This window comes from Chromatocurvus halotolerans, from assembly GCF_004340525.1.
Taxonomy (GTDB): Bacteria; Pseudomonadota; Gammaproteobacteria; order Pseudomonadales; family Halieaceae; genus Chromatocurvus; species Chromatocurvus halotolerans.
The window spans coordinates 1-56456 of the sequence record NZ_SLWX01000013.1 but is presented as its reverse complement, the minus strand read 5'-3'; the positions used below and the strand labels follow the sequence as shown (position 1 = coordinate 56456).

Here is a 56456-nt window from a genome sequence, read left to right as displayed (position 1 = left end):
GTGTCATGCTGGTGAACGCCTTTGGTTCCTCGCCTTCCGGGAGATACTCGGCGGCGGGCATGAACCACCAGGCAGCGCCGACCGTGCACAGCAGCCCGGCGAGCAGTGTGACTGCGCGCCGTGTCGGTGTCGTGATCAGCCAGACAACCGATGCCAGTATGCGCGCCTGCGCCCGGTCGTTGGCGGTTTGCCTGGCAGCGCCACCGATGCCGATATGGGCGCAGGCCGCCGGCACCACGCCAAGCGCGAACAGCATCGAGGCAAAGATGGCTACCGAAATGGCGATGGCGATGTCGGAGTAGATCTGTCCCGCTTCCTCCTGCACCAGCAGAACAGGCGCAAAGACGAGAATCGTTGTCGCGCTGGAGGCCACCACCGCTGTCCATACGTCGCGCACTCCCGCGACAGCCGCCTCGGCCGCCCGCAGGCCACGCTGGCGCGCCTGCTCGATGCTCTCCAGCACCACAATGGTGTTGTCCACCGTCATGCCTATGGCGAAGGCGATACCGGCAAGGGAAATCACGTTGATGGTGCGCTCGAACAGCAGCAGCCCGAGGAACGCCGCGATAATACAGACTGGCATGCCCATAAGCCCGATCAGCGTGCCGCGGTAGGTGCGCAGGAACAGGAAAAGAATCAGTGCGGCGAGCACGGAACCGAGAATCAGGTTCTTGATCACGTTGCCGATGGAGGCTTCCACGTAGCGCGCATCGTCGCCAACCAGCACCATGGTCAATCCGTTTGGCTCAAGCACGTCACGACGCAACTCCTCGACGACCTCGAGAATGCCGTACTTGATGTCTATCACGTTGGAGCCGGGTTCACGCTTTACCGCGAGTGTGATGCTGCGTTCATCGTTGGTCACCGAGACCTGACGCACCTCGAAGTGATCGAGCCTGACGGTGGCGACATCGGAAAGCCTGACGTCGGTGCCGTTGCGCCGCGCAAGAATCAGGTCCCGTATTTGCTGCTCGCTGTCGAAACGCCCTACCGTGCGCACCAGATAGCGCTGCTGCCCGTCGTCCAGATCGCCCGCCGACGTGTCCCTGTTGCGCTGGCGGACGGCATCGCGAACGTCGGTCAGTCCGATACCTCTCTGCGCCAGTTTCGCGGCGTCGACATGTATCTGCAGCTGACGCTCGGCGCCACCGTAGAGCTCGACCTGGGAAACGCCGCTGACGCGCTCCATCCGAACCCGCACGTTGTCATCCACGAAATCGTTGATCATGTCGATATCGAGGTCCAGGGGATTGCCCGGCAGCGGCGTCACGCCGAAATACATGAAGGCGTTCTGGGAGAAAGAGCTGCTCTGGATGCTGGGCTGATCGACGTTGATGGGGTAGGCGGGCACCTGGCTAAGGGCATTGGAGACTTCGATGAGTGTCTCGTTCACATTCACACCGAAGGGAAACTCCATTTCAATGCTGGCACGTCCCGTCTCCGCCGTGGATTCCATGCGCGCCAGATTGGGAATATTGCGCAGGTAGCGCTCCTGCTCGACGAGGATTTCCTTCTCGATGTCCTGCGGCGTAGCGCCGGCCCACTGCGTTACCACGCTGATGGTGCGAACATCCAGGTCGGGGATCATCTGCACCGGAATCAGTCTGGCTGCCGCGATGCCGAGCACGCAGACAATGAGCACGAGAACGGTGAGGAGTTTGCCGTTATTGATCGGTGCTTCAAGCATGACGGTTAACGGGACACTGGGTCGTTGACCACTTTCACCGGGTCGCCGCTGCGCAGCCGCTGGCTGCCGCGCACGACAACCCGGGCGTTTGACGGCAGCTTATCCTCCACAATCACCCGATCTGCTGATTCCTCGACGATCCTGATCGCCCTGCGACTGGCGCGGCCCTCGTCATCAATCACGAAGATGCTGCGTCCACCGTCGGGATGCGCGACCACGGCCTGCCGTGGCAGCGCCAGGCCGCGGCCTGCCGAGTCTGACTGTATTTCCGCGGTGGCGGATGTTCCCGGAAACAGGCTGACATCGGGGTCATCAGCGGCGATGCGCGCCAGGAAAGAACGCGCCTGTAGATCACTCACCGGCACCAGCGCAACGATGCGCCCCTCCAGAGCCTCGCCGGGTGTTGTGTCGGGAAGAATACGCACCGGTGTCCCGATAGACAGCCGGCCGAAGTGCTCCTGCGGGACATTGACGTCGATCCAGACGGGGTGGGTGGCAACCAGGCGAAACACCGGGTCACCGCGATTCACCCATTCCCCGTTCTCTGTCATGCGCTCCGCGATAACGCCGGCGAACGGCGCGGGTAGCGCATGGCGTTTCAGCTGTTCCCGAACAAGCTGTTCCCGGGCGATGGCAGCGCCGAGGGCTTCCGTCGCTGCCGCACGTGCAGCCTCGCGACTGGCGAGTTCGGTCGCGGGGATGAAGTTGTCTCCACGCAGCCGCGTCGCTTCCTCGACCAGCCGCTCTGCCTCCGCGGCGGCGGCGCGAGCCTCCGCGGTAGACGCCTTCGCCAGGTCAAGTTCCCGCTCGATCAATGCGGTATCGAGGCGCATCAGGATTGCCGCCTGTTCGACACGATCACCGGCATCGACCTGAAGCTCGCTGACCAGCCCGTCCATCCGCGGGGAGAGCATGGCCTGCCGCCGCGCGGTAACGGTACCGGAAAGTGCCAGAACATCCTTCAGAGCCACCGACTCGGGTGTGACCACGCTGACTTCACGCTCGGCAGCGGCGGAGAGGGTGCTGCACATACCTGCGGACAGGGCGAGTGCGCAAAATAACGGAAGAAAAACACGGCTCTTCATGTCGGAATCAACGCTTCCTGTAGGGAATGTCACAATAGGTAATCCCGCGTCGTGGACTTGCACCGCACTGTTCGAGGTAGAGCGCCAGTGAGTTCATCGACAGGTCGGTGTTGCTGGTGGGTCCCAGATAGACATGCTCGAGCATCAGCCTTCCCGCCTCGTCGCGCAGGTCGAAGTTGAAATAGGGTATCAGCATGGAGATGCCCTCGCGGAATTCCACCCGGTCTGTGAGTGTGTGCATGACCGGCGATATGATCCGCCACTCCTGCTCTTCTTCGAACGTTGGATGCTTGAGCACGGCGGCGATGCGCAGCAGATCGCCCTCGATGCTCTGAAACAGACCCTGCCAGGGTTCGCCGCTGGCGATCTCCTGCATGTCATGCTCGCCCGCCAGTGACTCCACGGCATCCACGATACTGTTAATCAGTCGCTCCTGCTCAGATCTGCTGTAGATGCAGCGCGTGACTTCAAACGACTGCGCCGCGGCGCGGGACAGAATCTGCTCTGGCGACATGCCCATGCTGACGCCCTTGCCATGCACGCTGTAGCCGCGCCACTGGCTGAGCAGATTGCCATTCGCCCTGAAAGACGCGCCGAACAGCATTGGACCGCTGACGATGCGGTGCGAGAGCCAGTCGAGCAGGGCATTCAGCAACTCCGGATTGTCGACGCCCGAAAGAATACGCCGGGTCACCTGCTGGTTGAGTAATTCCAGGGTATGGCGTAATTCCGTGGAGTCATTCATGTAGCGGATATCGCTGGCGCGAAGTTCCGCGCCACCCACGATTCCCTGCAGCCCGGTCAGCGTGGTGTAGTGGTACAGCGTTTCCTGCGGGCGGGCTGAGAACAGTTGGCGGGTGAGGGCGTTCAGCATGGCGTGTCCTCCAGAGACAACATGGTAATGGATTTGCCGGGACACGTCTCAGCCGGGCATGTACAGCGCTTCCCAAACGGCGGATGATCGAGTCTGTCGCCGGCGGAAAGGGTTTCGCGATGAACGCAACATTGCTCAAGCTCTGGGAGCGCCTGCAAAGCAGTTTCTGGTTCCTGCCCTCCCTCATGGCGCTGGGCTCAGGCCTGCTGGCCATTGCGCTGGTCATGCTGGATGAAGCCTGGGGCAACGCTTGGCTGGCGACTCAGCCGTGGGCTCGAGGCTGGATGTACGGCGGCGATGCCGACGGCGCCAGTGACGTACTGGGTATTATTGCCGGCTCCATGATCGCGATCGCGGGTGTCGTCTTCTCGATGACGCTTGTCGCGCTGTCTCTGGCATCGTCACAGTTCGGGCCTCGCCTGCTGCGTAATTTCATGCGCGACCGCGTGAATCAGGCGGTTCTGGGCACTTTTATAGCCACATTTCTGTATAGCCTGCTGGTGCTACGCTCTATCCGCCACGTTGGCGATGCCGCATTTGTTCCGCATATCGCGGTCAGCGTCAGCGTCATGTTTGCCTTGCTGAGTCTCGGTGTGTTCATTTATTTCATCCACCATGTGGCGGTGTCCATACAGGGTAACGAGATCGTTGCGCGCGTGGCATCCGAACTCATGGACTGTATCGACAGTCTGGCGGTGGATGAGCGATCGTCGTCCGACTCGCGTGGTCATGGCGGCAGGGAGGCCTGTGCGGCGGGACAGGCAGGCAGTGACGGAGAGCCGGGGCAGATCCTGTGTCACACAGATGGCTACCTTCAGATCATTGACAGCGATACCCTGCTGGCGCTGGCCGTACGAACCGACACTGTGCTGGAAGTGGTCTGTCGGGCCGGGCACTACGCCATACGCGACACCCCCATCGTGCGGGTCTGGCCTTCTGACGCCGTAGACAGCGCGCTGGAGCGGGAGGTTCGTGAGGCCTTCGCGTTCGGGAACCAGCGCACCTCGGCGCAGGATATGGAATTTCCGCTCGATCAGCTCGTCGAGGTCGCCGTGCGGGCACTGTCTCCGGGTATCAATGATCCCTTTACGGCGATCAATTGTGTGGATCGCCTGGGGTCGGCGCTGGCCCGGCTCGCCGCGATCGAACTCGCTTCACCGGATCGCTGCGATGAGTCGGGTGTGAGACGTGTGCTGATCCCGGCCTTTCGTTTTCCGGCAATGCTGGATGCGGCCTGCAACCCCATTCGACAGTGCGCCCAGTCGAGTGCGCCTGTTTCCATTCGTCTGCTCGAGGTCTTGCAGGTGATCGCTGCAGCGGCATCGACAGAAAAAAACCGGCGGGCTGTCGGGCGGCAGGCGAGGATGATAGCCCACGGCGTCTGTGACGGCCTGCTGGAAGAGAACGACCGCAGTGCCGTTGAGGAGCGCCTGCAGGCGGTTCTGGGCGCAGTTGCCTGAGGGTCCACCAGCTAGCCGCCGGCGTGATCCGGCTCAAACCGTTTGCGCAGCCACGCGTTGATGTCGGCCGACTCGTACAGCCACTCGTCAGTGCCGTCGTCATGGGCAATTCGCAGGCAGGGTACCTTGACGCGGCCGCCGCCGGCTGCCAGCGCCGCCCGGTGCTCAGAGTCATTCTGGGCGTCGCGCAGTTCCACGGTAACGCCGAGGCGTGCAAGCTCCTTGCGAACGCGAATACAGAACGGGCAGCTGCGGAACTGATACAGGGCCAGCCCTGAGGCGGCGTCGTCAACAGCGGACTGCGCGTCCTCGTCACGCGCCATGGGAGCCGGTGTGGTCAGCTTTTCCTGCAGCAGAACGAAGGGCGTGAGCAGCAGTCGCAGTGTGCGGAAAAAGTAGCGGATGATTACTCGGATGATGGTGTCTCCTGTTCCAGTACGGCCAGCAACAAGGCCCGGGAAACATGCTCCCCGAGATCGCGTGGCCTGCTAAGGTTCATACGCGCCAGACTGGCATCGGTTCTCTTGTCCGGCTTGCGGCGCCAGCCGCGCAACGCCAGTCGCGCCAGTCCGAGGCGGCTGCCAGCCTGCTCCGAGAGCCGGGACAGGCCCTGCGCCAGGTGCTCTTCTTCGGGTGTCAGGCCGCTGCCCAGCGGGAAAGCGGGCAGATAACCTGCCGCCGGAGCCAGCGCGGCGGTGATGCGCGCGGGGGTATTGTGCCGATAATACTCGGCAATTTCCTGATTACCGGGGACTTTGCCGGCGGCCTTGGCAGATGCCAGCAGGTCGGGCTGAAAGCGCGAATCGGCGATGTTCAGCATGGCGAGAATCACGTCGGCATCGGACTTGTCCCGGAGATCGGCAACGCCATACTCCGTTACCACGATGTCGCGCAAATGGCGCGGTATTGTGGTGTGTGCATACTGCCAGCAAATGTTCGACTGCAGCTTTCCCTTATGGGTGCGGGTTGCCGGCAGGGTGATGATCGAGCGCGCCTCCGGCAGCGCAAACGCCTGTGCAACAAAGTTGTACTGTCCGCCCACGCCGCTGACGACCTGGGCGTCTTCCAGACCATCGGAAACAATGGCCCCGGTCATTGTCACCATCATCGCACTGTTGATGAAGCGCGCGTTGCGTCGTGCCGCGCGTTTTCCCGATTCGGTCGCGCTGGCGTTCTGCGGTGGACCCAGCAGACAGGTATGGGGTCCTCTCTCATGCAGGTCATTGACAAATGAGACAGGCATCATGGCGATTCGAGCGCGCTGATCGGGGCCAAGCCGCTCAAGCATGTCATAGAACACCGGGCTGCCGAGGAAAAATCCCGCGTGGACACAGGCGCCGTCCACGTCTCTTCGAATGACGCCGGCGAGCATCAGTGCAAGAAAGCCTTCCACCAGCATTTCCGTCAGGCCATAAAGACCCACGTCGAATCGCCCCCGCACTTCGCCCGCGGGTGCCGCGCGCGGCCCGTGGAGCCGCTCCAGGCAGCGCTGGAATATGTCGTTGTCGCGCTGCCGCAGGATCAGCGCATGGGCGATGGCATCGCCGATGGAGCCAATGCCTATCTGCAGCGTGCCCGCGTCCGCCACCAGGGCGGCTGCGTGCAGCGCGATGGCATGGTCAGTGGCGGCGGCGGGCTTGTGCGGTGGCGTGTAGAGCGGGAATTCGCAGTCGGGGCTGTCCAGCACAAGGTCAAAATCGCTTCGGTCGCGCAGTGCCGCACCACCGAGAAACGGCAGCTGGCGGTTGATCTGTCCGACGCTCAGAAAATCGCATTTGCCCGCGCGTCGCAGATCCAGAAGGTCAGCACTGATGTCCGGGTTGCAGCTGAGGCTATAGGTGTCGGCAGAGGTTTCTGTGGGGACGGCGATCAGCTGCAGCAGCAGGTTCATGCCCTCTCTGAGCATGGCATCGAGTGCATGGGTGTAGTTGATGGAGGCATAGGACTGCTGTGCGCCAGGAACGCCAAGCCACGCTCCCGGCCGCAGGAAAAACTCGACCACGCGGATGTTATCGGGGAGTTCCTGCTTGCGCTGCGCACTCGCATAGGCCAAGGGTGGGTAGGCGTCGAACAGGCGCTCTGACAGCGGCGCCAGGAAGCGATGCTCAAGGTCGCTCCGGGCGACTGGCGCCTCCAGCGTCAGTGCGGTGAACAGGGTCAGGGAGAGGCCTGGGTCTGCCTGCGCCCGCCGGAACAGGGCATTGACCACGTGGTTGGCTTTGCCAAGTCCCAGTGGCAGTCCGGCGACGATGGGCGTGCCGATTTGCGCGATGATCTCGTCGACCAGCGTCTCGCAATTGCGGTGGACTGCGGGAATGGCGTTCATGTTGTCACCTGGCTCCCGGCGGTTGCTGCGTCAGGTCTATGGTACGCCTTTGTCGCTCCGCGGCTCCAGCCCGGCCCGGTGGCGCGCAAAATACACGCGCGCGGCACGGTTGACGTGGGGCGCGAGCAGGAGTGCCGACGTCATCGTCGGGATGGCCATGGTCGCATACATGCCATCCATCAGGCCGACAACGGTTTCCAGCGTGACGACGGAGCCAACGACCACCAGCACGCTGTATATCCAGACATAGTAGTGCTGGTGCTGTGCGCCGATCAGAAAGCCCAGGCACTTGCTGCCGTAGTACCAGAAACTGAGCACGGTACTCACCGACAGCATGATGACCACGAAGGTCAGCGCATAGGCACCGAATCCGGGGAAGGCGGATTCAAAGGCCCGCGCCGTCAGGGTAACACCGCCGATATCGCCATCGGCCTGCCACACGCCGGTGACGAGAATCGCCAGTGCCGTGCAGCTGCAGACAATGAGCGTATCAATGACAGGGCCCAGCATGGCGACCAGGCCCTCGCGAATGGGTTCGTCGGTTTTGGCGGCGCCGTGGGCCATCGACTCGGTGCCGATGCCGGCCTCGTTGGAGAATGCGCCGCGGCGAACGCCCATGAGAATGACCGCGCCGATGGCGCCGCCCGCTGCGGCCTCACCGCTGAAGGCATCGGAGAAGATGAGTGCGAATGCCGCCGGGATTTCACTCGCGTAACGGATGAGCAGCACGCCCGTCAGCAGCAGGTAGGAGATCACCATGGTCGGCACCAGTCTGGCGGTGACCTTGCCGACCCGGCGTATCTGCCCGAGAATGACTGCCAGAACCAGTCCGGCGACGATCAGACCGACGCTGAAATCAAACAGGAAGTGTGATTCCTGCGTGGCGAGTCCCGTGGGGTAGCCGATTACGTCACGCAGTATCTGCACCAGCTGGTTGACCTGGAAGACCGGCAGCGTACCGAACATGCCGGCAATGGCAAAGAGTACTGCCAGAGGCATCCAGCGACGCCCCAGTCCTTCCCGTACCACGTACATCGGCCCTCCCTGAAGCTGGCCGAGGCTGTCGTTACCGCGGAACATGACCGCGAGAGAGCAGGTGTAGAACTTGGTCGCGACACCGATGATAGCGGTCACCCACATCCAGAAGATGGCTCCCGGGCCGCCCATGGTGATGGCCAGCGCGACACCCGCAATGTTGCCCAGCCCGAGAGTGCCCGAGAGTGCCGTGCTCAGGGCTTGCGCGTGGGTGATATCGCCGGCGTCGCTTTCCCGGTCGAAGCGCCCGGTCAGTATTCTGAGTGCGTGATTGAAGTGCCGGTACGGCATACCGCGTGAATACACGGCAAAAAACAGTCCCCCGCCCACGAGCAGAATGACCAGCGGCGTGCCCCACATGATGTCGGCAAAGCGGGTGAACAGCGTTTCGAGGTCTTTCATGAGGGGCTCCCCGTTACCACATCAGGTCGTCGGGGATGTCGTAATCCTTGTACCAGTCCTGCTCTTCGGCGGAGAGTCCGCTGTCGCCGGATTCCTGGCAGAATATGACGCGGCTGTCGTCGCGCTCCGCGATCTTGTGGGCGACCGGCGCGGGCACCAGTTCGTGCCCGTCGCCAAGACGCGCAATGGCGAGGTTGCCGGCGGAGAGCTGCTTCTGCTGCATGCCCGTTACATACAGCTTCTTGACCTTTTTGCCGTCCGTGAAGTTAAAGCCGATGTCACCTCCGGCTCGCGGGAGCCGGTGATTCTCGATCAGCTGGCGAATCTGGGCGTTGATTGCCTTGCGTCGGGCATCGGCGTCGCGGGCCTCATTCAATTCCCGTGCACGGCGCGCCTTGTCCGCCAGCGCCTCCTGGGCCGCTACCTTGTTCTCATCGACCAGCGTCACGCCTGCCTTGCGTGCCACGCGGTTATCCTTGCGTTTCGCTTTTTCCAGCTGCTTTGCCTTTCTGGCATCCGCCAGTCCGGCGTTCAGCAACTGGTCCTGCAGAGAGCCTGCCATGACGTCAGCCTGTGGTTGATGGGAAAAGTTTGGCGCCGCGCTGCCGCACCGCATGATATCTGCTAGCCTTCGTAATCATTCGCATTCTATGCTGGAGTTCGCCGTGGAAGCAAAGCCGAAAACGTCCGAGCCCGGGCTGCAGGCACTTCGCCGCAGGGCACGGGCGGGCAGGTCATGATCGGCCTTGCGAACCCCGGCGACCTGCTCGGCGGCCATCTTGTGTTTGCCGCCCTGCTTTCGCTCACGTTTGCGCTGGTCACTATGGCCTATCTCTGGGTGGCAGACTGCGCCGCGGCGCGGCTGACCCGGATGCAGATGGTGGTGCTGAATACCCTGTACCTCGGCTGGCAGACCAATATCGCGTTCATGGCCGTGATAGCCCTGCATGCCGCGCACGGACTCCTGCAGCAACAGCCCCTGCTGCTGGAGGCCGGCTGGCGCATGGCACCGTGGATGCCGTTGTCGGCCGCAATTCTGTACGCCTTGATGCTGATTTTCAGTCTGGCATTCTGGTGGCAGTCGGAAAAGCGCTAGACTTTTCAGCAAAGCTGGCGCCCGGCCGGCAGCAGAGGATGGGAGTGTCCATGGACGATTTTACCAAACGCTATGCGCTGGTTCTGGCGGCGGTCGCTGTGCTGGGGCTTGCCTGGTGGGTCTTCAATCGCGATAACGTGGCCGCAGAGATCAACGCCACGCTTGAGCGCGATGCAGAGCTCGCTGATTATCCCTACACCTTTCGCGTTGTCCGTATCGATGAGGGCGTGGCAACGGTAACGAGTCCACGATCCGCGCGGGTTCCGGTCATGCAGTTTCTGCGCACGGCGTTTCCGGAACTTGCCGACGTGCCGGTCGATCACCCCGACATGACGGCAGCGCAGGAGCGGCTGGTCGCCATGCAGTCAAGAGCGGCGGATATTATCTCGGACCATGCGGAAGTTCGCGCCGTCGAGTGGCAGATTGACGAGGACTGGTACTCGAGCCGCGGTGTCTACATTGACACCGCCCGCTGACTGTCGCTCCCTGGTGTCGTCGGTGCCGCGTTACCCACCGACGAATCGGCGGCGGCCAGCGCCGAGGCCAGCCAGGGTGCCAAGCAGTGCGATCATGCAGAACATGACGGCGACGGCATTCCAGTTTCCATACCAGTCGTAGAACGTGCCAACCATCAGCGGGCCCATTGCCGCGAGCGTATAGCCCACACTCTGCGCCATGCCGGAAAGTCTTCCGGTCATGGTCGCATCCTGCGCGCGCAGAACGATGAGTGACAGGGCAACGCTGAAGGTACCACCCTGGCCGAGACCCAGCACAACGGCCCAGGCGGTGCTGGAAGACAGCGGGGCGTAGACGATACCCAGCAAGCCGGCCAGCGTCAGCCCCATGAACAGCAGCACCGCGGGGCGCTGGTCGCGGAACGCCGTGGCGATCAAAGGGCCGCCGAGAGCGGTCAACAGCTGCGCGCCGATGGAGATGGACATCGTGATACCGCTGTCACCCACGCTCACGCCGCGGGTCTGTAATATGAACGGGAGCCAGCCAAAGACGCAATAGGCGAGAGACGACTGCAGGCCCATGAAAAGCGTCACCTGCCAGGCGAGGCGGTCTTTCCAGATGGCGTTGGGAGCGGGGCCTGCCGCCCGCGGCTGGGCTGTTCGACGCAGCTGTGGTGACCAGACAAGAAGTGCCAGCAGCGCAGGCAGGCACCATACCGTCAGTCCCGCCCGCCAGCTGTTGTCGAAGTACGCCGCGACCGGAACGGTAAGACCTGCAGCGGCGGCGGCTCCAAGACACAGCAGCAGCGTATAAGAACCCGTCAGCCGGGCTGCCTGGTCAGGAAATTCGCGCTTCAATATCGCGGGCAGCAGAACACCGATCACACCAATGCCGGCTCCCGCCATCAGCGTGCCCGTGAACAGGCCCAGGGGAACCGTTGTTGCGCGCAGCATACAGCCCGTGCCCAGCACAGCGAGGAACAGGCCGATGGTGCGCTCGCTGCCGATTCGTCGCGCCAGCCACGGTGCCAGAGGTCCGAATATGCCGAGACACAGCACCGGCGCTGTGGTCAACAGACCGGCGATGCTGGGACGCAGTCCGGTCGAGGTCTGGATATCACCGAGTATCGGGGCCACGCTGGTCAGTGCCGGCCGCAGGTTGATGGCAACGGCGAGCACGCCCAGGAGAGTCAGCCATCCGGGAACCGCCGGGGGTGTTCGCGTCTCTGCTGTTCTGTCCGGTCTGTCGGGGCGCATCGGGTCTCCGGGCACGCGGGTGGGCCATTCGTGACTGGGCGGAGCACAGTCTACGACATGCCGGTATACTTTCCCCGCCGATGATCATCGCGAGCAGGAAAATGATAACAGTGAGAGCTGTCCAGCGCGGCAGATGTGCCCTGGCCGGCGAGCAGCAGGCCAGCACAGGGACACTGACATGCCGTTGAATTCCATACAGGCCCTGCAGTTGACGCTGGTTGTCATCAGCCTTCTGTTTGCGGGCGCCTGTTTTCTTGGCTGGCGACTGTTTGGCAGGCCGAAGCACGCCCTCATCTGGTCTGTGGCCTTCCTTCTCGCCGCACTCCAGTATGGGCTGAATCTGCTGCGGGATGAGGTGCCCGTGTACGAGGCCTGGTGGATTGCCGTGAACAGCCTGTCCTGCCTGCTGGTCATGACGGCCGCGGCAGGCCATCGCGTGCGCCTCAAGCTGCCGACACCGCTCTCGATGGGTGTTCTCGTCTTTGCGGGTCTGTCGGCAGCGCAGGTCGTGTTCACGGTCCTGGTTCCGCGCATTGATATCCGGGTTGCCCTGGCGCCGGGCTTTGCCTGTATCGCATTTATGCATGTTGCCTGGGTTCTCTACCGCTACGGTCCTGAACCGAGACTGGCGCAGCAGGTGGCGGCGGGCGTCCATCTGCTGTTTGGCCTGGCCCAGGGACTTGCCGCGGGTATCGCGCTGCAGTTTGGTCTCGAGCCTTCCCAGGGTCAGCGCGATGCCTACAATCTGGTTAACTTTGCGCTGATGCCAACGTTTTTTGTGGCGATGGGGATTACCGCCATTTTCCTTCTCGGTACGGATCTGGCGACCCGCCTGAGACAGTTGGCCGTGACTGACAGCCTCACCGACCTCAGCAACCGGCGAGGCTTCATGCAGGCATCGGCGCGCCTGCTGGCGCAGGCGCAGCGCCGGCATCAGGCGCTGACGCTGGTCATCGCTGACCTGGATTTCTTCAAACGTATCAACGACAGGTTTGGTCACGCCGTCGGCGATCATGCCCTGGTGCATTTCAGCACTACCCTGGCCAGTGGACTGCGGGGAGAAGATGTTGCGGGTCGCATCGGCGGTGAAGAGTTTGCGGTTCTTCTGCGGGGTGATGTCAGTGACGCACGCCGGGTGGTAGCCCGCTTACGCGAAATCCTGGTGCAGCAGCCGATGTCTGTCGCCGAGGAGGTGGTGCCTCTCAGCGCCAGTTTCGGCATCGCCGAATGGCAGGGCGAGGCGCAGATCGAGGCGCTGCTGATCCGCGCTGACAGGGCGCTTTACGAAGCCAAGGCCGCGGGTCGTGACACGGTGGTGCTGGCTTCACCGGGCGAGGCTGCCGGCGCCATGGCCGCTGCCTCCTGATCGGTTCGTAGTGTGGCGCGCTTGCCGGAGCGTCCTCGGGTCTGGTTGCTGTCGGCCTATCGTGCAGACAGTCACGCGGCCTGGGCGGACTGGCTGGTGACAACCCAGACGCACTGTCGCTGGCGACGCCTGGAGCTGCCGGGCCGCAACTTTGCCTGGCGCATTCGCGGCAACCCCCTGTCCTGGCTCGACAGCCTGCCGGATGAGACCCCCGATCTGATCGTCGCCACGTCAATGGTGGATCTCGCCACGCTCAAGGGGCTCAATCCACGCCTCGCTCGTGTGCCGACGCTGTATTATTTCCACGAGAACCAGTTCGCGTACCCGGTGGGGGAGAACCAGTTCCGCTCGCTTGAACCGAGGATGGTGCAGCTTTACGGGGCGCTGGCGGCCGATCGCCCGGTGTTCAATTCTGCGTTCAACAGGGATACCTTCCTGAGCGGTGTGTCTGAATTGCTGAAAGCCATGCCCGACGCCGTTCCGGAGGGCGTGTCAGAGCGCCTGGCACAGGCAAGCGCCGTCTGTCCGGTGGCAATAGACCCTTTGGTCGGCATGGCGCCAGGCGCTCGCGACCCCCGACTGGTGGTGTGGAACCACCGCTGGGAGCACGACAGGCAGCCGTCAATGTTTGCGGATGTCATGCTCAGGCTTGCGAACGAGGGTGTGACGTTTCGTCTTGCCTTGCTGGGCAAGCGTCCGAGGCGTGTACCGGAGCCCCTGACCCGACTGCGCGAAGCGCTGCCGTCGCAGATTGTCGCCGACGGGATGCTGCCGGGAGCGGCCTATCGCGATCTGCTCGCCGGTGCCGGTATTGTCGTGAGTACTTCGCGTCATGAGTTCCAGGGCCTTTCCGTGCTGGAGGCGGTGAGCGCCGGCGCATGTCCACTGGTCCCCGATGCACTGTGTTATCCGGAGATGTATCCTGCAGCCTGTCGCTATCCCGCCGGCGATGCCGAGGCACTCGTGTCACGCCTGCGTGCCTGGCTGACGGGGGGATTGCCGCCGTCGGTGGATGTATCACCCTGGTATTCGGATCGCTTGCAGCCGCGATGGAAGGCGCTGCTACAGGAGCTAGCATGACCCCGTCATTTTTCACCTCGTCCCGCGGGCAGCGCCTCGCCTACCGTTACCGGACGCCGGACACGGGTTCACGGACCTTTGTCTGGCTGTCCGGCTTCAAGTCGGACATGAACGGCACAAAGGTCGTTGCGCTCGAGCGCTGGGCGGCCACTGCCGGGCTTGGTTTCCTGGCCTTCGATTACAGTGGGCACGGCGCCTCAGAGGGCGCTTTCGAGGAGGGCACCATATCCCGCTGGCGCCAGGACACGCTGGACGCTGTCGACGCGCTGTCTAGCGGGCCGTTGGTTCTGGTTGGATCGAGCATGGGCGGCTGGATGGCCCTGCTTGCCGCGCTTGCCCGGCCCGGGCGCGTGTCGGGCATGGCGTTGGTGGCGCCGGCGCCGGACTTTACCGAGAAGCTCATGTGGGCCGGTATGCCCGAGGACGCCCGCTCAGAAATTCTCGAACAAGGCTACACGTTAAGGCCGTCCGATTACGACGAGCCGTACCGGATCACCCGCACGCTGATAGAGGATGGGCGTGACTGGCAGCTGCTGGATGCGCCGCTGGACATCACGTGTCCGGTACGCATTCTCCAGGGCATGTGCGATGACGACGTGCCCTGGCGGCATGCGGAGCGTCTCGTGGCAGCGCTGACGACGCCTGATGTCACGCTGACGCTGGTCAAGGACGGCGATCACCGCCTGTCTCGGGATGCAGACATTCTCAGGCTGCAACGCTGCTGTGAAGAGCTGTCTGCCTGAGACGCGCTTGCCCCCGAGGGCCGTGTTCGACACAATCGCCCGTCACGCAAATCCGGCGACCGACAGACCATGAGCGATTCCACCGACGACATCCGTATTCTGCGCGCGCAACCGCTGATCACGCCCTGGGTCCTTGCTGGTGAGTTGCCCTGCTCGGAGAGTGTGAGCGCGTCGGTGGCCGCGGGACGGCGTCAGATCGAAGAGGTCATGACCCGGCGCGATTCCCGATTGCTGGTGATTGTCGGTCCCTGTTCCGTGCACGATCCGGCGGCGCTGCTGGAATTCGCACAACGCCTGCGGGACCACTGTGACACGCTGTCCGATGCATTGCTGCCCGTGCTCCGGGTGTACTTCGAGAAGCCGCGATCGGTGGTGGGCTGGAAAGGTCTGATCAACGATCCCGATCTGGATGGCAGTTATCGCATCAACCAGGGTCTGCGGCAGGCACGCAAACTGCTGCTCGATGTTGCGGCAATGGGACTGCCGGCGGCAAGCGAGTTTCTGGACACCACCTTTGGCCAGTATTATGCGGATCTGGTCAGCTTCGGCGCCATCGGTGCGCGCACGGTGGAGAGTCAGGTGCACCGCGAGCTCGCCTCGGGCCTGTCAATGCCCGTCGGCTTCAAGAACGGCACCACGGGCGATATCGACGTCGCCGTCGACGCCATTCGCAGCGCGGCGCACAGCCACTGGTTTCCCTCACTGACCAAGGAAGGTACCCCGGCCATTCTGCAATCCACGGGCAATCCCCATGGCTACCTGATCCTGCGCGGCGGACGCGATGGTCCGAACTATCACGCCGAGGCGGTGCGCAATGCGGCGGCACGACTGGCGAAGGCTGACCTGCCCCCCTCGCTGATTGTCGACTGCAGCCACGGCAACAGTAGCAAGGATCCCCAGCGGCAGGCGCAGGTTGTCGCCGATCTCTGCGACCAGATCGAGCAAGGCCAGCCGGCCCTGCGTGGCCTGATGCTCGAAAGCCATCTGGTGGGCGGGAACCAGCCTGCGGGGACGCTCGGGGAGCTGCGCTACGGGCAAAGCATCACGGATGCCTGCCTGTCACTGGACGATACGCTGCCGTTGCTGGATCAGCTGGCGGCGGCGGTGCGACGGGCTCGCGCTGACTGACGGGACCCTGCCCGCAGGAACCTTCCGTGCCTGGTCTCACTCGCAACAGACAGGTTGACAAATAGCAGGGTGGCAATTGCCCCGTGTCAGAGCCGGCACCTATACTGGCGGAATCACCCAGCCCGGAGAGGTAACCCATGATCCCTGCCCTGAATGGCGTTCGCCGCTTTCTCCGCTGTTTCTGTAGTGGCTTTGCCTGCCTGTCGATGGTATTCCTGACGGCGGTATCCCGCGCCGATGACGCGGCGCAGGTGACCGCAGCATCCGGCGCGGTGTTTCAGGTATCGCTGCCCTCGGGCCGGGACGACGCGCCGCTGGACGGACGACTGCTGCTGTTCCTCTCGAACAATGACAGGGATGAGCCGCGCTTTCAGGTATCGAATGGTCCACAGAGCCAGCTGGTATTCGGCAGAGACGTCAACGGCTGGCGGGCTTCTCAGTCTATGACGGTCGATGCCGCCGCCGCGGGCTATCCCCTGGGATCACTCGAAGAGCTGCCCGCAGGCCGCTACCGGGTGCAGGCGCTGCTCAACCGCTATGAGCTGTTCACCCTGGCCGATGGCCGGGAGCTGCTTCTTCCGCCGGACAAGGGCGAGGGCCAGCAGCTCACGCGCAAGCCGGGCAATCTGTACTCGGAACCGATGTGGGTGGATCTGGGGCCGGGGGGTAAAGACCCCGTGCGACTGACGCTCAGCGAGGAAATTCCGGCGATTCAAGCGCCTACAGACACACGCTACGTCAAACATATCCGCCTGAAAAGCGAACTGCTGTCGACGTTCTGGGGCCGACCCACCTACCTGGGGGCGCAGGTGCTCCTCCCCGAGGGCTTTGACGCGCATCCGGAGGCCCGTTATCCACTGGCGGTTTTTCATGGGCATTTTCCGAGCGATTTCAGCGGCTTCCGCGAGACGCCGCCAGACCCCGACCTCGAGTGTGAATACAGCGAACGCTTCGACATGCCCTGCTACAACCGCGTGGTCCAGGAGCACGCCTGGGAGTTCTATCAGGCGTGGACCGGCACCGATTTCCCGCGCATGCTGATCATCCAGATTCAGCACCCGACGCCGTATTTCGATGATTCCTACGCCGTTAACTCGGCCAACATGGGCCCTTACGGCGACGCTATCACCCACGAGTTGATTCCGCATATCGAAGAACGCTTTCGCGGCATCGGCGAGGGCTGGGCGCGATTCCTGTATGGCGGATCAACCGGTGGCTGGATCGCATTGGCCGCCCAGGTGTTCTATCCCGACGACTACAATGGCGCCTTCGCGGCCTGTCCGGACCCCATCGATTTTCGCGCTTACGCGCTGGTTGACATCTACCAGGACGAAAACGCCTATTTCCTCGAGGGCGACTGGAAGCGCATCGAGCGTCCGCGCAGCCGCACGACGCTGGGCCAGGTCACGGCCACCTTGAAGCAGGTGCAGCAGAAAGAGCATGTCCTGGGGACGAAGGGACGCTCAGGCGGTCAGCGTGACATCTGGCCGACGCTGTTCGGGCCCGTGGGCAAGGATGGCTACCCGCAACACCTGTGGGACCGGGAGACGGGCGTGATTGACCCCGAGGTGGCCGAGTACTGGCGGGAGAACTATGACCTGCGGCACATCCTGGAGCGTGACTGGGCAACCCTCGGGCCAAAACTGAAAGGCAAGATTCACATCTACGTCGGGGAAATGGACAACTCCTACCTCAACAACGCGGTGTATCTCATGGAGGATTTTCTCGAGAGCACGACCGATCCCTACTACGCGGGTCTGGTCGACTACGAGCCGCGGTCGGGGCATTGCTGGAACGGTGACCACGAGCGCCCGAATGCGCTGTCGCGGCTGCGCTACAACCAGATGTATGTGCCGCTGATCCTGAAACGGATCGAGGAATCGGCACCGCCAGGGGCAGATACGGAAAGCTGGCGCTACTGACAGTGGCGCGGGGGCGTCGCTGCGGTACATCGCAAGGGAGAGATGACGATCAATACGCCGAATCTTGATGAGCGGCAGGTGGAATCCATTGATGGTGCACACCTTGCCGTTAAAGCCCCCTCGACGCATCCGCCGCGAATCCTGCTGCTGTATGGCTCGCTGCGTGAGCGCTCCTTCAGTCGGCTCGCGGTCGAGGAGGCGGCGCGACTGCTGCAGCGCTTTGGCGCTGAAACCCGTGTCTATGATCCCAGGGACATGCCGCTCCCGGATGGCGCCGACCCCAGCCACCCGAAAGTGCAGGAGCTGCGCGATCTTGCCGCCTGGAGCGAAGGCATGGTGTGGTGCAGTCCGGAACGTCACGGCGCCATGACAGGCATTCTCAAGGCGCAGATCGACTGGATTCCGCTGTCGATCGGCGCGGTGCGGCCGACCCAGGGCAAGACGTTGGCCGTGATGCAGGTCTGCGGTGGCTCGCAGTCGTTCAACGCCGTCAACCAGATGCGGATTCTCGGCCGCTGGATGCGCATGCTGACCATTCCGAACCAGTCCTCGGTGCCCAAGGCCTTCCTCGAATTCGACGACAACGATCGTATGAAGCCCTCGCCCTTTTACAATCGCATTGTCGACGTGATGGAGGAGCTGGTGAAGTTCACGTTGCTTACCCGCGACCGGGTGGACTACCTGACTGACCGCTATTCCGAGCGGGTGGAGAGCGCCGAGGCGCTGTCGGCAAGGGTCAACCAGCGCAGTCTCTGACGTTTCCTCCTTCCGGGGTCAGAAGGGTACACTGCGCACATGGAAGAGATTGAAACTAGGGTCACCGAGGTGCTGGGGCATTATCAGAACCTGCGCCTTGCCATTCTCTTTGGCTCGCAGATCACGGGGGAGGCAAGCCCCGCGAGTGATATTGACCTCGGCCTCCTGGCCGAGTCGCCGCTCAGCGCGGCGTTCAAACTCGAACTGATGCAGAAAATTGGTGCGGCCTGCGGACGCCCTGTTGATATCGTCGACCTGAGCATCGCCGGCGAACCCATTCTCGGCGAGGTATTCAAAGGCAGGCGATTGCTCGGTGACGCGTCGACCTACGCGCAGCTGCTTTCCCGCCATCTCATTGACTCGTCGGACTTCCTGCCGCTGCATCGCCGCATTCTGGCGGAGAGGAGGGAGGCGTGGATGCGATCCTAGAGCAGAAGGTGGAGTCGCTGCGCCGCTGTATCCAGCGGGTGTCGGAGAAAACCCCGGACGATGTCAGCCGGTTGATAGACGACGCGGACCTTCAGGACATCCTGGTTCTGAATCTTGCGCGTGCTGTTCAGCTCTGTGTGGACATCGGCAGCCATTTCATCAGTCAGACTGAGGAGCCCGCCCCGACAACCATGGGGTCCGTTTTCACGACATTGGCGAAGTTGAACATCATTTCTGCGGCCACGAGTGAATCTATGCGCAAGGCCGTGGGATTCAGGAACGTTGCTGTGCACAACTACGAGGCGATTAACTGGGAGATTGTGTTTGCGATCTGCACTCGCTCTCTTGATGATTTCCGCCAGTTTGCGCAGGAGATAGCCGCCCTTGATTCTTGAACCTCATCCGCTGCCACGCAAATCGGGGTGATCTCACAGCGTCATCTGTTCCACATCCAGCGGCAGTTCCGTGGTGATCTTCACCCGCGACAGGGCCGCGTTGGAGTGGATCTCCTGTACCGTGGGCATCTGTGACAGCTTCTGCCGGAACAGGGTCTCGTAGGTGTCGATATCCCGGGTGACGATCTTCAGCAGGAAATCGTAGTCGCCCATGACGGTGTGGCACTCCAGCACCTCGGGCAGATCGCGGATCTGCTCCTCAAACTCGGGCAAGGAGCGCTTGCCGTGGGCGGACAGCTTGACGCGGGCAAATACGGTGACATTCAGACCGAGCTTGCGCTGGTCCAGCAGCGCCACGCGGCGCTGTATGACGCCGATGTCCTCGAGGCGACGGATGCGTCGCCAGCAGGGTGGCTGGGTGAGACCAACCTTTTCGGCAATCTCCGCGGCGCTGAGTCCGGCGTCCCGCTGCAGTAGCTGAAGTATACGGCGATCGAGCTTGTCCAGTTTCTCCGGCATGATTGCATCGCCTTTAACTTGAAATGAGTATATATAATACGCAATCGACGCCTGGCGCAGACTATTTTAGATGATAATTGCGGCGCATAACGCTTACATTAACGCACGTGAAATTCCGCTTCGGACCCAGTCGTTATGAGCACGGACAATGTTACCTACGCCGACACCACCACCATCACCGGCGGTGCCCTTGCTGACATACAGCCCGACCAGCGCGAGGGTGCCCTGCGTGGCGCCCAGCTGCTGGCCAAGGCCCTGCAGGCGGAGGGTGTCGACGTTCTGTTCGGCTACCCTGGCGGCGCCAACCTGGAGATTTTCGATGTCCTGCGCGAGTACGACATCCAGTGCATTCGTACGGAGCACGAGCAGGGTGCGGTACATGCTGCCCAGGGCTACGCCCGGGCCAGTGGCCGGGTCGGCGTATGCCTGGCAACCTCGGGGCCCGGTGCGACCAACCTGGTGACCGGCATCGCCGATGCCAACAGCGACTCCACGCCGGTTGTCGCCATCACGGGCAATGTACCATCACATCTCCTGGGCAAGAACGCGTTTCAGGAAGTGGATATCGTCAGCATTACCCGTCCGGTCACGAAACGCAGCACGCTGGTGAAGCAGGTGGCCGAGATTCCGGCCGTGGTCCGGGAAGCCTTTGCGCTGGCGGGAGGCAACCGGCCCGGTCCGGTGCTTATCGATATCCCCAAGGACATCCAGCAGCACTATCCGCGGGATGCGCAGGGCAATCATCTGCCGCCCCCGATCCCCGCGGCGATCGAACTGCCCGAGCAGGCGGTGGGCGGCCTGTCCGACAACCAGCTTGAGGAAGCCTGCCGGCTTATCGGTGAGGCGCAGCGCCCCGTGATCTACGCCGGCGGCGGGATTGTTGCCGCCAACTGCGCGGACGCCCTGCTGGCGCTGGCGGAGAAGCTGCAGTGCCCGGTGACTACTACGATCATGGGGCACGGGGCTTTCCCTCCCGGCCATGAACTGGCGCTGCAGATCCTGGGCATGCACGGGTCGAAAGCCGCCAACGTCGCGGTGAATGAAGCAGACCTGGTGATTGCCGCCGGCGTTCGCTTTGACGATCGCGTGACCGGCAAGGTCGATGCCTTTATCGCCGACGGCAAGATCATCCACATTGATATCGACCGCGACGAGCTGAACAAGAACAAGAGCGTGACCCTGCCCATCTGGGCGGACATCGGTCCGGCGCTGGCGCAATTGGCCGAGCACGCGAGTTGCGGTGAACACCGGGAATGGCTGGGTTATCTGTCGGGACTGCTGCGGGACTTCCCCTTTGATGTGCCCCGGGGAGAGGCGATCAGTCCGCAGTTTGCCATACAGCTGCTGAGCGAAATGACTGGCGGCGAAGCGATCGTGAGCGTGGGTGTGGGGCAGCACCAGATGTGGGCGATGCAGCACTATCAGCCGCGGCAGTCGCGCTCCTTTCTCAGCAGCTCCGGTTTCGGCACCATGGGCTACGGTCTGCCGGCGGCCATTGGCGCCAAGATCGCCTGCCCCGACCGGCAGGTAATCGACATCGACGGCGATGGTTCGCTGAACATGACCATTCATGAGCTGGCGACCTGTCATCGTTACAGCATCGGGGTGAAGGTCGTGGTGATCAACAACCAGTGGCTCGGTATGGTGCGGCAGTGGCAGGACATGATCTATGAGGGGCATCGCTCCGGTTCGGATCAGTCAGATCCCATGGCGGTTAAGGCACCGGGGGAGACTGACATTTATCCGGATTTTCCGATGATCGCCGCCGGTTACCGGTTGCGCGCCGAGCGTGTTGCCAATCCTGCCGATCTGCCGGCCGCCTTCGCGCGCCTGCTCGAGAATCCGGACGAACCCTATCTGCTGGATGTGATTGTTGATGCGGCGGAGAACGTCTACCCCATGATTCCGGCGGGCGGGACGTATCGCGATATCATTATGGGGTCAGGTCCCGCTGAGACCTGACCCCATACTGGGTTGACGTCGCTAAAGGCGTCTTTGCACCACCGGCGCCGGCGGATTCTCGATAATTATCTCAACGCGCCGATTCTGCTGGCGGCCGCTTGCGGTGTCGTTACCCGTCACCGGGCGATCCATGCCGATACCGGTGGCAGACAGTGATCGCGCTGAGATTCCCCGCTGCGTCAGGTGGATCCTGACTGCTTCCGCCCGCCGCTGCGAGAGTGCCCTGTTGTAATCGGCATTGCCCACGTTGTCGGTATGCCCCTCTATCAGGACGCGCCGGTCCGGATAGGCGTTCAGAAAATCCACCAGTCGGTCGAGGTTGCGGTTCGCGCCGCTCTGCAGTTCGGCGCTGTCGGTTGCGAATAGCACGTCACCCAGGGTGAGGACAAGCCCGCGCTCGGTGGTTTCCGCCTGCAGGGCATTGATCTGGCGCTGGTATTCTTCTGCATCGCGCGCCGCCGCACCCATCATGGCCCTTTCGGACGCCTGTGCTGCGTCCGCTGCGCTGCGTGCCGTTTCCGAATCCACGCGGGCTCTGGCAGCGGCGCTGCGTGCGATCTCGGTTTCTTCCCGTGCTCTTGTGGCCTCGATGCGTGCCAGGCTTGCATCGCTACGCGCCCTGTCAGCCTCACGGGTGCGAGCCTGCAGACGGGCATCCTCACGCGCTTCGCTGAGTCGGGCTCGCTGCTCCTCGGCAAACTGCGTGTTGGCCCTCGCTTCCGCTATCGAGACTTTTCTGTCCGCCATGTATACCCGGTGTGCTCCCAGCGCGGTATCTTCATCCGGTAACGGCTGCTCGGCGATGCGCACAGCTGTCTCTGCTTCGCGAAGCTCGATGCGCGCCCGACCCGAGAGATCCGGATCATTCTGCAGCGCGGTCAGTCTGTTCCGTACGTCGCCAGAACCCTGTGGGCTTGTCGGCGACATGGCGCAGGCCACCACCACCAGAGATGCCACTACCAGTGCAGTTGCTCTCGTTCCGTAATGTGCGAGCGTGTTATTCAGATTCTTCATTGACGATCTCCTCTACGCCGCATTTCTTCCATCATGGCGTCTACGCTGCGCTGCATTTCCCGATTGATCTCCGCCGCCTTGGCTGCTTCCGTGCGCGCGACCGCGAGTTGTCCAGTGATCATGGATTCCTGTGCGAGACGTTCCGCGTCCACCATTTGCTCGGATCGCACCGAGCGGTCGGCCAGCATCAGTTTTTCCCTGGCCTCGTCCAGCTCTGCGGCTGCGTGCTGTCGCGCACCCGACTCCTCGGCGGAGGCGATGGCTTGCCGCGCCGCTTCCATGACTGCGGTGGGCGCCACCGGAGCGGTGCCGCACGCGCTGGCGAGCGCCAGTACGAACGTGACTCCGAGGGCATTGCGCAGATGCGCACTCTTTGTGGCGCGGGTTGACGGATGCATTTTTAAGTTCCTTCCTGGGCGTGCGACCTGTAGAGACAACCGTGCTCGTTGCTCATCTGTAGGGTCTGGTGTCGGAAAAGAGCCCGTATGCACTGGCATTCGGGCCGGCCCGCGTCGGCGAGCTCTGCGGGAAAGCGCTGAGCTCGCTCATCAATCACGGGTTTGTTTCTTCTCAAACTCCCGGATCTGCTTGTCAGCTTCCTCTCTTGTCACACCGTAGGCATGTTGAATCTCACCCGCGAGTTGCTCGCGCTTGCCGTCAATCACATCAAGACGATCATCGGTCAGCTTGCCCCAGTGCACCTTCGCCTTGCCTTTGAATTCCTTCCAGTTACCTTCGATCGTGTCCTTGTTCATGGTCTTCTCCTTGGCAGTCATCCTGCAACACTCAAGCTGTCGAGACAGATTCCGTCTCAGTACACAGCATGCTGCTCTTCCGCGCTGGCGTCTGTGCGTTATCACACGCCTCCACAGGAGTATGCGTGTGACAGCGCACAGAAAATCGGCGGCGTCACCTTCTACCATTATGCAGTGCGAGGTTCGTTGGCTGACCGCCTGCTGGCTACTGTTTTCCTGTCCTGAGAGAAGTTTATGTCACCTATCGCAAACGGTGTTGGGCATCCGCCTGCTGCGGGAAACCAGCTGCTAGACTATTTGCCGAGGCAGCAGCGCGAAGCGGTGCTTGCAAATTGTGACCCGATCAATCTGGTTTTCGGCACGGTGCTCTGCGACGTGGGACAGCCCTTCAGTCACGTTTATTTCCCGGTAAGTGGCAGTATCTCCCTGCTGCGGACCGTGCATGGCCATGAACCTTTTGCAACCGAGAACATTGGATGCGAGGGTATGCTTGGAGCGACGCTGGTGCTGGGCATAAATCAGGCGCCCCAGCGGGCTGTCGTGCATGCTGCGGGACTCGCCTTGCGAATAGAGAGTGAACGGATCCGCGAGGCCATGGTCCGGTTTCCGGCGCTGCAGACGGTTTTACAGCGCTATCTCTACCTGGTGCTGAACGAGCTTTCACAGTCGGCGGGTTGCGTGCGCTTTCATGATGTCGGGAGCCGTCTGGCGCGCGCACTGCTGCTGGCGCATGATCGCGTCAGCGCCGATGACCTGCCGGTACTCACGCACAGGCTCCTTGCGGACATGCTTGGCGTGCAGAGAGGCTCCGTCACGATTGCCGCAGCAAAGCTGCAGCGCCGCGGCATTATCCGCTACAGTCGGGGACGGATAGCGATACTGGATCGCGCCGGACTGGAGGCTGTCGCCTGCGGCTGCTACCGCGCGGGTATTGAGAATTACCAGGCCATGTTCCCGCGATACGCGTCTGAATGTGTGCCCGACAAAGCCTGACGTGATGGCGCGCTGGTATGTGTGCCAGCGCACAGAGTTAGCAGCGGTGCGAGGTAGTCTTGTCTGTGGTGGAAGTACGCCGCATGAACCGAGCGTGTCTACGGTATTCCGGCGCCCATGGCCGCCATGCAGTCTATGGTCACGCGTGTGCCAGGAAAACACCATCACAACATAAACCAAAGCCTGTATTTCAGGAGCATAGCCATGGAGCCGGCCGCACATCCGGAACAGAATCACCTTCTCGCTGCCCTCTCAGTCGATATCCAGGAACGGCTGTTCCCCTACCTTGAACACGTGCCGATACCGCTTGGCAAGGTCATGTATGAGGCCGGTGACAGAATGCGCCACGTTTACTTTCCCACGGACAGCATTGTGTCGTTGCTGTATGTCATGGAGAGCGGGTCGTCAGCGGAAATTTCCGTGGTGGGCAATGAGGGCATTGTCGGCATTTCGCTGTTCATGGGCGGAGAGAGTACCTCCAGCCGGGCCGTGGTGCAGAGCGGTGGCAGTGCCTACCGGCTGCTCGGCCAGAGGCTCGTCGACGAGTTTCACCGCCACGGCGAGTTGATGACGCTGTTATTGCGCTACACGCAGGCGTTGATCACCCAGATGGCGCAGACCGCGGTGTGCAACCGGCATCACAGTATCGACCAGCAGTTGTGCCGCTGGCTGCTGCTTTCGCTTGACCGGCTGTCCTCGGACGAACTGACCATGACCCAGGAGCTGATCGCCAACATGCTGGGTGTACGGCGAGAGGGCGTCACCGACGCAGCGGGAAAACTGCAGAAAAAGGGGGTCATTGAATACCGTCGTGGCAAAATAAAGGTACTCGACAGACCTGAACTGGAGCGACTCAGCTGTGAGTGTTACTCAGTGGTGAAAAGAGAGTCAGATCGATTGCTGAGTACGCCGCCGCGGTCCCGCAGCGCCAGGTCGGCATGAGTGGGCCAAGGTCTATGTGATCCGCCGCACAGACGATCCACTTTCTGGGACCGATACTCCAGGGTCTGCTGCGGGCAGCAATGGTAATTGCGCCATGTTGCACTACAGTCAGGACCAAGGGTGAACCATCATGAAAACCTTTAAGGTGATTACCTCGTCAGTGTGTGTGGCGATGCTTGCAGTCGCACCATCGACGCTCCATGCCGGAATGGTGGGTACCTCCACACTGCTTGCGGTTGAGCGCGCGCAGGTGGGACACGTTCTGCCGCCCGCGGCGACGGTTTCCACGATTGAGCGGGCGCAACTGCGTAACCAGCTGGAAGGGCTGGGGGTCAACCCCGTGCTTGCCGCGGAGCGAGTTGCGTCTATGACGGACTCTCAGCTTCGACAGCTGTCCGTGGGTCTTCAGGAGATGCCGGCGGGCGGTGGCGCGCTGGGCGTCGTTGCCACGGTGCTGGTCATTATCCTGCTGCTCGAAATACTCGGAATCACGAATATTTCGAACAAGGTTTGAGATCGGCTGTCCTGCTGGTGTGTCTGGCATTGGCGAGCTGCGCCAGCGGGCCGCCTATTAAGGACTACGCACTGGCCGACACGCAGGTGGAGCTCGCCGATACGCCTTTTTTCCCCAGACCCGCTATCAGTGCGGGCCTGCTGCCCTGGCGACGGTGCTGGTGGCCAGTGGTGTCGAGGTCGACCCGCAGGTCCTTGCGCCCAGAGTCTACCTTCCGGCGCGGCAGGGCAGTCTTCAGTCAGAGCTGATAGCCGCCACCCGGCATCATGAGCGGGTGCCTTATGTGCTTGCTCCTGATCTGCATGCGCTGTTGCTGGAGATTGCGAGCGGTACGCCGGTACTGGTGATGCAGAATCTCGGACTGAGCCTGCTCCCTCAGTGGCACTACGCCGTGGTGGTGGGCTATGACAGCAGCGCGGATAGCCTTCTGCTGCGATCCGGGGTGGATGAGCGCCTGAGCATGTCGCGGTTGCGTTTCGAGGCAACCTGGGCCAGGGCCGGGCGCTGGGCGATGGTGGCGGCCTCTCCCTCGCTGCCGCCGGTCACAGCGGGGCATGCTGACTGGATTCTGGCGGGCAGTGCGTTCGAGGAACTGGGTCAGCCACTGCTGGCCGAGAGGGCGTATCAGGCGGCAACGCTTCGATGGCCCTTTGACGTGATCGCCTGGAAGGCTTTGGCAAACGCCCGGTTTGCCCAGGATGATCTCAGGGGGGCGGAGTCTGCACTGCGATTTGCGATCCGGCTGGCACCGTCAGCGGCCGCGCACAACAACCTTGCCAATGTGCTGCTGCTGCAAGGGTGTCTCGCTGCCGCCAACGTGGAGCTGGATCATGCCAGGGCCATGGACGACGCAGAGCAGTTTTCCCGCGTGCTTGCAAGCACCGAGTCAACCCTCAGGGCGAGGTCGGAGGACGCCGCGGCCGGTTGCACGTCTTTGCATCCATCACTGGCTGAGAGCATTCCTGATTAGAACCAAGGTCGACAGCCTGAAGTCAAGAGGGAGTCTGTCATTATTTTCACCTTTTGTGTGTTTTCGCACAGAACAGACAAAAACGGCTACCTACTCTCTGTGCTATGGATACGTTACTCAATGCCCTGAACTCGGCCGATGCCCGGAGTATGACCGGCTCCGATCCGGTGCCGGTCGCGGCGGTTTGCCCGCGCTGCAGCGGCTCTCTGGTGCGCATCCGGCGACGCGTGGTCGATCACATTATCTGCCTTTTTACCCCTGTCTGGCGTTATCGCTGCAGTGGGGACAATGGCAATGTGGACTGCAGGTGGCAGGGCAATTTCCATGACCGCGCACCCGGCAGCGGCGTGACATACCAGACCGCATTTGGTGACATGTCCTTTGGCGATATGGCGCAGATCACCCTGAACGCAATCGGTGACGCCGTTCTGGTTGCCGACCCTGGCGGGAAAGTGATCTACATGAACCGGGTGGCCGAAACCCTTACCGGCTGGAAAAGTGCGGAAGCGTTGGGAAAGTGCGTTGAGGATGTGTTTTATATCGTCGACGGTAACACCCGTGAGCGAATGATCAGTCCGTCAAAACGCGCCATGCACCAGGACCGGATTGTCGAGCTGGAACTCGGCAGCATACTGATCCGTCATGATGGGACCGATCTTGCGATCGAGGATTCTGCGGCACCGATTCTCAATCGCCTGGGACAAATCGTCGGTGCCGTTATCGTCTTTCATGACGCACGGGAATCCCGGACTGTGACCGAGATGATGAGCCATCATGCCCAGCATGACATCCTGACAGACTTGCCGAACCGCCTGCTTCTGATGGAGCGTCTTACCCAGGCGATCGGGATGGCAAGCCGCAGCCACAAGCCGATAGCGCTGCTGTTTCTGGACCTGGATCATTTCAAGGACATCAACGATACGTTTGGCCACGCCATTGGCGATCACCTGTTGCGGGATGTCGCTGCGGATATCGTGTCCTGCGTGCGTGCCACGGATACGGTAAGCCGTCTCGGGGGGGATGAGTTCGTCATTCTGCTCACCCAGATCGAGGAGTCGCGCGATGCGGACCACGTGGCCAAAAAGCTGCTGGAGAGAGTGGCCCGCTCCCGCGTTGTCGATGGCCACCGCTTGCGCGTAACGCTGAGTATCGGCATCAGCCACTATCCCGAAAACGGTCTGGACGCGGGAGCATTGATGGAAAATGCAGATGCCGCGATGTACTGCTCTAAGTCCGAAGGGCGAAACAAGTTCCAGGTGTCACCGGGACACCTCGCGATGCCGTTCCCTGCCCGGGCGACTGCCGATTCGTGCCGAAGGACGGCACCCACCGTCAAAACGTAAACAGCTCGCGAAACTTCACCAGGTCCTCAACCATCGTGGTATCACCGGGAAGCAGCCCCTGCAGGCGTTCGTCGCACTCGATGGTGAGGTCCTGCAGCGGCGTGTGTTGCTCGACGTAGATTGTCTCCAGCGAAGGATAGACTTCCTTCAGCGCGGCTACCAGTTCTGCCGTCGACATGCTGCGGTGGGACAGATTGTACACATCCGACTCCATGTCCCGCTGTATCATGCGGGCCAGGGTCTCGACAACGCGGTAGACACTGATGTGCGTCATGGTGTGCTCGGGGTTGCCGTGGACCGCCACCCGGTTACTGAAATGTGCATCAAAGATAGACTGGTTCACCATGGTTTCCACGCGCAGATTCTTGGAATAGCCATACACATTGGCGCAGCGAACAAGCTGCACGGGGATTTTTTCCATCAGGCGCAGCACATGCTCTTCCCCACGCATCTTTGACAGGCTGTAGAAACTGGTGGGAGCACGGGGGTGATTTGTGTCCGTGATGCTTCCCTGACCATACACGGACTGACTGCTCAGGTAGATAAAGCGCTTGATGCCGGCATCTTCAGCGCTATACACGACCTCTGCGGTGCCCCAGTGGTTGGTCTGTTCGAAATCGTGGGCGTTCTGGTCGGCGTACGGTGTCTCAACCCGCGCCGCCAGGTGGATGACGATATCGATACCCTGCATGGCGCGTTGCAGGCTGCGCGAATCGAGAATGTCCGCGTGCATGAAGCGCACGTTGTTTCCGGGTACCTTGCGCAGACCGGTGAACAGATTGTAGTTGCCCTTGCAGAGGTTGTCGTAAACCAGGACTTCCTCTACGCCGGGTTCGGCGGAAAGCCGATAGACCAGTTCATTGCCAATGTAGCCGGCACCGCCCGTGACCAGAATCCGCATTCAGTGGCTCTCCGAAACCAGTGTTGTATTGAGTCCACACTCTGTCTTGTTCATGCCGAACCAGCGTGCGTTGCGGGCATTGCCTTCGCCGAACGCCTTGCTGGTGCAGGGCTCACAGCCGATGCTCAGGTAGCCGCTGGCCTCCATGGGGTGCTCCGGCAGGTCATGCAGCCGGCGATAGTAGAAGACGCTGCGCGCGTCCCAGTCGAGCATCGGGTGGTAGCGCAGGCAGCCGTGCCGCGCCGGTTCTTCCTGCTGCATCGCCGCGCGGACATCGCTCTGGTCCGATCGCACGCCATTGATCCAGACGTCGTTGGCCTGTAGCACCGGTTCCAGCGGCTGCACCTTGTTGAGATAACAGCAGTAGTCCGGGTCCGAGGCGTATAGCAGGCGTCCGGCGCGATCCATCTGCTTGATCTTGGGAACGTCGGGACGCAGGGCCACGACGTTGAGCTTGAGTGTATCGGCGAGTTGCTCGGCAAAGCGGATCGTGTCCGGAAACAGAAAGCCGGTGCTGGTGTAGTACACCGGAATATCCCGATTGACCCGGCTGATCATGTGCAGCAGTGGAAGGCTCTGCGTCTGAAAGGAGCTGGTCGTGAAGACCCGATTCCCCGCATCCAGATAGGCATGCATGCGCTTCACGATGGCATCTGCCTTCGCATCCAGGTCCCTGCTGTCCAATAGTTGCGCCACGTACCCAGCTCCAAGGATAAAGCGAGGAGTCTACATGTATAACGCGATAGGTTTTTAGACTGTTTTGTTCATAACTTATGCGGCAGGATGCTAAACATCAAACGCCTGGCGCTGAGGAAGAGCGGTGACCGTCACCAGAAGCAGTGACGGTAAGACGATCAGGTTTCAGCGGTAGAGCTGCGGTTCAGCGTTGGACGCTGTCGCCCTCGATGGCGTCACCTGCTTTATCAAGGGCATCGTCGATTTCTTCGCCGGACTCTTCAAACGGACCATCCTGATCGCAGGCAACCAGTGTGGTCGCCAGACTGCTGACGAGCAGTGCGGCTGCAAGGGCTTCAATAATCTTCATGGTTCTGTCACTCCTGGCTGTTGCATATGCCTGTCAAGGCGCAGTTTTACTTAATGGTCATGTTGTTTTTGACGGAACTGACTCCATCGATGCCGCCGGCAATTTCCACAGCCCTGTTCATGGCATCCCGTGATTCCACAAAGCCACTGAGTTGCACAACGCCCTTGAAGGTTTCTACGCTGACCTCACGCGATTTGACGGTGGAATCCTCGACCAGGGCAGCCTTGACCTTGGTGGTGATTACCGTGTCGTCGATGTACTCGCCGGTGCTCTCGTCAGTGGCGCTTCCCGCGCAGCCGAGCGTGCTCATCAGGGTGATGGCAAGTAGCGCCGCCAGGATTGTCTTGATGGGGTTCATGATGTTTCTTCTCCATGCTTCGGGTGGGTTCAATCGGAGCATGACATTAGCCAGCAAGTTAATCTGTGCGCCGGCGCACCGATAGTTAACGGCGGCAGGCGCTTGCTTCAGACCTTGGTTTCCCGCGAGCTCAGCGTGTGGACGAGGCTCGCCTTGATCTCACTCCAGATAGCAACAAAGAAGGCGGTGAGGGGAACCGCGAGTATCATGCCGATAACGCCGTTCAGCGCGGTACCCCAGAAAAACAGCGAAATGATGACAAGCGCCGGGTGCAGCCCCGAGCGTTCCGCCATGATTCTCGGTGTCAGAATCCAGCTCTCGATCAGTTGAACGGCGGCGAATACCACGCCCGTCATGATCAGTAGCTCGATACCGCCCTCTGGCTGAAGATAGGCCATGGGCAGCACCACGATCAGTCCGATCATGGTGCCCAGGAAGGGAACGATATTCAGCATGCCGAGGACCAGTCCGACCAGAACCCCGAACTCCAGGCCTATCAAGGTGAAACTGATTGCGTAAAGGGTTCCCATGCACACGGCAATGAGTAGCTGCCCCTGGAAAAAGGCGGTGATGTACTGCACGAACACGTCCATGAAATACAGCGCCTTTTCCTGGGTGCGGTTCTGGAATACTGACAGCAGTTCGGATGCCTTGTCGCGGAGTAAATCGCCGGAGAATAGCGTGAAGAAAAGGAATAGAGGCATGAAAATGATGCCCGCAAACATTCCAAGATAGGACATGATGGTATTGCCCGTACCTGCGAGGTCCGCGCCAGCGACGTCGTTATCGTCGCCTGTCAAGCGCTCGGCAAGTACGTCGCTCACTTCGGGATAATGAAATTCGAGATACGACTGCCAGCTCAGGAGCACTTCGGGTATCACGGTCATCAGCTGCACTGCCTGGCTGACGAGCACCGGGACCAGGAGGGCGATCAGGCTGAAGATACTGAAGAAGAAGACGGTGAGTAAAAGAACGATGGCCAGCAAGTGTGGCAGACGTAGCCTTTTCTCAAGAAATTCGGCGACCGGGTGCAATACCAGTGCAAGAACGCCGGCGATGGCAAGCGAAAGCAGCAGGTTGTAGAAGGCATTCAGTACCCAGCCGAACGACCATACGATGATGACCACCAGCGCCGTGAGTGCCACCAGAGAAAAAAGCACTGCGGTGTAGCGGAACAGACGAAGCTCAAACGCGTTGAACAGTCGCCTGGCCGGTACCGTGAGGGTATGAAGATTTCTGTGTAAATGGCCGGTTCATGTCAGACAGGTACCCTGTCACCGTACAGAATAATGAACTGGTTCAGCGCCGCTTTCCAGTCGCGGATCGGCATCGTCCACTTCTTTGATGCATTCTGTAAGCCCAGATACAGCAGCTTCCTGATCGCATCGTCGTTGGGGAATGCGCCGCGGCCCTTGATCACTTTGCGCATGCTGTAATTCAGCGACTCAATCGCGTTGGTGGTGTAGACCACCTTGCGAATCGCAGGCGGGTAATCGAAGAACGGAATCAGGCGCTCCCAGTTGCGTTCCCAGCTCGGCACGATTGCCGGATACTGCTCGCCCCATTGGTCGGCAAAGCTGTCGAGAGACGTTCTGGCGGCGTCAGGAGTGGGTGCCGTGTAGATGGCGCGCAACCCACTGGCGACTTTCTTGCGGTCTTTCCAGGACACGTATTTCAGGCTGTTGCGAACCTGATGAACAATGCACAGTTGAACCCGGGTGTGTGGATAAACCGCTTCTATGGCCTCTGGCAGGCCCTTAAGGCCGTCCACGCAGGCGATGAAGCAATCATTCAATCCGCGGGTCTTGAGCTCGTTAAACACGGTGAGCCAGAACTTGGCACCTTCCGTGTTGGAAAGCCACAGGCCGAGCAATTCCTTCTCGCCGTCCATGTTGATGCCAAGGGCCAGATACACCGCCTTGTTGACGATGGTGCCGTCTTCCCGTGATTTCACGAACAGGCAGTCGAAGTAGATGATCGGGTAGACCTCGTCTAGAGGGCGCGCCTGCCAGGCTTTAACCTCGTCGAGAACCGTGTTGGTGACGTTGGAGATCAGCGTTGGCGACACGTCGGCGCCGTAAAGCTCCTTCAGTTCCGCCTGAATCTCCCGGGTGCTGAGTCCGCGTGCGTAGAAGGAGACAATGACGTCGTCAATGCCATCCATCCGGCGCTGGCCCTTGCGAATAACCTGAGGATCAAAGCTGCTGTTGCGATCCCGTGGCACGGAAATCTCGAAGGGCCCATCCTTGCTCTGGACAGTCTTGCCGGTTCGGCCGTTGCGGGAATTTCCTGAGCCGTTGCCAGCGGAATCACTGGGCTCGTAGCCCAGGTGGTCGGTAATTTCGCCCTCGAGCATGGTTTCTACCGCGCGCTTCTTGAGCTGCATCATCAGGCCGTTTTTGCCGAGCAGCGACTCGGCGTCGCCGTCAAAGTCCTTGAGCAGTTCGTCGAGCAGGGACTTTTGTTTTTCTGTGAGATTGGTCATCGTTGCCTCCTGTGGGCAGTATAGTTCGATGACCATTTACACAGTAAAATTTACACCCTCGGTACCGTGGATGGATCATGAGTGCCGCCCCTCTCCTCATCGAACCCGGATTCCTCGATCTTTTGCGGCATCGGGTATTCCTGCTTTAACTACCTCCGGATCGTTTCGAAAGCAGCATGACCCCGCCGGCCACGACAGACGCGGCTCCGAGAATCAGATACCAGGTCGTGGCGTCAGTGAACTGACCGGTCACGGCCTCCGAAACCTGGTCGCCCAGACTCTGGGAGGACTGATAGGCAAAAAACAGCAGAATTGATCCCACAACCAGCAGAACCACAGCCAGAATTCGATGACTCGTCATGTTTACCTCGTCCGTAATCTATCGTAATTGAACAGGGCTGGCGGCAGTGCTGCCGTCACCCTACGACCCACGTTCCCGTCTGAACGTTTTTGGCGTTCAGCGTGTTTAACGGTGTGTCTGTGCGGTTACTTTTTTTCTTTCGCGACGTCGCGCTTGGCCTTGCCGCTGTGTTTTTCGACTTTGCCTTTGGCTTCTGTGCCCTTATCGCCGGTCAGTTTGCCGGTGACTTCCTTTGCCTTGCCTTTTGCCTCATTTGCACGACCTTTGACTTCATTCTTGTTCATTATCTTATCTCCTGCTGATTGTTGCGTTGGCGGATTGCCGGCGCCATGCAATCTGTCCGCAACATGGCGATGACTGCAGGATGATTCATGTACGACTCTGGGTCGGTGCGCTGCCCAACGTATACCGCCCGATGTTGATGCGTCCTGCGGATAACGCGAGAGCCCGATGTTCACGGAGATCTCCACCGTGCGTCGATCGATCCGGAAGGGCATGGCCAGTATTTCAATAATGGTCTGCGCGATAAGCGCGACGTCCGTTGACGGGTCTCTTCAGGTCAACACGGGTGGCCCACCAGGCCATCATTCCTTCGGCGCGGCATGCTGCAAAAGGTCCTGGCCCAGTTCAGTGGCTCGTTCCCGGGCGACCTGTACGTCGAGATCGTGGTTGACCGATACGTCTGCTTCGATGTTGTCATGCGGGCGCGGCTTGCGTTCTCGCTGCTTTGCTGCAGCCGCCGCATCAGTGTCTTCGGAATCGGTGCGGGCGCGGATCAACTGCACTCGGTGGATTGGCTCTGGGGTATCCATCCCCGCATCTTCTATGGCGCACTTGACCTGCCGGATTGCCTCGCTGCGCGTCTTCAGGAAGTCGACCTCGCGCTGGTCGATCCAGGCGGAAAAGTCGATCAACACTGATGAGTCACCCACGGATCGAATGATTGCCTGTGGTTCAGGTTCAGTGCTTGTAGCGGGCATATTGCGCAGGGTTTCCAGGCCGAGAAGCCTGACCGCAGTGAGATCCTGTTCCAGGCCAATCGCAAGGGTGAACTGCAGCCGCCGCAGCGGATTGCGGCTGTAGTTGAGCAGTACGCCTTTGAACACCATGGCGTTGGGCAAACGCAGATGATTGCCGTCCAGCGTCATGAGGACTGTGGCACGGGAATTCAGTGATATCACTTTGCCTTCGTGCTCGTTCACGATGATGTGGTCACCGGGTGAGAACGGTCGCCGCACGTTCAGGAGTACGCCCGCGAGATGGTTCTCGGCGATTTCCTTGAATGCCAGGCCGAGTATGATACCGAGGATGCCGGCGGAGCCCAGCACCGCGCCGACCAGCGCAGTGGCTCCAAGCAGATCCAGCGCGATCAGCACGCCAGCCATCAGCATTACCAGCTGGACCCCGCGACGCAGCACACTATCCAGATAGGGGTTTTCGATGCCCCACCGCAACAGATGCAGCCGCCCCGCCAGCCAGCGACCGAGCCAGACGAATCCGAGGGCGACACCTGCAGCGACAAGGAGCAGCGGCAATGCTGCAATCAGCCGCATCAGCTTTTCCCGCGACTGTGCCAGTGCCGGACTCACGCGATCGCTCAGGCTGGCGTTTATGGCGATGCGCTGCTGAACCGATATCACGCCCTCGATGCTGGCAGCAATCAACTCGGCCAGCTCACGATCGGCGGCGTCAAGCACCGTGCCCGAGAGGACAACGACACCGGCGCTGACCCTCGGGTTGACGCCCTGAAGGTCGTCGTGCCGCGCCAGTCTCGCCGAGAGACGCGTAGCGATGCGTGCATCATCGCGTGCCGTGCGGGCATATTCCTGCGCGACCAGCGCCGGATCAAGGTCTGCCTCTACGGGCGGCGTCTCCGGTTCCACGATAGCGTGCTGCTGCGCTGATGCCAGAAGTGAAAGCGTCGTACAGCAGAACAGAAGGAGCGCAGCGCTCCATTGACGAGTAAAGCAGGTTACGCTCATCAGCGCCTCCGTGGTTCAGTCCGTCCGCGCCGTGTCACGAACGTTCCCGCAGGCGCTCGCGGCTCGCGTTTTTGCTGCTTATCGGTCTGCAGCTTGTTGTCGCCTGGACCAGTGTCCCGTTGAAAGGAGCACCATTCCCTCAGGGCTGCCTGTTGGAGCTACGCTGGAACAGACTCAGGATGGCCAGCAGTATCACCGCGCCGATCAGCGAAACGATAAAGCTCATGACGGTGATGCCGTCGTTGATTGATCCCGCGCCGATCAAGGGTCCTATCAGCCAGCCGCCGATCAATGCGCCGACGATGCCGACAACAATATTGAGAACGATTCCCTGCCTGGCACTCGTGCCCATGATCAGGCTCGCGATCCAGCCGACGACGCCGCCCATGATCAGCCATATAATGATACCCATGATTGATTTCTCCATTGGATTGTCATGAAAGCGGCAGGCGCTTTCGCGCCTGCCGCGTATGTCTCGCCTTGATTCCGCCCGATTTTATGGGCGTAGCAGGGCTCACTCCTGACGTTCGAACTCTGGCGCAGAGCGCAGTTCTTCACGGCTCATGTCGATATGCAGTTCCAGATCGTCGGAATCATCTGAGGCTGTGGAAGTGCCGGCTTTGCTGGACATCTTCGATCGCTGGACGTCATCCCAGCCAATCGCGACGTCTTTCTCGCCCATGCCAAGGATGCCGCCGACGCCGACGACAATAGCGACGATCTGGCCGTCTTCGTCGACGATCAGGTCACTCACAGAGCCTACGGCCTCGCCACCGGTGGTCTTGACGGTGGCCTCCATCAGATGGCTGGCATGCATGCCTCTGGCGGGGACGGAGTCCATAAAACCTTTGTTGTGTTGCATGCTCTTGTCGTGCTGCATGCTCGAGCTCTTGCGGTCCATCTCCCTGTCAGTGGATTGTTGGGCCAGGACAGACCCTGCACTGAAAGTCAGTAGGGGTGTGACCAATGCACAAAGTGCCAGTGAATGTAATTTCTTCATGTGAATCTCCTTCAAATCGCGTATGTCAGCCGGACGATATGTCCTGCCTGACCGCTTCATCACAGCGCTTCCTTCCCTGCAAGATTGCCGGGAAAGGGGTCTGAATACCCAGAACGCGTGGCATTCAGGATGAACATTGAGAATACGCCTGCGCAGTTGCCCTGTCGGTTCGCTGACGCACCATGCGGCCATCTGGTGTCATGGGGGATCTGTCCGCGACTATCTCGCACTGGCTTGATTGAGATCATGTCTGCCGCGCAGGCAGTCCTGCAGACTGTGCGGATACATCGCGACTTCCCGCGATTTCAGTGGAAGGAGGCAGCCATGAGAGGTTCACAGTCTGAGCGGCGCTTGCTCCCCGCCATCGCGCTTGCGGCGGGTCTCGGGGCTGCGTTGCTGGCGCTGGCGCCGGCTGCAGACCTGCCGCCGATATCGGAGGAGGGTCATCGGTCGCTGCGCGAGCATCCCCCTGGACCTGAGCCCGACCCCGGGCCGCCGGCGGGTTTTACCGGGTACCCGGACGCCCCGCAGGTTTCGGTGGTATCGCGCCGCGAGGCGCTCAGTCATTACCCCTGCGCCGATTGCCACGCGCACATGCCGGCCAACCCCGAGCGCCGCAAGCTCTCTGCGCCGCACCCGGGTCTTCTGGATCATGGTGAAGGGCGCTTCTGGTGCCTCGAGTGTCACGACGCGGACAGGCGTAACGAGCTTGCCACGCTGGCCGGCGACACGGTGAGTTTCGATCGCGCCGATCAGGTCTGTGGCCAGTGCCACGGCGATACGCACCGCGACTGGACCTTCGGAGCGCACGGCAAACGCGTCGAAAAATGGCAGGGTGAGCGCCGCGTCTACAGCTGCGCACACTGCCACAACCCGCACGACCCGGCGGTCCGCCCGCGCGCGCCGGAGGGTCCTCCGGGCATCCGGGCGGGTCTTGAGCCCATGCCCGACAAGGGCAGAAAGCATCCGCCAGTGTATCCCTGGCAGCCGGTCGACGAGGAGAGCGGACATGAGTAATTTGCAGAGCGAGACCATCGACCAGAGTCGCCGTCGCTTCCTGGGCGCCGCCGCCGGCGCCGGTGCTGCGGTGGCCGGTACTGCGGCCGCCCCCGCCTGGGGTGGCAGTACGCTCATGGACACCATGGGCAGTTTTTTCCAGAACCATTACCAGCGCATGAGCGACGAGGAGATTGCCGACGCCATCGGCCGCATCGAGCGCCGCGCCAAGCGCCGCTATGACGTGGACATTATCTGTCGCGACCAGCCACCGCAGGAGGATGTCGTTTTTGGCTATGCCCTGAATATCAGCAAGTGTCAGGGTTATCGGGATTGCGTATCGGCCTGCGTGCGGGAAAACAACCTGGATCGCGGTTCGCAGATGGAATACATCCGCGTGCTGGAGATGGAGGAGGGCAGCCGGAACCTCGAGCACTCGGAGCATTACTATGATCCCGACACGGTGCCGGTGGAGGGCAAGTATTACCTTCCGGTGCAGTGCATGCAGTGCGACAACCCGCCCTGCGTCAAGGCCTGTCCGGTCGAGGCGACCTGGATGGAGCCGGATGGCATCGTGGTGGTGGACTACGACTGGTGTATCGGCTGTCGCTACTGCATGACGGCCTGTCCGTATCAGGCCAGGCACTTCAACTGGCGTGAACCGCAGATACCCTCAGAGGACATCAATCGGAACACGAATTACCTGGGCAATCGCCCGCGGCCCAGGGGTGTCGTGGAGAAATGCCACTTCTGCACCCAGCGCACCCGGGAAGGCCGACAGCCGGCCTGCCAGGAGGCCTGTCCGACGGGAGCGCGCATCTTCGGCAATCTGCTGGATCCGTCGAGCGAGATCCGCTACGTCCTGGCGAACAAGAAGGTGTTCCGGTTGAAGGAGGAACTCGGCACAGAGCCGAAGTTCTGGTATTTCACGGATTGAGGGCAAGACCATGCTGCTGAGTTTTATCCGCGATGCGGTGGCCTCCATGTTTCGCGGCGGTCGCCGCTACTGGCTGTGGCTGGGCTTTCTCGCCCTGGTCCTGCTCGCCGGGCTGGTGGCGTATGGTCTCCAGCTCAGCCAGGGCCTGATTGCCACGGGCATGAGTGACCAGGTGTCCTGGGGTTTCTACATTTCCAACTTTGCCTTTCTGGTGGGGATTGCCGCGGCCGCGGTACTGCTGGTTATCCCGGCCTACGTTTTCCACCGCAAGGATATCAAGTCGGTGGTGCTTATCGGCGAGGGACTCGCCGTGGCCGCGGTACTGGCCGCCATGCTGTTCGTCATTGTCGACCTGGGTCGTCCGGACCGGATCCTGCACATGCTGCCGGTGATCGGCCGCTTCAACTTTCCGCAATCCATGCTTGCCTGGGATGTGGTGGTCCTGTCGGGGTATCTGCTGCTGAACCTGGCGATTCCCTTCTACGTTCACTACTGCCATTACCGCCAGCGCGAGCCGAACTTCGCGGCGTATTTCCCGTTTGTGGTCCTCGCCATGTTCTGGGCGATTTCGATTCACACGGTGACCGCCTTCCTGTTTTCCTCCAACACCGGCAGGCCCTTCTGGCACGTGGCGCTGCTCGGGCCGCGCTTCATTGCCACCGCCTTTGTCTCCGGCCCGGCCCTGATCATCATTGTTTTGCAGGTTCTGGGGCGGGTGACGCGCTACCCGATTCCCGCCAGCGTCATCGATACGCTGGCGCTGATCATGACCGTGGCCCTGCAGATCAGTCTGTTTTTCGTCGGTGTCGAGCTGTTTACGGACTTCTACAACGAGACCGCACACGCTGCCTCGGTGCGCTATCTCTATTTCGGCCTGGATGGCCTTGCGTCGCTGGCGCCGTGGGTGTGGACGGCGCTGCTGATGAATCTGGTTGCCGTGGTCATTCTCACGATCAATCCGCTGCGGCGCCAGCTGCGCTTGCTCAACCTGGCCTGCCTGCTGGCGTTTGCCGGTATCTGGATCGAGAAAGGCATGGGCTTTGTCGTGCCGGGTTTCATCCCGACGCCGTTGGGTGAAGTTTTTGAATACACACCAACGGCCGTCGAGCTGATTGTGTCGGCCGGCATCTGGGCCTTCGCGGCGCTGGTCTTCACGCTGCTCGCCAAGGCGAGCATCGCGATCAGTCTCGGTGACGTCAGCGCGGAGCGTGCCGAGGGCGAAGGTTCTCCGGTAATGGCTAGCGGTTGAGAATCCAGTCGATCACGGAGGATAGTTGGTCGTCGGTCAGCTGATCGGGGGTGACCGGTGGCATGGGCGCCTCGCCCCAGGCACCCTTGCTGACGGTGCGCATTTTTTCCTGCAGTTCTGCAGCAGCGCCTTCCTGATCCTTATAGCGCTCCGCGATGGCCTGCCAGGAGGGGCCCATTCTGGGCTCTTCTGCGTGATGGCAGGCACCGCAGCCCGCGTCTGCGGCGAGTTTTTCTGGCGTATCCTGCGCCTGTACGGCGACTGCCAGGACCGAAACTGCCAGTGGATAGAGCAAGCGTTGCATGGTGACTGCCTCCTGTCTGAAAAACGTAAATGACACCGCTGACCCCATCAGGCGTCGAACCCCATGGATAGGCGATAACAGCAAACCTACACTGCGATGACCCGCCCCGGCTTGACGGCGATCAAGGAATCGGCCGTCAGGATTTCCGCAGGCCAGGCCAGTTCCAGCCGCTGACCTCTGGCATGTCCACGCCGTGTACGTGCGCATACTGGCGACAGTCGATCTGCCGGTTGCGCAGGGCCTCCTTGGCGTGAGCGCCGCTTGCCTGCAGTCGCGGCACACGGTCGATGGCGTCGATGGCGAGGCTGAAGCGGTCCACGTTGTTCTCGATCGCCAGCTCCATCGGGGTATTGATGCTGCCTTTTTCCTTATAGCCTCGCACATGCAGGTTGCGGTGGTTGTGGCGGCGATAGGCCAGGCGGTGAATCAGCCAGGGGTAACCGTGAAAGTTGAAGATCACCGGCCTGTCCATGGTGAACAGGCTGTCGAAATCGCGGTCACTGAGGCCGTGGGGGTGCTCCTCGGCCGGCGCAATACGAAACAGGTCAACCACATTGACGAAACGCACCCGCAGGTCGGGGAACTGCTCAAGCAGCAGGGCGGTGGCTGCCAGTGCTTCCTGCGTTGCGATGTCGCCGCAGCCGGCCATCACCAGGTCCGGCTCCCTGCCCTGATCGGTGCTGGCCCAGTCCCAGATGCCGATGCCCTTGGTGCAGTGGCGGATGGCGGATTCCATATCCAGGTACTGCAGGTGGTTCTGCTTGTCGCAGACGATGACGTTGATGTCATTGTGGCTGCGCAGGCAGTGGTCCGCGGTGGACAGCAGGCAGTTGGCATCGGGTGGCAGATAGACGCGCGTTACAGCAGGGCTCTTGTTCACCACAATGTCGATAAAGCCCGGATCCTGGTGCGTGAAGCCGTTGTGGTCCTGGCGCCACACCGTGGATGTGATCAGCAGGTTGATAGAGGCAATCGGCGCGCGCCAGGGCAGACTCTCGCAGATGTCGAGCCACTTGGCGTGCTGGTTGTACATGGAGTCGATGACATGGGCGAAGGCCTCGTATGTGGCAAAGAAACCGTGTCTGCCTGTGAGCACGTAGCCTTCCAGCCAGCCTTCCAGTGTGTGCTCCGAGAGCATCTCGAGCACGCGGCCGTCGGGATCGAGCTCGCCGCCGTCGTCATCCTCCGGGCGTCGTTCAGCCAGCCACAGCTTGCCGCTGACCTCATAAATGGCATCGAGCTTGTTGGACGTGGTCTCGTCCGGGCCAAACACGCGGAAGTTGCCCATGTTGCGCGCCATGGTGTCGCGCAGCATGGCGCCCAGCGGCCGCGTGTTCATCGCGCGGCCATGCCCCGGTTCTGCCACCGGCACGGCATAGCTGCGAAAATCCGGCAGACGCAGGTCTCTCTTCAGCAAGCCGCCATTGGCATGGGGGTTGGAGCCCATCCGGCGCTTGCCCTGCGGCGCGAGCTGCCGCAGATCATCACGCAGGCGACCCCTGTCATCGAACAGCTCCTGTGGCCGGTAGCTGCGTAACCAGGCCTCCAGCTGGGCAAAACTCTCCGGATTGCCCTGTACATCCCCGAGGGGCACCTGGTGCGCCCGCCAGCTGCCCTCGACACGGTGGCCGTTGACCTCTGCAGGGCCAGTCCAGCCCTTGGGAGAGCGCAGCACGATCATGGGCCAGCGCGGTCGGCTGGCAATGCCGCTGGACCGCGCCGACTGCTGGTACTCGCGAATCAGTGACAGGCACTCGTCCATGGCAGCGGCCATCTGCTGGTGCATGATGGCAGGATCATCGCCCTCGACGAAGAAGGGTGTCCAGCCATAGCCGAACATCAGCTGCTCCAGCTCGTCGCGCGGAATGCGGGCGAGCAGTGCCGGATTGTTGATCTTGTAGCCATTCAGCTGCAGGACCGGAAGAACGGCGCCGTCGCGAATAGGATGCAGGAACTTGTTGGAGTGCCAGGCGGTGGCAAGCGGCCCGGTTTCTGCCTCGCCATCCCCGACAGTGGCCACAACGACAAGGTCGGGATTGTCGAAGGCCGCACCGAAGGCGTGGGACAGGCTGTAGCCGAGCTCGCCGCCCTCGTGAATCGAGCCGGGCAGCTCCGGCGTGCAGTGGCTGCCGAAACCGCCCGGGAAGGAAAAGTGTCGGAACAGGCGCGTCAGGCCCTCCTCATCTTCGCTGATGTCGGGATAGACCTCCGAGAAGCTGCCCTCCAGATACACCGGCGCGAGCACGCCGGGGGCGCCGTGACCGGGCCCGGCAATGAAAATGGCGTTGAGGTCGTGCTGGCGGATCAGCCGGTTGGCGTGGACGTAAGTGAAAGCGAGTCCCGGGCTGGCACCCCAGTGACCAAGAAGTCGCTGTTTGATGTGCTCGATGGCGAGGGGCTCGCGCAGCAGCGGGTTGGCACGCAGGTAGATCATGCCCGCTGCCAGGTAGTTGCAGGCGCGCCAGTAGGCGTCGATGCCGGCAAGCTCATCCGGGCTCAGTGGTTGTGCGAGGGAGGTTGCGGTGCCTGTCATCGGTAGATTTCTCCTGTGCTGTTGTCACCGCCGCGAGAGCGCGCCCTGTGTCTGCCGGGCGATCTCCAGATCCTCATCGGCCGGCGCGACCAGCACCGCCACGGCGGCCCCGGCGGTGTGGATCATCCGTGCCTGGCCTGAAAAGCGGCGTTCATTCTCGTGACAGTCCACGGCGATCCCGAATGATTCAAGGCCTGTACAGACGCTTGCTCTCACGGCCGCGGCGTTTTCGCCAACCCCTCCGGTAAACACGAGGGCGTCCAGCCCTCCCAGAACCGCCATGTAGGCCCCGATGTACTTCTGTATGCGATAACTGTAGACGGCGAGCGCGAACTCTGCCTGTGTATCGCCCGCTTCGCTTCGCGCCAGAATGGCGCGCAGGTCAGAGTCGCCACAGAGCCCCGCAAGGCCGCTTTGCTGGCCAAGCACGTGCTCCAGTTCGTCGAGTGACAGCCCCTCGCGTCGGGCAACCAGCAGGGCGGCCGCGATATCGAGGTCGCCGCTTCGGGTACCCATCACCAGGCCCTCCATGGGCGTCATGCCCATGGAGGTATCGATGCACCTTCCGCCCGCTATCGCCGCGGCACTGGCCCCGTTGCCGAGGTGCAGGGTGATAAGGCGCAGCTCTTGCAGGGGGTGCTGCAGAACCGTCGCCGCCTGGCGGGCCACGCTGGCGTGGGAAATACCGTGGAACCCAAAGCGGCGGACGCCATGCTGTTCGCGCCAGTGTGCGGGAACGGCGTAGTGGCGCGCATGGGCCGGCAGGTCGTGATGAAACGCGGTATCGAAAACCGCGACCTGTGGCAGGTCGGGATAACGCATCATCGCCGCGTGGACGACCGACAGCGCCTGCGTATTGTGCAGTGGGGCAAGGGCACTGGCGGACTCGATTGCCTGCAGTGCGCGACTGTCAATGCGGGTCGGCCCGCTGTAATCAGGACCGCCGTGGACAATGCGATGGGCGACGGCAGCAATGCGCCGGTGACTGGCCTCGGGTGGGAGGTCAGGCAGCGTTGGTGCGCCACCGCTCGCGGCAGCGGGCCATGCAGCAGTTTGGGAGTGGATACGACGGTTCTGGCTGGCGTCCACGACGCTGCACTTCAGGGTGCTGCTGCCGGTGTTGTAAACGAGGATATTCAGCGCGGAAACTCCTTCTGTTGACGTCGTGGCCCCTTGGTGTCCCGCGTTCTATAATCGGCGATACGGATGATGGATAAAAGGATTGACGATGCGATTGACAGCGTATTTACGGGCGGGACTCCTCGTCGCTGCGACGGGCGTTCTCTCTGCTGTGCAGGCCGCCGAAGATCGGCTGGATGCGACGCAAATCGCAGAGGCAGAAGTGCTGTATCAGCAATACTGCGCGCTTTGCCATGGCGATGACAGGGCCGGGTATCAGGCTGATCATGCGCCATCCCTGAAATCACAGTCGCTGCTGTCCACGGGCTATCCCCGCTTCATGTACACCACCGTTGCCTATGGCCGGGCCAATACGGCGATGGAGGGTTACAGCACGGAAATGGGCGGCCCGCTGGACCGCGCGCAAATTCGCCTGTTGCTGCGCTGGCTGGTGGAAACCGAAGAGGTTGAACGTGTTGCCCTGGATCACGACGCCGTGATCGCCGGCGACGCGCAGCAGGGGAAAATGCTGTATGCGCAGCACTGCGCGAGCTGCCACGGCGCCGATGGACAGGGCATCACGGCGCCGTCCCTGGGTGACCCGGCATTGCTGGCCAATGCGCCTGATGCCTTTCTCAAATACGCCATTGTGAACGGCCGGGACGGAACGCCCATGGCGTCCTTCTCCGACCAGCTGAAGGACGGCGAAATCAACTCGGTAGTGGCTTTCCTGCGCAGCCAGGCCGCTGGCTGGAAACCGGAGCCTCCCACGCTTGTGGAACCGCCGGCGCCCGAGGACTACGTGCTCAATCCCGAAGGGGAAACGCCCAGGTTCACCTTGCGTGATGGACGCTACGTCCCTGCCGCAGAGGTGGTCAGGGCGCTGGAGGAAAAACGTCGATTCATTCTGCTGGACACGCGGCCCGCCTCGGCCTGGCAGCGCAGTCATATTCCCGGCGCTGTCCCCATGCCCTATTACCGCGAGGGCGACAGGGCGGGTGAAAACCTGCCCAACGATGGCACCTGGATTGTTGCCTACTGCGCCTGTCCCCACGCAGCCTCGGACTTCGTGATCAACAACCTGCAGAAACTGGGTTATCGCAATACCGCGGTGATTGATGAAGGTATTCTGGTGTGGACGGCCATGGGGCTGCCAGTGACGGCGGGCGCCATGCGTTAAGGTGCCTGTCCAGCTTTCGCACTGGCTGTCCGCCCGGAATCACGGCGGTAGCCGGTCGGCGGCAGCGCATCGGCCGTATGGCTAAGGACACAGTGTCAGTTTCAGCCAGGTCGAGGTCACCGGCGATCATGTCGTTTCTACCACCACCCCAGCTGCGCAATACCCTGCGACTACTCACTGAGGCGCTGCGGCCGGCGCCCGGCGGGGCGCGGATTGCGCTGGCAGTCGGCGTCGGCGCCATTTGCCACGGACTTTTCGCCGTCGCCGCGGCGGGCATGATCGGCGGCATGGCCACGGGCATGAGTCAGGGACTCGGCGCTGTGCCGGAGCCCTGGCGCTGGCCGGTAAATCTCGCGTTGATTGTGCAATTTCCCCTCTTGCACTCGCTGCTGCTGGGGCGGCGAGGCAGCCGCTGGCTGGCACGACTGCTGCCCGGTTGGTACGGAGAGACCCTGAGTTCGACCAGCTACGTCATCATCGCGTCGCTGCAGCTGCTGTCGTTGTTTGTGCTCTGGACGCCTTCCGGGGTGGTCTGGTGGCAGGCCGAAGGCTGGCTGCGCTGGGCGCTGCTCGCTGTTTATGCCAGCACCTGGCTTTTGCTTCTCAAAGCAACGGTCGATGCCGGTATCGAGGTCCAGTCCGGTGCACTGGGCTGGTTGTCGCTGTTGCGGGGAGGGCGTTCGCGATATCCAGGGATGCCGGTGCACGGTCTGTTTCGCCGTGTGCGCCATCCCATTTATGCCGCTTTTATCCTCACCCTGTGGACCGTTCCCGTCTGGACGCCAGACCAGCTGATGCTTGCATTGTTCCTGACGGTCTACTGCCTGGTGGCGCCACGGCTCAAGGAGCAGCGCTACCTGCAGCGCTATGGTGAGGAGTTTCGCGATTATCGTCGATGCGTGCCGTATCTGCTGCCAGTGCCGGGGCGACGCCGCCACGACGTGGCGCGCAACTGACAACGTCCCGGAGGGCGGCACGGCGCTGTTGATCTCTATTCGCACCCCTGATGCAAGCGGCATAGAGCTGGTGTAACCTTGCGCCACCCGAGACCGCGGTGCAGCATGACCTTGTCCATGGCCCCAGACAAAACCCGCTTCGTTCGCGCCCTGCGTCCATTTTCTCTTGTGGTCGCCATTGCCACCTGTGGCCTTGGGGTCATTCTGGCTTTACGCGACGGTGCGGGAAACCCGGGGCTGGCTGTGCTGGTTATCATTGCCGGTGTGCTTCTGCAGGCCGGGGTCAATCTCGTCAACGATCATGCAGACAGGCACAGCCCCCAGTTTGATGCCGGGCAGCGCGCGGCGATCCGGCGCAACACCCGCCTGGGCGCGCTGGCTTTTGTTCTGGCAGGTATCGTCGGTGTTTACCTGGTGTGGTTGCGGGGCTGGCCCATGCTGCTGCTGGGGCTCGTGGGTATGGCGGGCGCCCTGGGCTATACCGGCCACCCGGTAAATTACAAGGAACGTGGGCTGGGGGTGTCGCTGGTGTTTCTGTTCATGGGCGTGCTGCTTGTTGGCGGCGCCTATTTTGCCGTCTCTGGCGGCTATCATGCCGGTGTGTTCTGGCTGTCGATACCCTTCAGTCTGTTCGCTTCCCTGTTGCTGCTGAGCAACGAGCTCCGGGATTACGAGGCGGATCTCGAACAGGGCCTGCGAACGCTGACTGTGCGCCTGGGTTACGCGCGCGCCAGGCGCCTTTTCCAGGGCCTGATCGTCCTGCTGGCGCTGGTCACTCTGGGTCTTGGAGCCATGGGTCTGCTCGCCCATGCCGCGATCCCGCTGGCCTCGCTCCTGCTCCTGAGGCGCCCGCTGCGCCTGCTCGACAAGGCGCCGACCGAGCGCAGCCGTCTGCCGCCGGCGACAGGTCAGGGATTCTTTGCCTACGGGCTGTGCCTGCTGCTGACTGTCTGGTGGGGCCTGTGAATCAGGACCTTGTGCTCGCTATTGCGCTGCCACTCACCCTGTTCATCATGATGTTCAGCATGGGCGCCAATCTCAGCCCGGGTGATTTCCGCACGCTGTGGGCGCGTCCCTCGAGCGTCCTTTGCGGCCTCGTCTCCCAAATGCTGCTGCTGCCGGTGCTTGCGTTCCTGCTCCTGTCGGGAATGTCGCTGCCACCTGAGATCATGATCGGGTTCATGATTCTGGCCCTGAGTCCCGGCGGTACCACATCGAACGTCTTCTCCTACCTGGTGGGCGGCAACCTCGCCCTGTCCATTGCGCTTACCGCGATTGTCAGTCTGATTACGCCCTTCAGCCTGCCGCTCGTGGCCGGCTGGATCATCGACAGCCGATTCGCGGGTGATTCGGAGATTGCGCTCCCCTTCCTGTCCACGGTGGGAAAACTGACGGCGGTGACGCTGGTTCCGGTGACGCTGGGCATGATTCTGCGGCATTACCGCCCTGCGTTATGTGAACGTTACGAATTCTGGATGACCCGGATTCCCTTCCTTATGCTGCTGGCGGTCATTGGTGGGATCATCGCGCAGAACTGGGCCCGAATGCCCGAGTTTCTCGCCCTTACCGCAATGCCGGCGCTGCTCCTGGCAAGTGCGGCGCTGGCTGCCGGTTACGCCCTTGCCCGCGGCCTGCGCCGCGACCGCCGGGACGCGCGAACCATCGCTATTGAAACCTCGATTCAGAACGGCGGCACGGCTATCCTGGTGACCGGCACTATCCTTGGCAACCCCGCCATGACCATCGCACCGGTGATGTACGGTATTCTCATGTTGCTGCCGGTAATGGGGTATCTTGCCGGATTGCGGCTGCAGGCCCGGCTGGGCCTGGCTGACTGAGGCGGCTCGCAGGGGCGGCTTTCCTCAGGCGATTGCTGTCCCGGGTCTGGAGGTGTGCGAAGAATGTCCAAGGGTGCTGATCTTGATCGGGCCGAAGAGGGGCAGGTGGACGAGTATGAGAACGTGCCCTCGTCCGTCATCTTTGAAGCCATCCGGCGTGAGGGCGAGCACGAACTGGAGCGCGGATTCAGTGCGTTGTGGTGGTCGGGCGTTGCGGCAGGCCTTGCCATCAGCCTGTCGGTACTGTGCATGGGTTTCCTGGCATCCATCCTCCCTGATGCGGCCTGGACGCCGGGTATTACCAACCTGGGCTACACGGTGGGTTTTCTCATCGTCATTCTCGGTCGGATGCAGCTGTTTACCGAAAACACCATTACCCCGATTCTGCCGCTGTTCCTCGCCCCCACGGCGCTGAATTTCTATCACACGGCACGTCTTTGGGGCATTGTCTTCAGTGCCAACATGGTTGGCTGTGCCGCGGCGGCACTGGTGCTGGTCTTTGGCCACATTCTGCCGGAGGCCCAGTTTGAGGGCGTGCTGTCCGTATCACGCCACTACGCCACGGCGACGGCGATCGAGCACTTTGCCTGGGGTATTCCTGCGGGATTCATCATTGCGGCACTGGTCTGGATCCTGCCCAGAATGGAAAGTGCGGGGGAGGTCTTGATGATCATAATCCTGACTTACATGATCGGCCTGGGCGGCATGTCCCACGTGGTGGCCGGCTCTACCGAGCTGTTTATTCTCGTTGCACGCGGCGAGCTTGGCGTGTCCGCAGCCATTCTCGGTGGTGTTATCCCGGCGTTTCTCGGCAATGTCGTCGGCGGGACGGGAATCTTTTCGGCCCTGGCCTACGCGCAGGTCCGGGAGGAAATCTGAGCGCGCGCAGAAACGTTCCGGTAGCGCTGTGAGCGCAGGGTGTCCCGGAAAGAGGCGAGGCACCCTTCCCGCCTAAAGCCCCAGGGCTCCCCGCCGCAGCCAGTCGTGCACAAATCCCAGTTTCTGGCGCGCGTGGGTTGAAAGCACGAACGGATAGATATCCGATAATCCCATGGAGCGGTTGATATGGTTGACGCCCACGCTGAGCGTCGCCGCAATGTGGATCAATCGTTCCGCATCCGGTTCGGAATAGGGGTCCCAGCCGGCATTCTGTATCTGCGGTGACAACAGGTCCGCGGCCATGAAGCTGTCGGCAATATCCGTGAGGTGCAGCAGGTGTGCCGCCGTCTCGGCCCAGTCCTCGTGAGGGTGTGAGGATGCGTAGCTGGTCAGATAATGCTGCCTCCATTCTGCCGGTGGCCCGTTCTGATAATGCTGTTGCAGCGCCGCCTGATAATCGGCCCGCTCGTCACCGAACATGGCGCGGAAGGCGTCGATAAAGTCCTCGCGCAGACTCAGGCGCCACCACAGCATGTGCGCAATCTCGTGGCGCATATGGCCAATCATGGTGCGGTAGGGTTCTTCCAGTGCCTCGCGGCGCGTCGCGACCAGCACTGGATCCACCTCCGCCACGCTGATGGTCACGACACCCTCGACGTGGCCCATGAGTACGGGCGTCGGGCCCTCCGCCAGCAGGTGGAATACCGGCGGAGCGCCCGCGTCCTCCGGTCGAAACCAGTGCCAACGCCCCAGATTGTCCAGCACCCAGCGCTTGGCGGCCTCGGTCTGTGCCCAGTTCGGGATGGCATTGGCGATGGAAGTATCGGGTGCCAGGGCGGTCATGGCGCAGGAGCGGCAGAACTCGCCCTCGCCGGGCGCGATCCAGTTACAGCCGATTCTCTGGCGATTGGCGCAGAATGGCGGTGTCGGCAGAAAGGTTCTTGCCTGGGGGTCGTAGGCGACCGGCATACCGTCTGCCGTGGCCAGATTGTCGAACCAGAGAGAGCCGGCTCCGACCGGGTTGGCGAAAATGCGCATGGAATATCGACTCCGAAGCGAAAGTCGGCTATCTGAACAGTGAAGCCGCAGCCGACGAGAGGGTAAACGTCTCAAAACAGCCTATCACGGATACTGGCAGTGGCTGCCCCATCCCTGCTACGGTAGCCAGATCATGCAGTCACCCATAGCCGCCATAGCCGCCTCCGCGCTCGCGGTGGCGGCACTCGTCGCAGTGCTTTTCTGGCTGGATATCGACGAGCAGATTCTGCACGTCCTGCGCTGGATTGAAGGCCAGGGCGTGTTGTCGATTGTCTGGTTCGTCCTGATCATGGCGGCGGCCGTGGTGCTGCTTCTGCCTGGCGTGCTGTTCACCACCGGTGCCGGATTTGTCTTCGGTGTGCTAGAGGGCACGGCTTACGTGGTGATCGGGACGACGCTCGGAGCCTGCCTCGCCTTTCTGATCTCGCGCTACTGTACCGGCGAGCGTCTGCGCACCTGGATTCGCAGCCACGCGCGCTTTCATTCGGTCACGCGGGAGATGGAGCAGCATGATTTCAAGGTGGTGCTGCTGACGCGACTGATTCCCTTTTTCCCGGGAAAATTGTCGAACTACTACTTCGGATTGACCGGATTCAGCTTCCGCGGCTATGCCCTTGGCACGCTGCTCGGGCTGGTGCCCTTCTCGCTGCACAACGTCTACCTGGGCTCGCTGGCCGCGGATCTGGTGACGGTGGAAGCGCGGGAATATGGGCGCACGCCCGTCGAATGGGCAGTTTATGGCATAGGTTTTGTGGCGACGGTGGTCGCGGTGCTCTATCTCAACCGTCTGGCGCGGCGAGCGCTATCCCGTTACGAAGCAAACGCACAGGAGACCCGCGAAACATGAAGTGGTGGAGCTGGCTACCCCTGCGCTGGGTGATCCGCAAGGCGGCGACCTCGCAGGGCTTTCTCGACCCCCTGGAAATCCTCGGTCGCCTGCGCGGTCTCGCGCAGCCATCGGAGGTGGGGGAGCCGATCGAACTGCTGCGTGCCGGGGTGGTGTTTCACGCCCGCGGACTGATCAACAGCAAGGTGATACAGCACAACCTGGACTGGGTCTGGCCCTACTGGGTGGAACGACAGTATGATCCCCATGACCGGGCCTTTCTGCCCCGCGCCTTTTCTGTCACCCATGTCAACCTGACGCACCGCAACTGGACGGCGATCGGTTATCCCGATCTTGAAGGCCTGCCGATTGTTGATCCACGTGGTCTGCTGACCCCCTTCCTTGATGGCTGGTCTCTTGACGCCTGGGTGCTGTCAGAGGATGGGCGGCGCCTGTTTCCGTCCCGGGCGATCGAGTCTACGCAGGAGTACGATCTCGACGGTGGCGTTGCGGTAGTCACGCGAACCGAAAGCGAAGAGCTGACGCTGACTTGCCGGGCTACCGTTATCGAGGAGGCCGGCGAGGCGGTCTGTCACCTGACGGTGCAGGCGGTGGACCGCCGCGGGGGGCGCGCCAGACTGGTGCTGGGCGTTCGGCCACAGAACCCGGAAGGGGTCAGCTTCGTGTCCGATATCGCGCTGGAAAGCGGTGGCACGCACTGGCGGATTGATGGCAAGCCCTCGGTGCACCTTGACCGGGCGCCTGAGCACCACCACGTCTCCACTTACAGTGAGGGGGACGTCCTGTTCAAACTGGCGACTGACGGGCAGGAGACAGACGTTCATTGTCCTGTCGGTCTCGCGTCGGCGGCGGCGAGCTGGGATATCGTTGGCGAGGGTGACATCGAGGCACGTATTCCGCTTCACGAGACCGTGTCGGCCTCGCTGAAGGGTGATGCCTGGGCGGCTGAGCGCGCGGCTGCGAGCCGGCTGGAGTGCCCTGACCCGCATTACCGCTTTCTCTACAACGCGGCGATTACCTCCCTGGTGCTGCACAGTCCCGGCGACGCCTATCCGGGGCCCTCGACTTACAAGCGATTCTGGTTCCGCGATGCTGCCTTTATCGTCAATGCCTTGCTCAGTGTCGGCCTTGAAGCGCGCGGGCGCCGCGCGATCGAGCGCTTTTTCGATCGACAGACACGGTTCGGCTACTTCCGCTCCCAGGAAGGCGAGTGGGATTCCAATGGCGAGGTCCTGTGGCTCCTCGATCGCTACCGGCGTTTCAGCGGCGAACCGGCGCCGGCCCACTGGCGCGACCCGATCGACCGCGCCGCGCGCTGGATCACACGCAAGTGCCTGCCGGAATCACCACCGACGCCGCATGCGGGGCTGCTGCCCGCCGGTTTCAGTGCTGAACACCTCGGCCCCAACGACTATTATTACTGGGACGATTTCTGGAGTGTGGCGGGACTGCGCGCCGCAGCGGATATGCTGGAAGACAGCGATGCCGATGCGGCACAACGCTGCCGCGACAGCGCGCAGCGCCTGGAGAGCGCCATTGATCGCAGCCTTGCGAGCTGTGAGCAGCGCCTGGGGCGCCCGGCCATGCCCGCAGCGCCCTATCGACGCCTCGATGCGGGTGCCGTGGGATCCATTGTCGCGGGTTACCCCCTGCAGCTGCAGGACGCGCGGGATCCGCGCCTGGTGGATTGCGCCGACTACCTGATTGAGGCGTGTTTCGTGCACGATGCCTTTTTCCAGGACATGATCCACTCCGGCCAGAACGCCTACCTCACCCTTCAGGTGGCTCAGGTGCTGTTGCGCGCCGGCGATCCTCGCTACCTTGCACTCATGGACGCCGTGGCCCGGCTTGCCAGTCCCACCGGGCAGTGGCCCGAGGCGATTCATCCGCAGACCGGTGGCGGCTGCATGGGTGACGGGCACCACGTTTGGGCGGCGGCGGAATGGGTGTTGATGCTGCGCAACTGTTTTCTGCGGGAGGAGGGTGACAGCCTGGTGCTTGCCGGAGGTATTCCCGGTCGCTGGCTGGAAACCGGGGAACCCATGTCTTTCGGGCCCGCGCCGACGGTGTTTGGTACGGTCAGTGTACGCATTGAACACGCGGATAATGGATGCGTGGTGATATCCGTGGCTGCGGACTGGCATGCGTCGCCGCCGGCGCTGACATCCGCGTTGGCCGGCTACGACGTTGTCGAGAACGGCACTGATCGCTTGCTTCTGGCGCCCTCGGCAGACACCGGGGGCCGCGCATGAATATAGTGCTTATCGGTAACACCTATCTGCCCCACGTGGGCGGTGTGGCGCGTTCAGTGGCGGCTTTCCGCGAGGAATATCAGCGTGCGGGGCACGAGGTGCTGGTGGTGGCGCCGGCTTTCGCCGATCAGCCGGCCGAGGAAGCGGGGGTTGTGCGCATTCCTGCCCTGCAGAACTTCAACGCCAGTGACTTCTCTGTAGCATTGCCCTTGCCCAGCGGTCTGATGGCCACGCTGGAGGATTTCGCCCCCGACGTCATTCATTCACAGCACCCGTTCCTGCTCGGCATGACGGCGCTGCGCGCCGCGCGCATGCTGCAGCGGCCGCTGGTCTTCACGCACCATACGCTTTACGAGGAGTACACCCATTACGTCCCCATGGACTCGCCGGCGCTCAAGCGTTTTGTTGTCGAACTGGCTACCTGCTACGCGAATTTGACGGATCTGGTGGTGGCGCCGAGCGAGAGCATCCGCCATCTGCTGCTGGAGCGCGGGGTCGAGACGCCGGTGGAAGTCATCCCGACTGGCGTCTATGTCGAGCGCTTTGCGCGCGGGAACGGTGCGGCGCTGCGTCGCGAGCAGGGCATTCCGCAAGAGGCGTTCGTTGTCGGCCATATGGGCCGTCTCGCCTGGGAAAAGAATGTGGGGTTCCTGACGGATGCCGTCATAGCGTTTCTCAGGGAGGGGCAGGACCGCTATTTTCTGCTGGTCGGCGGCGGTGATGCTGAGGCAGCCATCGTTCAGCGGTTTGAGGAGGCCGGCCTGAGTGAGCGCCTCAAGCACTGTGGCGTACTGGAAGGAGAGGCCCTCGCAGATGCCATGAACGCCATGAATCTGTTTGCCTTTGCGTCGAAGAGTGAAACTCAGGGCATGGTGCTTACCGAAGCGATGGCGAGTGGACTGCCGGTGGTTGCCCTGGATGCCTCCGGTGTGCGTGAAGTGGTTCGGGACGGTGTCAACGGGCGCCTTCTGCGGTGCGAAAGCCAGAAGGACTTCGGCGACGCCCTGCACTGGGTATACACGCTCGACCGCAAGGGCTATGCGGCCCTGGTGAGCGCGGCGAGGGAGACTGCGGAAGCCTTTTCCATGCGCCGCTCTGCCGACAGGGCCCTGCAGTGTTATGAGAGCCTGCGTCAGCGTGATGCCGCCGAATTTTCCGATCACGAGCGCTTCTGGGACCAGATTCGCCATCGCATCAGCGCGGAGGTGGATATCCTGCGAAGCCTGGCCACGGCAGGTGATGAGGCGCTGGAGGACCTGAATCGGCAGAAGGACGACTCAACGAACTGAAGCCGGAGGCGTTTATGCAGATCGCAATGAACCATCTTTTTCGAGTGTTTGTGGTGACGAGCGCTTTGGCACTCACCCTGGGCTCGGGCGCCGCAGCCCGGGCACAGGATGTCAGCGATGAGCAACTGGCGCGGGGTGAGATACTCGCCCGCGCCGGCAACTGCGCCGCCTGCCATACGGCTGACAACGGCGAACCCTACGCCGGGGGGCGCTCGATCAGCACTCCTTTCGGGGTCCTCAATACGGCAAATATCACGCCGCACTCGACCGGCATTGCCGACTATACGTTCGAGGACTTCGTCGCCTCGCTGCGCGAGGGGAAGAACGCCAGTGGCGATGCCATGTACCCGGCACATCCCTATCCTTTCTTCACCCGCATGATGGACGCAGACCTCGAGGCACTCTGGACCTTCCTGCAGACGATCGAGCCGATCGACAACGAGGTCGAGATCGTGCAGCTGGGGTTTCCGTTCAATCTGCGCACCGGCGTGGCGGCCTGGCAGGCAGCAAACTTCGAGCCGGAACGCTTCGAACCGCGCGATGACAAGAGCGACGAGTGGAACCGCGGCGCTTATCTGGTGCAGGCCGTCACCCATTGTGGTGCCTGCCACACGCCACGCAATGCAACATTCGCCACCGACGATACCCGGCACCTGGAGGGTTCGGTGATTCAGGGCTGGTATGCGCCCGACATTTCAGCGGGGGATACCTCGGTCATCGATGATTGGAGCGTGGACGAGATTCTCCACTTCCTGCGCGAGGGCGAGACGGATTATCTGGAAACGTCCTACGGCCCGATGGATGATGTCGTCCATGAGAGTCTGGCGAAAATCCCCGAAGATGCCGTGCGCGCGATCGCGGTCTATCTCCGGGATGTTGCCCCCGAGCAGGCGAAAGAACCCGACGATCCGGGAGGTGCCGGCAGGGTCGGTGACGGCGAGGGTATCTTCATTGCCAATTGTTCCGGCTGTCACCTGCTCAGCGGTGAGGGCATGGCAGGCGCGGCAGCCACCTTGAACAACAATCGCTCTATCACGACCCTGCCGCCGAACAACATCATCATGTCGGTTCTTGCCGGTCTGCCGCCGGATAAAGACTGGGGTGGAATGCCTTCCTTCATCAACGTCCTCAGCAACAGCGAGATCGCTGAGGTATCAAACTATGTGCGCACCGCCTGGGACAACGACGCGTCACCGAATGCGACCCCCCGCCTTGTCGATTCGCTGCGCAGCGAGGTCCGTGACGCGCCGGGTTTTGAACCCTGGAGCGCCATGTGTGCCAACCTCCCGCGCTCGCAGATCGACAGCGAATTCATAACGCGTATCGGCGGCGTCTCGCGGGACGGCTTTGCGGATCCCGAGATCGAGGATCTTGTCCGTGCTTATGCCGGTCGCTTTCCTGAGGTCGATGCCGGTACGGCACTGATCGCGATCAGCAGTGGCTATTGCCGGTATCTCTCTGAGGAGGATGTCGAGCGCGATGATGCATTACGGCGAATCAGCCGGTTCAATACCCGGCTCGCTTCCGTGATCGGCGATCAAATGCCGAGGATGAATGACGACTGAACGTTCGCTGACTCGCCTGTAGCGTCTTTTGGCTATAGTGGCGGTTCGAAGAGACCAGGGAGGACATGATGGAAAAGGCACTCATGATTACCGGTGCGTCGAGCGGTATCGGCCGCGCTACAGCACTTGCGGCAGCGAAGCAGGGCTGGAAGCTTGTACTGACCGCACGGCGGGAAGACCGCCTGAAAGACCTCGTGGCGGAAATCGGCGATGACCGGGCGATCGGCATTGCTGCGGACGTCACCGACTACGCGCAGCTGTCGCAGGCAGTTGAGGCCGGTCTGCAGAAATTCGGTCAGCTCGACGCTGTCTTCGCCAATGCGGGCATGGGTCTCAACGCCGCCGGCACCGAGGCAGGCGACCCGGAGGAATGGCGCCGCATGATCGACGTCAACGTTCTCGGCGTGCTCTACACCGCACGCGCCAGCCTGCCGCACCTGCGCAAAAGCACCGGCCATTTCCTGATGACCGGCTCCGCCGCCGGACGCAATACCATCAAGGGTTCGGTGTATGGTGCCAGCAAGTGGTTCGTTCACGGCTTTGCCCAGAATCTCGCTGAAGAGATGAAGGAGTGGCAAGGGCGCTGCACCGTGATTGCACCGGGTATGGTGAATACCCCGTTTTTTGACGAACCCAAGCCGGACAAGCTGGATCCACAGGACGTCGCCGACGCGGTGCTCTATGCTTTGAAGGCAGACCCCCGCAACAGCGTCCGGGAGGTTTATCTGATGCCGGCACTCTAGACATTATGTAGTGACCTACCCGTCCTCAAATATCGTGGGTTAAGCTGAGGACGGTGATCCAAGCTCAGAGCCAAAAGTGAGGAGGGTAGGC

Annotated in this window: 56 protein-coding genes and 1 pseudogene (1 of these 57 running past the window's edge); 30 read left to right on the top strand and 27 right to left on the bottom strand. The window is 61.8% G+C overall.

Annotated features, from left to right (window positions below; genetic code table 11):
• The 3 genes from EV688_RS13355 to EV688_RS13345 all read right to left on the bottom strand — a co-directional run.
• Positions 1-1687: the 5' portion of an efflux RND transporter permease subunit gene (locus EV688_RS13355; protein ID WP_117318971.1), read on the bottom strand. It extends 1448 nt beyond the left edge of the window; 1687 of the gene's 3135 nt are visible here — the first part of the coding sequence; its start codon is at positions 1685-1687; the stop codon falls past the left edge of the window.
• 5 nt (positions 1688-1692) lie between these two features.
• Complete coding sequence (locus tag EV688_RS13350) at positions 1693-2718, bottom strand: efflux RND transporter periplasmic adaptor subunit (RefSeq protein WP_117319023.1); 1026 nt, start codon at positions 2716-2718, stop codon at positions 1693-1695.
• A gap of 61 nt (positions 2719-2779) precedes the next feature.
• Positions 2780-3646, bottom strand: a complete 867-nt coding sequence (locus EV688_RS13345) for a DUF2971 domain-containing protein (protein WP_117318972.1) — start codon at positions 3644-3646, stop codon at positions 2780-2782.
• A 119-nt stretch (positions 3647-3765) separates the two neighbouring features.
• Between EV688_RS13345 and EV688_RS13340 the strand changes: the two genes are divergently transcribed.
• Positions 3766-5106, top strand: coding sequence for a DUF2254 domain-containing protein (locus EV688_RS13340; RefSeq protein ID WP_117318973.1), 1341 nt, complete (start codon positions 3766-3768; stop codon positions 5104-5106).
• 11 nt (positions 5107-5117) lie between these two features.
• Here the strand turns inward: EV688_RS13340 and EV688_RS13335 are convergent, their stop codons facing one another.
• The 4 genes from EV688_RS13335 to EV688_RS13320 form a co-directional block, all read right to left on the bottom strand.
• Entirely contained in the window at positions 5118-5429 is a 312-nt protein-coding gene (locus EV688_RS13335) for a glutaredoxin family protein (protein WP_205686688.1), read from the bottom strand.
• Between the two features lie 83 nt (positions 5430-5512).
• Positions 5513-7432: an acetyl-CoA hydrolase/transferase C-terminal domain-containing protein gene (locus EV688_RS13330; RefSeq protein ID WP_205686689.1), complete on the bottom strand. Its 1920-nt coding sequence runs from the start codon at positions 7430-7432 to the stop codon at positions 5513-5515.
• 36 nt (positions 7433-7468) lie between these two features.
• Entirely contained in the window at positions 7469-8869 is a 1401-nt protein-coding gene (locus EV688_RS13325) for an alanine/glycine:cation symporter family protein (protein WP_117318975.1), read from the bottom strand.
• Between the two features lie 13 nt (positions 8870-8882).
• Positions 8883-9431: a DUF2058 domain-containing protein gene (locus EV688_RS13320; RefSeq protein WP_117319027.1), complete on the bottom strand. Its 549-nt coding sequence runs from the start codon at positions 9429-9431 to the stop codon at positions 8883-8885.
• Between the two features lie 174 nt (positions 9432-9605).
• Between EV688_RS13320 and EV688_RS13315 the strand changes: the two genes are divergently transcribed.
• Complete coding sequence (locus EV688_RS13315; protein WP_117318976.1) at positions 9606-9965, top strand: hypothetical protein; 360 nt, start codon at positions 9606-9608, stop codon at positions 9963-9965.
• A gap of 50 nt (positions 9966-10015) precedes the next feature.
• A complete protein-coding gene (locus tag EV688_RS13310) occupies positions 10016-10441 on the top strand; it encodes a hypothetical protein (protein ID WP_117318977.1) in 426 nt (141 codons plus the stop codon).
• A 30-nt stretch (positions 10442-10471) separates the two neighbouring features.
• On the opposite strand, the gene EV688_RS13305 is transcribed toward EV688_RS13310, so the two are convergent.
• On the bottom strand, positions 10472-11677 hold the full coding sequence (locus EV688_RS13305; RefSeq protein ID WP_117318978.1) for a CynX/NimT family MFS transporter: 1206 nt from the start codon (positions 11675-11677) through the stop codon (positions 10472-10474).
• Positions 11678-11855: 178 nt separating this feature from the next.
• Between EV688_RS13305 and EV688_RS13300 the strand changes: the two genes are divergently transcribed.
• From EV688_RS13300 to hepT, 8 genes are all read left to right on the top strand, one after another.
• On the top strand, positions 11856-13043 hold the full coding sequence (locus tag EV688_RS13300; RefSeq protein ID WP_162883954.1) for a GGDEF domain-containing protein: 1188 nt from the start codon (positions 11856-11858) through the stop codon (positions 13041-13043).
• Between the two features lie 12 nt (positions 13044-13055).
• Positions 13056-14123 carry a tRNA-queuosine alpha-mannosyltransferase domain-containing protein gene (locus EV688_RS13295; protein ID WP_205686690.1) on the top strand — a complete coding sequence of 356 codons (1068 nt, stop codon included), beginning with the start codon at positions 13056-13058 and terminating at the stop codon, positions 14121-14123.
• Complete coding sequence (locus EV688_RS13290) at positions 14120-14866, top strand: alpha/beta hydrolase (protein ID WP_205686691.1); 747 nt, start codon at positions 14120-14122, stop codon at positions 14864-14866. Before EV688_RS13295 ends, EV688_RS13290 begins: the two co-directional genes overlap by 4 nt.
• A 69-nt stretch (positions 14867-14935) precedes the next feature.
• Positions 14936-15994: a 3-deoxy-7-phosphoheptulonate synthase gene (locus EV688_RS13285; RefSeq protein ID WP_117318981.1), complete on the top strand. Its 1059-nt coding sequence runs from the start codon at positions 14936-14938 to the stop codon at positions 15992-15994.
• 137 nt (positions 15995-16131) lie between these two features.
• Positions 16132-17916, top strand: coding sequence for an alpha/beta hydrolase-fold protein (locus tag EV688_RS13280; RefSeq protein ID WP_205686692.1), 1785 nt, complete (start codon positions 16132-16134; stop codon positions 17914-17916).
• Between the two features lie 42 nt (positions 17917-17958).
• Positions 17959-18672: an arsenical resistance protein ArsH gene (gene arsH, locus EV688_RS13275; protein ID WP_117318982.1), complete on the top strand. Its 714-nt coding sequence runs from the start codon at positions 17959-17961 to the stop codon at positions 18670-18672.
• Positions 18673-18711: 39 nt separating this feature from the next.
• Entirely contained in the window at positions 18712-19101 is a 390-nt protein-coding gene (gene mntA / locus EV688_RS13270) for a type VII toxin-antitoxin system MntA family adenylyltransferase antitoxin (protein WP_117318983.1), read from the top strand.
• Positions 19086-19496, top strand: coding sequence for a type VII toxin-antitoxin system HepT family RNase toxin (gene hepT, locus EV688_RS13265; RefSeq protein ID WP_117318984.1), 411 nt, complete (start codon positions 19086-19088; stop codon positions 19494-19496). The genes mntA and hepT overlap by 16 nt, the downstream gene beginning before the upstream one ends.
• 33 nt (positions 19497-19529) lie before the next feature.
• On the opposite strand, the gene EV688_RS13260 is transcribed toward hepT, so the two are convergent.
• Positions 19530-20015, bottom strand: coding sequence for an Lrp/AsnC family transcriptional regulator (locus EV688_RS13260; protein ID WP_117318985.1), 486 nt, complete (start codon positions 20013-20015; stop codon positions 19530-19532).
• A 135-nt stretch (positions 20016-20150) separates the two neighbouring features.
• Here EV688_RS13260 and ilvB point away from each other — a divergent pair, with 135 nt between their 5' ends.
• Positions 20151-21977 (top strand): biosynthetic-type acetolactate synthase large subunit, encoded by a 1827-nt coding sequence (ilvB, locus tag EV688_RS13255; protein ID WP_117318986.1) that lies wholly within the window; start codon positions 20151-20153, stop codon positions 21975-21977.
• Positions 21978-21998: 21 nt separating this feature from the next.
• Here ilvB and EV688_RS13250 read toward each other — a convergent pair whose 3' ends face one another.
• From EV688_RS13250 to EV688_RS13240, 3 genes are all read right to left on the bottom strand, one after another.
• Positions 21999-22991 carry an OmpA family protein gene (locus EV688_RS13250; RefSeq protein WP_117318987.1) on the bottom strand — a complete coding sequence of 331 codons (993 nt, stop codon included), beginning with the start codon at positions 22989-22991 and terminating at the stop codon, positions 21999-22001.
• On the bottom strand, positions 22988-23389 hold the full coding sequence (locus tag EV688_RS13245) for a DUF4398 domain-containing protein (protein ID WP_162883955.1): 402 nt from the start codon (positions 23387-23389) through the stop codon (positions 22988-22990). The genes EV688_RS13250 and EV688_RS13245 overlap by 4 nt, the downstream gene beginning before the upstream one ends.
• A gap of 150 nt (positions 23390-23539) precedes the next feature.
• Positions 23540-23746 (bottom strand): CsbD family protein, encoded by a 207-nt coding sequence (locus tag EV688_RS13240; protein ID WP_117318989.1) that lies wholly within the window; start codon positions 23744-23746, stop codon positions 23540-23542.
• A 234-nt stretch (positions 23747-23980) separates the two neighbouring features.
• On the opposite strand from EV688_RS13240, the gene EV688_RS13235 reads away from it, so the two are divergent.
• The 5 genes and pseudogenes from EV688_RS13235 to EV688_RS13215 all read left to right on the top strand — a co-directional run bounded on the left by EV688_RS13235 (position 23981) and on the right by EV688_RS13215 (position 28508).
• Positions 23981-24739, top strand: a complete 759-nt coding sequence (locus EV688_RS13235; RefSeq protein WP_117318990.1) for a Crp/Fnr family transcriptional regulator — start codon at positions 23981-23983, stop codon at positions 24737-24739.
• A 204-nt stretch (positions 24740-24943) separates the two neighbouring features.
• Complete coding sequence (locus EV688_RS13230; protein ID WP_117318991.1) at positions 24944-25681, top strand: Crp/Fnr family transcriptional regulator; 738 nt, start codon at positions 24944-24946, stop codon at positions 25679-25681.
• Positions 25682-25811: 130 nt separating this feature from the next.
• Positions 25812-26195, top strand: coding sequence for a PA2779 family protein (locus tag EV688_RS13225; RefSeq protein ID WP_131917661.1), 384 nt, complete (start codon positions 25812-25814; stop codon positions 26193-26195).
• Between the two features lie 115 nt (positions 26196-26310).
• Positions 26311-27165 (top strand): annotated as a pseudogene (locus EV688_RS13220) (PA2778 family cysteine peptidase); the annotation flags it as partial.
• A 149-nt stretch (positions 27166-27314) separates the two neighbouring features.
• Positions 27315-28508: a diguanylate cyclase domain-containing protein gene (locus EV688_RS13215; RefSeq protein ID WP_162883956.1), complete on the top strand. Its 1194-nt coding sequence runs from the start codon at positions 27315-27317 to the stop codon at positions 28506-28508.
• On the opposite strand, the gene EV688_RS13210 is transcribed toward EV688_RS13215, so the two are convergent.
• The 11 genes from EV688_RS13210 to EV688_RS13165 all read right to left on the bottom strand — a co-directional run bounded on the left by EV688_RS13210 (position 28498) and on the right by EV688_RS13165 (position 36640).
• On the bottom strand, positions 28498-29409 hold the full coding sequence (locus tag EV688_RS13210; RefSeq protein ID WP_117318995.1) for an NAD-dependent epimerase/dehydratase family protein: 912 nt from the start codon (positions 29407-29409) through the stop codon (positions 28498-28500). The two genes, EV688_RS13215 and EV688_RS13210, sit on opposite strands and share 11 nt — an antisense overlap.
• A complete protein-coding gene (locus EV688_RS13205; protein WP_240624412.1) occupies positions 29410-30105 on the bottom strand; it encodes a phosphoadenylyl-sulfate reductase in 696 nt (231 codons plus the stop codon).
• A 184-nt stretch (positions 30106-30289) separates the two neighbouring features.
• Positions 30290-30454, bottom strand: a complete 165-nt coding sequence (locus tag EV688_RS17465; protein WP_162883957.1) for a YceB family lipoprotein — start codon at positions 30452-30454, stop codon at positions 30290-30292.
• A 46-nt stretch (positions 30455-30500) separates the two neighbouring features.
• Positions 30501-30812 carry a BON domain-containing protein gene (locus tag EV688_RS13200; RefSeq protein ID WP_117318996.1) on the bottom strand — a complete coding sequence of 104 codons (312 nt, stop codon included), beginning with the start codon at positions 30810-30812 and terminating at the stop codon, positions 30501-30503.
• A gap of 107 nt (positions 30813-30919) precedes the next feature.
• The gene (locus EV688_RS13195; protein ID WP_205686694.1) at positions 30920-31972 is read right to left on the bottom strand and encodes an AI-2E family transporter; all 1053 of its coding nucleotides are present in this window, start codon (positions 31970-31972) and stop codon (positions 30920-30922) included.
• A 98-nt stretch (positions 31973-32070) separates the two neighbouring features.
• Entirely contained in the window at positions 32071-33297 is a 1227-nt protein-coding gene (locus EV688_RS13190) for an IS256 family transposase (protein WP_117318998.1), read from the bottom strand.
• Positions 33298-33442: 145 nt separating this feature from the next.
• Positions 33443-33658, bottom strand: coding sequence for a DUF3185 family protein (locus tag EV688_RS13185; RefSeq protein WP_117318999.1), 216 nt, complete (start codon positions 33656-33658; stop codon positions 33443-33445).
• Positions 33659-33783: 125 nt separating this feature from the next.
• Positions 33784-33942, bottom strand: a complete 159-nt coding sequence (locus EV688_RS13180; RefSeq protein ID WP_117319000.1) for a CsbD family protein — start codon at positions 33940-33942, stop codon at positions 33784-33786.
• A 300-nt stretch (positions 33943-34242) separates the two neighbouring features.
• A complete protein-coding gene (locus EV688_RS13175; protein ID WP_117319001.1) occupies positions 34243-35640 on the bottom strand; it encodes a mechanosensitive ion channel domain-containing protein in 1398 nt (465 codons plus the stop codon).
• 139 nt (positions 35641-35779) lie between these two features.
• Positions 35780-36052, bottom strand: a complete 273-nt coding sequence (locus EV688_RS13170) for a GlsB/YeaQ/YmgE family stress response membrane protein (RefSeq protein ID WP_117319002.1) — start codon at positions 36050-36052, stop codon at positions 35780-35782.
• A gap of 102 nt (positions 36053-36154) precedes the next feature.
• Positions 36155-36640: a PRC-barrel domain-containing protein gene (locus EV688_RS13165; protein ID WP_117319034.1), complete on the bottom strand. Its 486-nt coding sequence runs from the start codon at positions 36638-36640 to the stop codon at positions 36155-36157.
• 324 nt (positions 36641-36964) lie between these two features.
• On the opposite strand from EV688_RS13165, the gene EV688_RS13160 reads away from it, so the two are divergent.
• The 3 genes from EV688_RS13160 to dsrP are packed head-to-tail and all read left to right on the top strand — an operon-like array spanning position 36965 to position 39822.
• Positions 36965-37657: a cytochrome c3 family protein gene (locus EV688_RS13160; protein ID WP_117319003.1), complete on the top strand. Its 693-nt coding sequence runs from the start codon at positions 36965-36967 to the stop codon at positions 37655-37657.
• Positions 37650-38573 carry a 4Fe-4S dicluster domain-containing protein gene (locus EV688_RS13155; RefSeq protein ID WP_117319004.1) on the top strand — a complete coding sequence of 308 codons (924 nt, stop codon included), beginning with the start codon at positions 37650-37652 and terminating at the stop codon, positions 38571-38573. Before EV688_RS13160 ends, EV688_RS13155 begins: the two co-directional genes overlap by 8 nt.
• Positions 38574-38583: 10 nt before the next feature.
• The gene (dsrP, locus tag EV688_RS13150; RefSeq protein ID WP_117319005.1) at positions 38584-39822 is read left to right on the top strand and encodes a sulfate reduction electron transfer complex DsrMKJOP subunit DsrP; all 1239 of its coding nucleotides are present in this window, start codon (positions 38584-38586) and stop codon (positions 39820-39822) included.
• Here the strand turns inward: dsrP and EV688_RS17460 are convergent.
• The 3 genes from EV688_RS17460 to EV688_RS13135 form a co-directional block, all read right to left on the bottom strand.
• Positions 39812-40126, bottom strand: coding sequence for a c-type cytochrome (locus EV688_RS17460; protein ID WP_162883958.1), 315 nt, complete (start codon positions 40124-40126; stop codon positions 39812-39814). The two genes, dsrP and EV688_RS17460, sit on opposite strands and share 11 nt — an antisense overlap.
• Positions 40127-40262: 136 nt before the next feature.
• The gene (locus EV688_RS13140; protein ID WP_117319007.1) at positions 40263-42659 is read right to left on the bottom strand and encodes a phosphoketolase family protein; all 2397 of its coding nucleotides are present in this window, start codon (positions 42657-42659) and stop codon (positions 40263-40265) included.
• 24 nt (positions 42660-42683) lie between these two features.
• Positions 42684-43748: an acetate/propionate family kinase gene (locus EV688_RS13135; RefSeq protein WP_205686695.1), complete on the bottom strand. Its 1065-nt coding sequence runs from the start codon at positions 43746-43748 to the stop codon at positions 42684-42686.
• Positions 43749-43893: 145 nt separating this feature from the next.
• On the opposite strand from EV688_RS13135, the gene EV688_RS13130 reads away from it, so the two are divergent.
• From EV688_RS13130 to EV688_RS13110, 5 genes are all read left to right on the top strand, one after another.
• Positions 43894-44958 carry a c-type cytochrome gene (locus tag EV688_RS13130; protein ID WP_162883959.1) on the top strand — a complete coding sequence of 355 codons (1065 nt, stop codon included), beginning with the start codon at positions 43894-43896 and terminating at the stop codon, positions 44956-44958.
• Positions 44959-45086: 128 nt separating this feature from the next.
• The gene (locus EV688_RS13125) at positions 45087-45914 is read left to right on the top strand and encodes a methyltransferase family protein (RefSeq protein WP_117319010.1); all 828 of its coding nucleotides are present in this window, start codon (positions 45087-45089) and stop codon (positions 45912-45914) included.
• A 117-nt stretch (positions 45915-46031) separates the two neighbouring features.
• The gene (locus tag EV688_RS13120; RefSeq protein WP_162883960.1) at positions 46032-46880 is read left to right on the top strand and encodes a prenyltransferase; all 849 of its coding nucleotides are present in this window, start codon (positions 46032-46034) and stop codon (positions 46878-46880) included.
• A complete protein-coding gene (locus EV688_RS13115; RefSeq protein WP_117319012.1) occupies positions 46877-47752 on the top strand; it encodes a bile acid:sodium symporter family protein in 876 nt (291 codons plus the stop codon). Before EV688_RS13120 ends, EV688_RS13115 begins: the two co-directional genes overlap by 4 nt.
• A 63-nt stretch (positions 47753-47815) precedes the next feature.
• On the top strand, positions 47816-48631 hold the full coding sequence (locus tag EV688_RS13110) for a formate/nitrite transporter family protein (RefSeq protein WP_117319013.1): 816 nt from the start codon (positions 47816-47818) through the stop codon (positions 48629-48631).
• Positions 48632-48703: 72 nt separating this feature from the next.
• On the opposite strand, the gene EV688_RS13105 is transcribed toward EV688_RS13110, so the two are convergent.
• Positions 48704-49669 carry a zinc-binding metallopeptidase family protein gene (locus EV688_RS13105; protein ID WP_117319014.1) on the bottom strand — a complete coding sequence of 322 codons (966 nt, stop codon included), beginning with the start codon at positions 49667-49669 and terminating at the stop codon, positions 48704-48706.
• A 133-nt stretch (positions 49670-49802) separates the two neighbouring features.
• Between EV688_RS13105 and EV688_RS13100 the strand changes: the two genes are divergently transcribed.
• From EV688_RS13100 to EV688_RS13080, 5 genes are all read left to right on the top strand, one after another.
• Positions 49803-50516, top strand: a complete 714-nt coding sequence (locus tag EV688_RS13100; protein WP_117319015.1) for a TVP38/TMEM64 family protein — start codon at positions 49803-49805, stop codon at positions 50514-50516.
• Positions 50513-52768, top strand: a complete 2256-nt coding sequence (locus EV688_RS13095; protein ID WP_205686696.1) for a hypothetical protein — start codon at positions 50513-50515, stop codon at positions 52766-52768. The genes EV688_RS13100 and EV688_RS13095 overlap by 4 nt, the downstream gene beginning before the upstream one ends.
• On the top strand, positions 52765-54057 hold the full coding sequence (locus EV688_RS13090) for a glycosyltransferase (RefSeq protein WP_117319016.1): 1293 nt from the start codon (positions 52765-52767) through the stop codon (positions 54055-54057). The genes EV688_RS13095 and EV688_RS13090 overlap by 4 nt, the downstream gene beginning before the upstream one ends.
• A 26-nt stretch (positions 54058-54083) precedes the next feature.
• A complete protein-coding gene (locus EV688_RS13085; protein ID WP_162883961.1) occupies positions 54084-55622 on the top strand; it encodes a cytochrome c in 1539 nt (512 codons plus the stop codon).
• 65 nt (positions 55623-55687) lie between these two features.
• A complete protein-coding gene (locus EV688_RS13080) occupies positions 55688-56365 on the top strand; it encodes an SDR family oxidoreductase (protein ID WP_205686697.1) in 678 nt (225 codons plus the stop codon).
• Positions 56366-56456 lie beyond the last annotated feature (91 nt).

Bases quoted from the DNA above. Each gene is read 5' to 3' on its own strand.
- EV688_RS13160 (WP_117319003.1), top strand. From the start codon at position 36,965: ATGAGAGGTTCACAGTCTGAGCGGCGCTTGCTCCCCGCCATCGCGCTT.
- EV688_RS13175 (WP_117319001.1), bottom strand. From the start codon at position 35,640: ATGAGCGTAACCTGCTTTACTCGTCAATGGAGCGCTGCGCTCCTTCTG.
- EV688_RS13170 (WP_117319002.1), bottom strand. From the start codon at position 36,052: ATGGGTATCATTATATGGCTGATCATGGGCGGCGTCGTCGGCTGGATC.
- EV688_RS13080 (WP_205686697.1), top strand. From the start codon at position 55,688: ATGATGGAAAAGGCACTCATGATTACCGGTGCGTCGAGCGGTATCGGC.
- EV688_RS13185 (WP_117318999.1), bottom strand. From the start codon at position 33,658: ATGACGAGTCATCGAATTCTGGCTGTGGTTCTGCTGGTTGTGGGATCA.
- EV688_RS13125 (WP_117319010.1), top strand. From the start codon at position 45,087: ATGTCGTTTCTACCACCACCCCAGCTGCGCAATACCCTGCGACTACTC.
- EV688_RS13285 (WP_117318981.1), top strand. From the start codon at position 14,936: ATGAGCGATTCCACCGACGACATCCGTATTCTGCGCGCGCAACCGCTG.
- arsH (WP_117318982.1), top strand. From the start codon at position 17,959: ATGACGATCAATACGCCGAATCTTGATGAGCGGCAGGTGGAATCCATT.
- EV688_RS13105 (WP_117319014.1), bottom strand. From the start codon at position 49,669: ATGCGCATTTTCGCCAACCCGGTCGGAGCCGGCTCTCTCTGGTTCGAC.
- EV688_RS13090 (WP_117319016.1), top strand. From the start codon at position 52,765: ATGAATATAGTGCTTATCGGTAACACCTATCTGCCCCACGTGGGCGGT.
- EV688_RS13165 (WP_117319034.1), bottom strand. From the start codon at position 36,640: ATGAAGAAATTACATTCACTGGCACTTTGTGCATTGGTCACACCCCTA.
- EV688_RS13315 (WP_117318976.1), top strand. From the start codon at position 9,606: ATGATCGGCCTTGCGAACCCCGGCGACCTGCTCGGCGGCCATCTTGTG.
- EV688_RS13300 (WP_162883954.1), top strand. From the start codon at position 11,856: ATGCCGTTGAATTCCATACAGGCCCTGCAGTTGACGCTGGTTGTCATC.
- EV688_RS17465 (WP_162883957.1), bottom strand. From the start codon at position 30,454: ATGAAGATTATTGAAGCCCTTGCAGCCGCACTGCTCGTCAGCAGTCTG.
- EV688_RS13310 (WP_117318977.1), top strand. From the start codon at position 10,016: ATGGACGATTTTACCAAACGCTATGCGCTGGTTCTGGCGGCGGTCGCT.
- EV688_RS13120 (WP_162883960.1), top strand. From the start codon at position 46,032: ATGGCCCCAGACAAAACCCGCTTCGTTCGCGCCCTGCGTCCATTTTCT.
- EV688_RS13180 (WP_117319000.1), bottom strand. From the start codon at position 33,942: ATGAACAAGAATGAAGTCAAAGGTCGTGCAAATGAGGCAAAAGGCAAG.
- EV688_RS13280 (WP_205686692.1), top strand. From the start codon at position 16,132: ATGATCCCTGCCCTGAATGGCGTTCGCCGCTTTCTCCGCTGTTTCTGT.
- ilvB (WP_117318986.1), top strand. From the start codon at position 20,151: ATGAGCACGGACAATGTTACCTACGCCGACACCACCACCATCACCGGC.
- EV688_RS13290 (WP_205686691.1), top strand. From the start codon at position 14,120: ATGACCCCGTCATTTTTCACCTCGTCCCGCGGGCAGCGCCTCGCCTAC.
- EV688_RS13345 (WP_117318972.1), bottom strand. From the start codon at position 3,646: ATGCTGAACGCCCTCACCCGCCAACTGTTCTCAGCCCGCCCGCAGGAA.
- EV688_RS13200 (WP_117318996.1), bottom strand. From the start codon at position 30,812: ATGAACCCCATCAAGACAATCCTGGCGGCGCTACTTGCCATCACCCTG.
- EV688_RS13245 (WP_162883955.1), bottom strand. From the start codon at position 23,389: ATGCATCCGTCAACCCGCGCCACAAAGAGTGCGCATCTGCGCAATGCC.
- EV688_RS13325 (WP_117318975.1), bottom strand. From the start codon at position 8,869: ATGAAAGACCTCGAAACGCTGTTCACCCGCTTTGCCGACATCATGTGG.
- EV688_RS13155 (WP_117319004.1), top strand. From the start codon at position 37,650: ATGAGTAATTTGCAGAGCGAGACCATCGACCAGAGTCGCCGTCGCTTC.
- EV688_RS13140 (WP_117319007.1), bottom strand. From the start codon at position 42,659: ATGACAGGCACCGCAACCTCCCTCGCACAACCACTGAGCCCGGATGAG.
- EV688_RS17460 (WP_162883958.1), bottom strand. From the start codon at position 40,126: ATGCAACGCTTGCTCTATCCACTGGCAGTTTCGGTCCTGGCAGTCGCC.
- EV688_RS13110 (WP_117319013.1), top strand. From the start codon at position 47,816: ATGTCCAAGGGTGCTGATCTTGATCGGGCCGAAGAGGGGCAGGTGGAC.
- dsrP (WP_117319005.1), top strand. From the start codon at position 38,584: ATGCTGCTGAGTTTTATCCGCGATGCGGTGGCCTCCATGTTTCGCGGC.
- EV688_RS13190 (WP_117318998.1), bottom strand. From the start codon at position 33,297: ATGACCAATCTCACAGAAAAACAAAAGTCCCTGCTCGACGAACTGCTC.
- EV688_RS13350 (WP_117319023.1), bottom strand. From the start codon at position 2,718: ATGTGCAGCACCCTCTCCGCCGCTGCCGAGCGTGAAGTCAGCGTGGTC.
- EV688_RS13330 (WP_205686689.1), bottom strand. From the start codon at position 7,432: ATGAACGCCATTCCCGCAGTCCACCGCAATTGCGAGACGCTGGTCGAC.
- EV688_RS13085 (WP_162883961.1), top strand. From the start codon at position 54,084: ATGAACCATCTTTTTCGAGTGTTTGTGGTGACGAGCGCTTTGGCACTC.
- EV688_RS13215 (WP_162883956.1), top strand. From the start codon at position 27,315: ATGACCGGCTCCGATCCGGTGCCGGTCGCGGCGGTTTGCCCGCGCTGC.
- EV688_RS13240 (WP_117318989.1), bottom strand. From the start codon at position 23,746: ATGAACAAGGACACGATCGAAGGTAACTGGAAGGAATTCAAAGGCAAG.
- EV688_RS13260 (WP_117318985.1), bottom strand. From the start codon at position 20,015: ATGCCGGAGAAACTGGACAAGCTCGATCGCCGTATACTTCAGCTACTG.
- EV688_RS13335 (WP_205686688.1), bottom strand. From the start codon at position 5,429: ATGGCGCGTGACGAGGACGCGCAGTCCGCTGTTGACGACGCCGCCTCA.
- EV688_RS13235 (WP_117318990.1), top strand. From the start codon at position 23,981: ATGTCACCTATCGCAAACGGTGTTGGGCATCCGCCTGCTGCGGGAAAC.
- EV688_RS13305 (WP_117318978.1), bottom strand. From the start codon at position 11,677: ATGCGCCCCGACAGACCGGACAGAACAGCAGAGACGCGAACACCCCCG.
- EV688_RS13100 (WP_117319015.1), top strand. From the start codon at position 49,803: ATGCAGTCACCCATAGCCGCCATAGCCGCCTCCGCGCTCGCGGTGGCG.
- EV688_RS13340 (WP_117318973.1), top strand. From the start codon at position 3,766: ATGAACGCAACATTGCTCAAGCTCTGGGAGCGCCTGCAAAGCAGTTTC.
- EV688_RS13250 (WP_117318987.1), bottom strand. From the start codon at position 22,991: ATGAAGAATCTGAATAACACGCTCGCACATTACGGAACGAGAGCAACT.
- EV688_RS13095 (WP_205686696.1), top strand. From the start codon at position 50,513: ATGAAGTGGTGGAGCTGGCTACCCCTGCGCTGGGTGATCCGCAAGGCG.
- EV688_RS13320 (WP_117319027.1), bottom strand. From the start codon at position 9,431: ATGGCAGGCTCTCTGCAGGACCAGTTGCTGAACGCCGGACTGGCGGAT.
- mntA (WP_117318983.1), top strand. From the start codon at position 18,712: ATGGAAGAGATTGAAACTAGGGTCACCGAGGTGCTGGGGCATTATCAG.
- EV688_RS13210 (WP_117318995.1), bottom strand. From the start codon at position 29,409: ATGCGGATTCTGGTCACGGGCGGTGCCGGCTACATTGGCAATGAACTG.
- EV688_RS13225 (WP_131917661.1), top strand. From the start codon at position 25,812: ATGAAAACCTTTAAGGTGATTACCTCGTCAGTGTGTGTGGCGATGCTT.
- EV688_RS13230 (WP_117318991.1), top strand. From the start codon at position 24,944: ATGGAGCCGGCCGCACATCCGGAACAGAATCACCTTCTCGCTGCCCTC.